Source organism: Actinomyces graevenitzii C83, from assembly GCF_000239695.1.
Taxonomy (GTDB): Bacteria; Actinomycetota; Actinomycetes; order Actinomycetales; family Actinomycetaceae; genus Actinomyces; species Actinomyces graevenitzii.
In genome coordinates this window covers 153,608-209,540 of record NZ_JH470339.1, presented here as the reverse complement: position 1 = coordinate 209,540, position 55,933 = coordinate 153,608, and the positions used below count along the sequence as shown (strand labels likewise).

Annotated in this window: 55 protein-coding genes and 3 pseudogenes (1 of these 58 only partly in view); 20 read left to right on the top strand and 38 right to left on the bottom strand. The window is 57.0% G+C overall.

Annotated elements, in window-relative coordinates:
• The 13 genes and pseudogenes from atpD to HMPREF0045_RS08500 all read right to left on the bottom strand — a co-directional run.
• Positions 1-1,020 carry the 5' portion of a F0F1 ATP synthase subunit beta gene (gene atpD, locus HMPREF0045_RS08560; RefSeq protein WP_005987497.1) on the bottom strand. Its footprint begins 411 nt before the window's first position, so 1,020 of the gene's 1,431 nt are visible here — the first part of the coding sequence; its start codon is at positions 1,018-1,020; its stop codon lies off the left edge, out of view.
• A 30-nt stretch (positions 1,021-1,050) separates the two neighbouring features.
• Positions 1,051-1,995 carry a F0F1 ATP synthase subunit gamma gene (locus HMPREF0045_RS08555; RefSeq protein WP_005987496.1) on the bottom strand — a complete coding sequence of 315 codons (945 nt, stop codon included), beginning with the start codon at positions 1,993-1,995 and terminating at the stop codon, positions 1,051-1,053.
• A 1-nt stretch (position 1,996) separates the two neighbouring features.
• Positions 1,997-3,631, bottom strand: coding sequence for a F0F1 ATP synthase subunit alpha (gene atpA, locus HMPREF0045_RS08550; protein WP_005987495.1), 1,635 nt, complete (start codon positions 3,629-3,631; stop codon positions 1,997-1,999).
• A gap of 46 nt (positions 3,632-3,677) precedes the next feature.
• On the bottom strand, positions 3,678-4,469 hold the full coding sequence (atpH, locus tag HMPREF0045_RS08545; protein WP_005987494.1) for an ATP synthase F1 subunit delta: 792 nt from the start codon (positions 4,467-4,469) through the stop codon (positions 3,678-3,680).
• Positions 4,469-5,038 carry a F0F1 ATP synthase subunit B gene (gene atpF, locus HMPREF0045_RS08540; protein ID WP_005987493.1) on the bottom strand — a complete coding sequence of 190 codons (570 nt, stop codon included), beginning with the start codon at positions 5,036-5,038 and terminating at the stop codon, positions 4,469-4,471. The genes atpH and atpF overlap by 1 nt, the downstream gene beginning before the upstream one ends.
• Positions 5,039-5,043: 5 nt before the next feature.
• Complete coding sequence (atpE, locus tag HMPREF0045_RS08535; RefSeq protein WP_005987492.1) at positions 5,044-5,247, bottom strand: ATP synthase F0 subunit C; 204 nt, start codon at positions 5,245-5,247, stop codon at positions 5,044-5,046.
• A 98-nt stretch (positions 5,248-5,345) separates the two neighbouring features.
• A complete protein-coding gene (atpB, locus tag HMPREF0045_RS08530) occupies positions 5,346-6,107 on the bottom strand; it encodes a F0F1 ATP synthase subunit A (protein WP_330932962.1) in 762 nt (253 codons plus the stop codon).
• Between the two features lie 234 nt (positions 6,108-6,341).
• A complete protein-coding gene (locus HMPREF0045_RS08525) occupies positions 6,342-6,779 on the bottom strand; it encodes a hypothetical protein (protein ID WP_005987490.1) in 438 nt (145 codons plus the stop codon).
• Positions 6,780-8,095: 1,316 nt separating this feature from the next.
• Positions 8,096-9,154: pseudogene (locus tag HMPREF0045_RS11105) on the bottom strand (MraY family glycosyltransferase); the annotation flags it as partial.
• Between the two features lie 9 nt (positions 9,155-9,163).
• Positions 9,164-9,769 (bottom strand): L-threonylcarbamoyladenylate synthase, encoded by a 606-nt coding sequence (locus HMPREF0045_RS08515; RefSeq protein WP_330932963.1) that lies wholly within the window; start codon positions 9,767-9,769, stop codon positions 9,164-9,166.
• Between the two features lie 60 nt (positions 9,770-9,829).
• On the bottom strand, positions 9,830-11,179 hold the full coding sequence (locus tag HMPREF0045_RS08510) for a sialidase family protein (protein WP_005987485.1): 1,350 nt from the start codon (positions 11,177-11,179) through the stop codon (positions 9,830-9,832).
• A gap of 56 nt (positions 11,180-11,235) precedes the next feature.
• Positions 11,236-11,892, bottom strand: coding sequence for a response regulator (locus HMPREF0045_RS08505; protein WP_005987483.1), 657 nt, complete (start codon positions 11,890-11,892; stop codon positions 11,236-11,238).
• A 177-nt stretch (positions 11,893-12,069) separates the two neighbouring features.
• The gene (locus HMPREF0045_RS08500) at positions 12,070-13,350 is read right to left on the bottom strand and encodes an ATP-binding protein (protein ID WP_005987481.1); all 1,281 of its coding nucleotides are present in this window, start codon (positions 13,348-13,350) and stop codon (positions 12,070-12,072) included.
• 661 nt (positions 13,351-14,011) lie between these two features.
• Here HMPREF0045_RS08500 and HMPREF0045_RS08495 point away from each other — a divergent pair.
• The 3 genes from HMPREF0045_RS08495 to HMPREF0045_RS09820 all read left to right on the top strand — a co-directional run bounded on the left by HMPREF0045_RS08495 (position 14,012) and on the right by HMPREF0045_RS09820 (position 18,089).
• Entirely contained in the window at positions 14,012-16,108 is a 2,097-nt protein-coding gene (locus tag HMPREF0045_RS08495; protein WP_005987479.1) for a PspC domain-containing protein, read from the top strand.
• Between the two features lie 12 nt (positions 16,109-16,120).
• Complete coding sequence (locus HMPREF0045_RS08490; protein ID WP_005987477.1) at positions 16,121-16,666, top strand: hypothetical protein; 546 nt, start codon at positions 16,121-16,123, stop codon at positions 16,664-16,666.
• Positions 16,667-17,087: 421 nt separating this feature from the next.
• Positions 17,088-18,089, top strand: a complete 1,002-nt coding sequence (locus HMPREF0045_RS09820) for a hypothetical protein (RefSeq protein WP_155813182.1) — start codon at positions 17,088-17,090, stop codon at positions 18,087-18,089.
• Positions 18,090-18,428: 339 nt separating this feature from the next.
• Here the strand turns inward: HMPREF0045_RS09820 and HMPREF0045_RS08480 are convergent, their stop codons facing one another.
• The 8 genes from HMPREF0045_RS08480 to HMPREF0045_RS08445 all read right to left on the bottom strand — a co-directional run bounded on the left by HMPREF0045_RS08480 (position 18,429) and on the right by HMPREF0045_RS08445 (position 26,009).
• Positions 18,429-19,067 (bottom strand): DUF421 domain-containing protein, encoded by a 639-nt coding sequence (locus HMPREF0045_RS08480; protein ID WP_005987474.1) that lies wholly within the window; start codon positions 19,065-19,067, stop codon positions 18,429-18,431.
• Position 19,068: 1 nt separating this feature from the next.
• A complete protein-coding gene (locus HMPREF0045_RS08475; protein ID WP_005987472.1) occupies positions 19,069-19,518 on the bottom strand; it encodes a DUF3290 domain-containing protein in 450 nt (149 codons plus the stop codon).
• Between the two features lie 201 nt (positions 19,519-19,719).
• Positions 19,720-20,526 (bottom strand): Fic family protein, encoded by an 807-nt coding sequence (locus HMPREF0045_RS08470; protein WP_196793423.1) that lies wholly within the window; start codon positions 20,524-20,526, stop codon positions 19,720-19,722.
• Positions 20,527-20,839: 313 nt separating this feature from the next.
• On the bottom strand, positions 20,840-22,531 hold the full coding sequence (locus tag HMPREF0045_RS08465; protein WP_269146533.1) for an NAD-dependent malic enzyme: 1,692 nt from the start codon (positions 22,529-22,531) through the stop codon (positions 20,840-20,842).
• Between the two features lie 115 nt (positions 22,532-22,646).
• Complete coding sequence (arfB, locus tag HMPREF0045_RS08460) at positions 22,647-23,087, bottom strand: alternative ribosome rescue aminoacyl-tRNA hydrolase ArfB (RefSeq protein ID WP_005987467.1); 441 nt, start codon at positions 23,085-23,087, stop codon at positions 22,647-22,649.
• A 1-nt stretch (position 23,088) separates the two neighbouring features.
• Positions 23,089-23,736 carry an RloB family protein gene (locus tag HMPREF0045_RS08455; RefSeq protein WP_005987465.1) on the bottom strand — a complete coding sequence of 216 codons (648 nt, stop codon included), beginning with the start codon at positions 23,734-23,736 and terminating at the stop codon, positions 23,089-23,091.
• A gap of 9 nt (positions 23,737-23,745) precedes the next feature.
• A complete protein-coding gene (locus HMPREF0045_RS08450) occupies positions 23,746-25,083 on the bottom strand; it encodes an AAA family ATPase (protein ID WP_231196722.1) in 1,338 nt (445 codons plus the stop codon).
• A gap of 329 nt (positions 25,084-25,412) precedes the next feature.
• Positions 25,413-26,009: a uracil-DNA glycosylase family protein gene (locus HMPREF0045_RS08445; protein ID WP_005987461.1), complete on the bottom strand. Its 597-nt coding sequence runs from the start codon at positions 26,007-26,009 to the stop codon at positions 25,413-25,415.
• Positions 26,010-26,247: 238 nt separating this feature from the next.
• Here HMPREF0045_RS08445 and HMPREF0045_RS08440 point away from each other — a divergent pair, with 238 nt between their 5' ends.
• From HMPREF0045_RS08440 to HMPREF0045_RS11095, 5 genes and pseudogenes are all read left to right on the top strand, one after another.
• Positions 26,248-26,487 (top strand): hypothetical protein, encoded by a 240-nt coding sequence (locus HMPREF0045_RS08440; protein ID WP_005987458.1) that lies wholly within the window; start codon positions 26,248-26,250, stop codon positions 26,485-26,487.
• 185 nt (positions 26,488-26,672) lie between these two features.
• Positions 26,673-27,152, top strand: a pseudogene (locus HMPREF0045_RS11265) (ABC transporter ATP-binding protein); the annotation flags it as partial.
• A gap of 393 nt (positions 27,153-27,545) precedes the next feature.
• Positions 27,546-28,316, top strand: coding sequence for an ABC transporter permease (locus HMPREF0045_RS11260; protein WP_040316315.1), 771 nt, complete (start codon positions 27,546-27,548; stop codon positions 28,314-28,316).
• A gap of 21 nt (positions 28,317-28,337) precedes the next feature.
• The gene (locus HMPREF0045_RS08425; protein ID WP_005987454.1) at positions 28,338-29,192 is read left to right on the top strand and encodes a TetR/AcrR family transcriptional regulator; all 855 of its coding nucleotides are present in this window, start codon (positions 28,338-28,340) and stop codon (positions 29,190-29,192) included.
• A gap of 92 nt (positions 29,193-29,284) precedes the next feature.
• Positions 29,285-30,469, top strand: coding sequence for an ADP-ribosylglycohydrolase family protein (locus HMPREF0045_RS11095; RefSeq protein ID WP_005987452.1), 1,185 nt, complete (start codon positions 29,285-29,287; stop codon positions 30,467-30,469).
• Positions 30,470-30,492: 23 nt separating this feature from the next.
• Here HMPREF0045_RS11095 and HMPREF0045_RS08415 read toward each other — a convergent pair whose 3' ends face one another.
• A complete protein-coding gene (locus tag HMPREF0045_RS08415; RefSeq protein ID WP_021604516.1) occupies positions 30,493-30,834 on the bottom strand; it encodes a winged helix-turn-helix transcriptional regulator in 342 nt (113 codons plus the stop codon).
• 155 nt (positions 30,835-30,989) lie between these two features.
• On the opposite strand from HMPREF0045_RS08415, the gene HMPREF0045_RS08410 reads away from it, so the two are divergent.
• The 3 genes from HMPREF0045_RS08410 to HMPREF0045_RS08400 are packed head-to-tail and all read left to right on the top strand — an operon-like array spanning position 30,990 to position 33,297.
• Positions 30,990-31,625 (top strand): NAD(P)-dependent oxidoreductase, encoded by a 636-nt coding sequence (locus HMPREF0045_RS08410; RefSeq protein ID WP_005987447.1) that lies wholly within the window; start codon positions 30,990-30,992, stop codon positions 31,623-31,625.
• Between the two features lie 39 nt (positions 31,626-31,664).
• Positions 31,665-32,501: an SIR2 family NAD-dependent protein deacylase gene (locus tag HMPREF0045_RS08405; protein ID WP_005987445.1), complete on the top strand. Its 837-nt coding sequence runs from the start codon at positions 31,665-31,667 to the stop codon at positions 32,499-32,501.
• Between the two features lie 10 nt (positions 32,502-32,511).
• On the top strand, positions 32,512-33,297 hold the full coding sequence (locus HMPREF0045_RS08400; RefSeq protein WP_005987443.1) for a protein-ADP-ribose hydrolase: 786 nt from the start codon (positions 32,512-32,514) through the stop codon (positions 33,295-33,297).
• Positions 33,298-33,305: 8 nt separating this feature from the next.
• On the opposite strand, the gene HMPREF0045_RS08395 is transcribed toward HMPREF0045_RS08400, so the two are convergent.
• The 5 genes from HMPREF0045_RS08395 to HMPREF0045_RS08375 form a co-directional block, all read right to left on the bottom strand.
• Complete coding sequence (locus HMPREF0045_RS08395) at positions 33,306-33,710, bottom strand: hypothetical protein (RefSeq protein WP_005987441.1); 405 nt, start codon at positions 33,708-33,710, stop codon at positions 33,306-33,308.
• Between the two features lie 121 nt (positions 33,711-33,831).
• Positions 33,832-34,236 (bottom strand): hypothetical protein, encoded by a 405-nt coding sequence (locus HMPREF0045_RS08390; RefSeq protein WP_155813181.1) that lies wholly within the window; start codon positions 34,234-34,236, stop codon positions 33,832-33,834.
• A 17-nt stretch (positions 34,237-34,253) separates the two neighbouring features.
• Positions 34,254-34,637, bottom strand: a complete 384-nt coding sequence (locus HMPREF0045_RS08385) for a hypothetical protein (protein WP_005987437.1) — start codon at positions 34,635-34,637, stop codon at positions 34,254-34,256.
• A 95-nt stretch (positions 34,638-34,732) separates the two neighbouring features.
• Positions 34,733-35,302 carry a hypothetical protein gene (locus HMPREF0045_RS08380; protein ID WP_005987435.1) on the bottom strand — a complete coding sequence of 190 codons (570 nt, stop codon included), beginning with the start codon at positions 35,300-35,302 and terminating at the stop codon, positions 34,733-34,735.
• A complete protein-coding gene (locus HMPREF0045_RS08375; protein ID WP_005987433.1) occupies positions 35,302-35,751 on the bottom strand; it encodes a glycohydrolase toxin TNT-related protein in 450 nt (149 codons plus the stop codon). Before HMPREF0045_RS08375 ends, HMPREF0045_RS08380 begins: the two co-directional genes overlap by 1 nt.
• A gap of 105 nt (positions 35,752-35,856) precedes the next feature.
• Between HMPREF0045_RS08375 and HMPREF0045_RS08370 the strand changes: the two genes are divergently transcribed.
• From HMPREF0045_RS08370 to HMPREF0045_RS08360, 3 genes are all read left to right on the top strand, one after another.
• Positions 35,857-36,189, top strand: coding sequence for an antitoxin VbhA family protein (locus tag HMPREF0045_RS08370; RefSeq protein WP_005987431.1), 333 nt, complete (start codon positions 35,857-35,859; stop codon positions 36,187-36,189).
• Positions 36,189-36,959, top strand: coding sequence for a Fic/DOC family protein (locus tag HMPREF0045_RS08365; protein ID WP_005987430.1), 771 nt, complete (start codon positions 36,189-36,191; stop codon positions 36,957-36,959). Before HMPREF0045_RS08370 ends, HMPREF0045_RS08365 begins: the two co-directional genes overlap by 1 nt.
• A gap of 180 nt (positions 36,960-37,139) precedes the next feature.
• Positions 37,140-39,737: an excinuclease ABC subunit UvrA gene (locus HMPREF0045_RS08360; protein WP_005987428.1), complete on the top strand. Its 2,598-nt coding sequence runs from the start codon at positions 37,140-37,142 to the stop codon at positions 39,735-39,737.
• 34 nt (positions 39,738-39,771) lie between these two features.
• Here HMPREF0045_RS08360 and HMPREF0045_RS08355 read toward each other — a convergent pair whose 3' ends face one another.
• The 5 genes from HMPREF0045_RS08355 to HMPREF0045_RS10790 form a co-directional block, all read right to left on the bottom strand.
• Positions 39,772-40,356 (bottom strand): type IV toxin-antitoxin system AbiEi family antitoxin domain-containing protein, encoded by a 585-nt coding sequence (locus HMPREF0045_RS08355; protein WP_005987426.1) that lies wholly within the window; start codon positions 40,354-40,356, stop codon positions 39,772-39,774.
• A gap of 101 nt (positions 40,357-40,457) precedes the next feature.
• Positions 40,458-41,357 (bottom strand): nucleotidyl transferase AbiEii/AbiGii toxin family protein, encoded by a 900-nt coding sequence (locus HMPREF0045_RS08350; RefSeq protein WP_005987424.1) that lies wholly within the window; start codon positions 41,355-41,357, stop codon positions 40,458-40,460.
• A complete protein-coding gene (locus tag HMPREF0045_RS08345) occupies positions 41,354-42,010 on the bottom strand; it encodes a type IV toxin-antitoxin system AbiEi family antitoxin domain-containing protein (RefSeq protein ID WP_005987422.1) in 657 nt (218 codons plus the stop codon). The genes HMPREF0045_RS08350 and HMPREF0045_RS08345 overlap by 4 nt, the downstream gene beginning before the upstream one ends.
• Positions 42,011-42,032: 22 nt before the next feature.
• The gene (locus tag HMPREF0045_RS08340) at positions 42,033-42,635 is read right to left on the bottom strand and encodes a type IV toxin-antitoxin system AbiEi family antitoxin domain-containing protein (protein WP_005987420.1); all 603 of its coding nucleotides are present in this window, start codon (positions 42,633-42,635) and stop codon (positions 42,033-42,035) included.
• Between the two features lie 135 nt (positions 42,636-42,770).
• Positions 42,771-43,043, bottom strand: coding sequence for a hypothetical protein (locus tag HMPREF0045_RS10790; RefSeq protein WP_081466843.1), 273 nt, complete (start codon positions 43,041-43,043; stop codon positions 42,771-42,773).
• Here HMPREF0045_RS10790 and HMPREF0045_RS10260 point away from each other — a divergent pair.
• The 3 genes and pseudogenes from HMPREF0045_RS10260 to HMPREF0045_RS08325 form a co-directional block, all read left to right on the top strand.
• Positions 42,945-43,476 (top strand): annotated as a pseudogene (locus HMPREF0045_RS10260) (transposase); the annotation flags it as partial. The gene HMPREF0045_RS10790 and the pseudogene HMPREF0045_RS10260 overlap by 99 nt on opposite strands.
• A 98-nt stretch (positions 43,477-43,574) precedes the next feature.
• Positions 43,575-43,769 (top strand): type II toxin-antitoxin system VapB family antitoxin, encoded by a 195-nt coding sequence (locus tag HMPREF0045_RS08330; RefSeq protein ID WP_005986094.1) that lies wholly within the window; start codon positions 43,575-43,577, stop codon positions 43,767-43,769.
• Complete coding sequence (locus HMPREF0045_RS08325; RefSeq protein ID WP_005987416.1) at positions 43,766-44,137, top strand: type II toxin-antitoxin system VapC family toxin; 372 nt, start codon at positions 43,766-43,768, stop codon at positions 44,135-44,137. The genes HMPREF0045_RS08330 and HMPREF0045_RS08325 overlap by 4 nt, the downstream gene beginning before the upstream one ends.
• A gap of 448 nt (positions 44,138-44,585) precedes the next feature.
• Here the strand turns inward: HMPREF0045_RS08325 and HMPREF0045_RS08320 are convergent, their stop codons facing one another.
• The 3 genes from HMPREF0045_RS08320 to HMPREF0045_RS10585 all read right to left on the bottom strand — a co-directional run bounded on the left by HMPREF0045_RS08320 (position 44,586) and on the right by HMPREF0045_RS10585 (position 46,477).
• Positions 44,586-45,179 carry a hypothetical protein gene (locus tag HMPREF0045_RS08320; protein WP_005987414.1) on the bottom strand — a complete coding sequence of 198 codons (594 nt, stop codon included), beginning with the start codon at positions 45,177-45,179 and terminating at the stop codon, positions 44,586-44,588.
• Between the two features lie 148 nt (positions 45,180-45,327).
• Positions 45,328-45,540: a type II toxin-antitoxin system Phd/YefM family antitoxin gene (locus HMPREF0045_RS08315; RefSeq protein ID WP_005987413.1), complete on the bottom strand. Its 213-nt coding sequence runs from the start codon at positions 45,538-45,540 to the stop codon at positions 45,328-45,330.
• Between the two features lie 769 nt (positions 45,541-46,309).
• Positions 46,310-46,477, bottom strand: a complete 168-nt coding sequence (locus HMPREF0045_RS10585) for a hypothetical protein (RefSeq protein ID WP_157966984.1) — start codon at positions 46,475-46,477, stop codon at positions 46,310-46,312.
• Positions 46,478-47,314: 837 nt separating this feature from the next.
• Between HMPREF0045_RS10585 and HMPREF0045_RS08310 the strand changes: the two genes are divergently transcribed.
• Positions 47,315-48,601, top strand: coding sequence for an MFS transporter (locus HMPREF0045_RS08310; protein ID WP_005987410.1), 1,287 nt, complete (start codon positions 47,315-47,317; stop codon positions 48,599-48,601).
• A gap of 261 nt (positions 48,602-48,862) precedes the next feature.
• Positions 48,863-50,332 (top strand): ribosomal protection-like ABC-F family protein, encoded by a 1,470-nt coding sequence (gene abc-f / locus HMPREF0045_RS08305; protein WP_005987409.1) that lies wholly within the window; start codon positions 48,863-48,865, stop codon positions 50,330-50,332.
• 908 nt (positions 50,333-51,240) lie between these two features.
• Here the strand turns inward: abc-f and HMPREF0045_RS08300 are convergent.
• On the bottom strand, positions 51,241-51,534 hold the full coding sequence (locus HMPREF0045_RS08300) for a Rossmann-fold NAD(P)-binding domain-containing protein (protein WP_005987408.1): 294 nt from the start codon (positions 51,532-51,534) through the stop codon (positions 51,241-51,243).
• 80 nt (positions 51,535-51,614) lie between these two features.
• Between HMPREF0045_RS08300 and HMPREF0045_RS08295 the strand changes: the two genes are divergently transcribed.
• Positions 51,615-52,967, top strand: coding sequence for an IS30 family transposase (locus HMPREF0045_RS08295; protein WP_306437770.1), 1,353 nt, complete (start codon positions 51,615-51,617; stop codon positions 52,965-52,967).
• A 220-nt stretch (positions 52,968-53,187) separates the two neighbouring features.
• On the opposite strand, the gene tet(W) is transcribed toward HMPREF0045_RS08295, so the two are convergent.
• Positions 53,188-55,110, bottom strand: coding sequence for a tetracycline resistance ribosomal protection protein Tet(W) (gene tet(W) / locus HMPREF0045_RS08290; protein WP_005987406.1), 1,923 nt, complete (start codon positions 55,108-55,110; stop codon positions 53,188-53,190).
• A gap of 361 nt (positions 55,111-55,471) precedes the next feature.
• The coding region (locus HMPREF0045_RS08285) for an ISL3 family transposase (protein ID WP_005987404.1) at positions 55,472-55,933 on the bottom strand (462 nt) is incomplete at its 5' end.

The following is a 55,933-nucleotide window of genomic DNA, read 5'->3' as shown; positions in this document are numbered from 1 at the left end:
AATTTCACGCGAAAGCTCGGTGGTGGCGTCCAGGTGAGCGAAGGTGGTGGCCGGAGCCGGGTCGGTGTAGTCGTCGGCGGGCACGTAAATAGCCTGCAGCGAGGTGATGGAGTGACCACCTGCGGAGGTAATACGCTCCTGCAACTGACCCATTTCGTCAGCCAGGTTGGGCTGGTAACCCACGGCGGAAGGCATACGGCCCAGCAGGGTGGAAACCTCAGAACCGGCCTGGGTGAAACGGAAGATGTTGTCGATGAACAGCAGCACGTCCTGGTGCTGTACATCGCGGAAGTATTCCGCCATGGTCAGAGCGGTCAAAGCCACGCGTAGACGTGTGCCCGGGGGCTCGTCCATCTGGCCGAATACCAGGGCGGTCTTGTCGAACACCCCAGCTTCACCCATTTCGACGATCAGGTCGTTACCCTCACGGGTACGCTCACCCACACCGGCGAACACGGACACACCACCGTGGTCCTGGGCCACACGCTGAATCATTTCCTGAATCAGCACGGTCTTACCCACACCGGCACCACCGAATAGACCAATCTTTCCACCCTGTACGTAGGGGGTTAGTAGGTCGATTACCTTAATGCCGGTCTCGAACATCTGAGTCTTGGACTCTAGCTCGTCGAAGGCCGGGGGCTGACGGTGGATAGGCCAACGCTGGGAAACCTCGAAGTGCTCACCGGGCTTGAGGTTTAGCACGTCACCGGTCACGTTGAACACGTGGCCCTTGGTGATGTCACCTACCGGCACGGAGATGGGGGCACCGGTGTCGATTACCTGGGCGCCACGCACCAGACCGTCGGTGGGCTTAAGCGAAATTGCACGCACAATGTTGTCACCCAGGTACTGGGCTACTTCCAAAGTGAGGGTGGAGGTAACCCCATCTAGGGTTAGATCCGTGTGCAATGCGTTGTACATCGCCGGTAGTCCATCCGGCGGGAACTCAATGTCTACTACGGGGCCGATGATGCGGGTAATACGCCCGGTAGCCCCGGTGTTTGGGTAATTAGCCATTTATCGTTCTTCCGTGTTCTATCTGGGCGTTTACTTTCCCGCCAGGGCGTCAGCACCGGAAACAATTTCGGTGATTTCCTGGGTGATTTCACCCTGTCGAGCGGCGTTTGCCAGACGGGTGTAAGTAGTGATGAGTTCTTCGGCATTGTCGGTGGCCGTGTGCATGGCGCGCTGACGGCTAGCCAGCTCACTGGCGGCGCTTTGCAGCAGCGCGTCATTGATACGGCTGGCTACATAGCGCGGCAGTAGGGCGTTGAGTACTTCCGCACTGGAAGGCTCAAACTCATACAGCGGCATGGCGGTAGTTTCTTCAGCGTGGAAACGCTCCTGGGTGGCGGCCACGTCTTCACGGACCAGTTCACCGGGACCTTCCACATCCACCACGCGCAGCGGCAGCATACGACGCACTTCAGGCACCTGGCTGACCATGGTTTTGAAGCGTGTAAAGACGATGTGCACTTCACTTACGGCGCCGTCTTCAGGCTTAGCCAGGAAGGTACTGAGCAAAGTTGCCGAAATATCGTCAATCATTTGCGGGCTGGGACGGTCAGACTCGCCCACCCAAGACTTTTCTACCGGGCGGTCGCGGAAGGAGAAGTAGCCTTGGGCGCGGCGGCCACAGGTGTAAATAACCGGCTCTTTGCCCTCTTCAACCAGGTGCTCGATGAGGCGTTCACTTTCACGCAGGATGGTGGCCGAGTAAGCCCCGGCCATACCACGGTCAGAAGTGACTACCAGTACCGCAACCCGGTTGGTGTCGGTGCGCTCACGAGTGATGGGGTGATCTAAGCCCGAGTAAGAGGCTAGTGCCGCCACTGCGCGAGATAGCGCCGCATTGTAAGGACCCGAGCTCTGGGCGGCTTCGCGGGCCGCGCCAATGCGCGAGGCAGCGATTAGCTCCATAGCCCTAAACACCTTTTTCAGGGTTTTGGTGGAGTTAATCCTCTGCTTATAAACGCGTTGTGCTCCAGCCACCTCAGCCTCGCTTGACTTCGATCTGCTCTACGGTGTGCTCGGCAGCAGGGGCATCTTCAAGCTCAGCCACCTCAGCGTCTAGCAGTGCGCCGTTACCCATGAAGGTGGTGCGGAAAGCCTCAACAGCCTTACGCAGCTTGTCTTCAGTCTCATCGGTCAGCTGACCGGTGGTGGCGATGGTCTCTAGTACGTCGGTTTCCGAGTGCAGGTAGTTGAGCATCTCCTTCTCGAAACGAGATACGTCCTTAAGGGCGACGTCGTCGAGATAACCGTTGGTACCTGCCCACACACTGGCTACCTGGTCTTGGACCTTGTAGGGGGTGTACTGGGGCTGCTTTAGCAGTTCCATCAGGCGAGCACCACGGGTGAGCTGGGCGCGCGTGGCGGCGTCCAGGTCGGAGGCGAACATAGCGAAGGCCTGCATGGAGCGGTACTGGGCCAAGGTGATCTTGAGGGTACCGGAGACCTTCTTCATAGCCTTGATCTGCGCGGCACCACCCACACGGGATACCGAGACACCTACGTCAACAGCCGGGCGCTGGTCGGAGTTGAACAGGTCGGACTGTAGGAAGATCTGGCCGTCGGTAATGGAAATGACGTTGGTGGGAATGTATGCCGAAACGTCGTTGGCCTTGGTCTCAATGATGGGCAGACCCGTCATGGAACCGCCACCGAGGTCATCTGATAGCTTGGCGCAACGCTCTAGCAGACGAGAGTGCAGGTAGAAGACGTCACCGGGGTAGGCTTCACGGCCCGGGGGACGACGCAGCAGCAGTGACACTGCACGGTAAGCTTCAGCCTGCTTGGATAGGTCATCGAAAACAATCAGCACGTGCTTGGAGTTGTACATCCAGTGCTGACCGATGGCACTACCGGTGTAGGGAGCTAGGTACTTGAAGCCGGCCGGGTCTGAGGCGGGCGAGGCCACGATGGTGGTGTATTCCAGCGCGCCGGCCTCTTCCAGGGTGCGTCGCACCGAGGCAATGGTGGAGCCCTTCTGACCGATGGCTACATAGATGCAGCGCACCTGCTTGTTGGGGTCACCGCTGAGCCAGTTGTCACGCTGGTTCAAAATGGTGTCCAGGGCAATAGCGGTCTTACCGGTCTGGCGGTCACCAATGATCAGCTGGCGCTGGCCGCGACCAATCGGGATCATGGAGTCAATGGCCTTAAGGCCGGTCTGCAGCGGCTCGTGCACGCTCTTACGCTGCATAACGCCGGGAGCCTGTAGCTCCAAAGCGCGGCGTCCTTCTAGATCGGTGATCTCACCTAGACCGTCGATGGGCTTACCCAGCGGGTCTACTACGCGGCCCAGGTAGCCGTCACCGACCGGCACGGACAGCACCTCGCCGGTACGGCGTACGGGCTGTCCTTCTTCAATGCCGGTGTAGTCACCTAGAACGACGACGCCGATCTGGCGCTCTTCCAGGTTCATGGCCATACCTAGAGTGCCATCTTCGAAAGACAGCAGCTCGTTGGCCATGGTGCCGGCCAGCCCCTCCACGTGGGCGATACCGTCGGCAGCAAACACGACCTGACCGACTTCTTCACCGGCCACGTCGGTGGCGCGGTAGGAGCTAACAAACTCATTTAGAGCACTGCGAATCTCTGCGGGAGAGATACTCAGCTCAGCCATATTGCGGTTCCTTACCTCATTTACTGCCGTTACCGGCACGGAATGTTTAAGCGATTTGGGTGCGCAGTGCCTTGAGGGCGCTGCGGGTGGTGTTGTCGTATAGGCGATCGTCGACCAGGATGCGCAGGCCGCCAATCACCTCAGGGTCTACCTCTAGGTGCAGTTCGACGCCGTGCCCGGTGAGCTTGGCTAGGGCCCCGATCAGACGCTTCTGCTGGGCTTGGGTTAGCTCGACGGCGCTGGTCACGTCGGCAATCACCAGGCCCCGACGGCGTGCGGCGAGCTCGCACACACGGCGCAGGTTGTAGGTGATACCGGCACGCACCTCGTGGCGGGCGCACCACACTAGGAGGGTCAGCGCAGCTTCTGAAAGCTGGCTTTCGAACAACCTGGTGGCTAGCTGCGCGCGCTGGTCTGCGGTGCTAAGACGCGAAGGATCTAGGGCTTGGCGTAGCTGGCGGTCATGCTTTAGCACGTTGATTACCGCGAAGAGCTCATCTTCAACTGGCACGGAGGCACTGACCGAACCGGCGATAACCGATTCGATACCTAGATCGTGCATGCGCGTCAGTAGTTTGATGGGGTCTAGCCAGTGGCCGGTCACCAGTTCGCAAAGCTGCTCCACCACTGCCGCGTCCGCTGTGCCGGTAAAGATTTCACGTGCCAGTTTCTGCTTATCCGCGTTGGTGCGGGCAGGGTCGGTAAGTGAGTTAAGCAGCGGACGGTTTTCAGCAATGATGTGAGCCACGCCCAGCATCTGGTGGCCTAGCACCACGGAGCGCTTTCCACCGGCAGCTAGCTGACTAGCCCAGGCTTTGGCTGTGAGCTCGGTGCTCATCAACGCACACTCGTTTCGGTTTCAAGCTGGGCGATAGATTCGTCGATTAGACGGGCTGCCGCCTTGGGATCCGACAGCTCGGCACGCAGCAGCTTTTCGGCAATTTCGGTTGCCAACAGGCCGACTTCACTGCGTAGAGCTTCACGGGCCGCACTGGTTTCAGCTTCAAGCTGGCGCTTAGAGGAAGCCAGAGCTTTGTCAGCTTCTCCCTCAGCGTCGGTGCGGGCCTGGCTGAGGATGCGTTCAGCTTCACCGTGGGCCTTGTCGCGTAGCGCGGCGGCGTCGCGACGAGCGCCTTCAACCAGTTCCGCAGCTTCTTTCTGAGTGCGGCTGCGGTCAGATTTGGCCTGTTCGGCAAAGTCCAGACCAGCCTGAATCTTGGCAGTACGCTCATCTAGGATCGCAGTGAACTTAGGTAGTGCGTACTTAATTAGCACGACGGCGATCACAACGAAGCACAGCGAACCCCAGATCAGGTCAGCCGGCTCTGGCAGCAGGATGGAGTGCTCGCTGTGTTCGCTAGACTGCGCGGCAGCGAGCACAGCGGTGTATACGCTGGCTGATGCCATGATGATCAGAAGGCGAAGCCAGCAGCGAAGCCGAGCAGACCCAGAGCCTCAATCAGGGCCGCACCGATGAACATGTTGGTACGCAGTGCACCAGCAACCTCGGGCTGACGAGCAGTACCTTCCTGGGTCTTGCCAACGACGATACCGATGCCGAGACCGGGGCCTAGGGTAGCCAGACCGTAACCGATGGTAGCGATGGAACCAGTCATGGAATTGTTCTCCTTGTGGTTGAAACCGGCTTAGGTTTAAGCCGATGGTCTTTGTTAGTTAAGGATAGCTTTATTTACCTAAGTAAGTACCTAGGTGATCAGTGGGCGGAGATCGAAGTGTCGATGTAGACCGCCGTCAGCAGAGCGAAGATGTAGGCCTGCAAGACAGCCACGAAGGCTTCAAACAGGATGAATACCAGGCCCAGCCCCAGGGTGATCACACCCAGCCCCTTAATCCAGCCGCTGGCCTCAAAGAACAGGGCGTTGGTGGCCAGGAAGCACAGGGCTAGCAGGATGTGCCCAGAAACCATGTTGGCCAAAAGACGTAGTGTCAAAGTCACTGGCCGCATGATGAAGGTGGAGAAGATTTCAATGGGGGTCACTAGCACGTAGAGCACCCCGGGCACACCCTTAGGCATGGTTTGATCTTTGAAGAACTTGAACGGGTTGCCGTGTGAGGCCTTGATACCTGCCGCCACGAAAATGACGTAGGAGAAGATGGCGAACACTAGCGGCATACCAATTACCGAGGTACCTGCCACCTGCAGGCCCGGGATAATTCCAGCCAGGTTCATAAACAAGATACCTAGGAAAACTACGGTCAGCACCGGCGTGTAGCGCACAGCGCGACGCTCACCTAGCGCGTCTTCAGCCACGTTCTTGCGCACGAATTCCAGCAGCATTTCCAGCATGTTTTGGAAACGTCCAGGCACTAGCTTGGCGCGTGCGGCCCCGATCCCAAATGCCAGCACTAGCACTAGCGTCATGATGATGCGTACCAGCATGATGCGGTTGAGCTCGAACGGGGTGTTCAAGAATGCCAATGCTGGGGGAAAGAAGTCATCGATGCTTGGTGGCACAAATCCACCTTTCGCGGCTACAGCCGTGACCAGCTGAGCGGGTGCGGTTACATCCAGCACCGAAGCCCCCCTTTAGGTTGATGGTTTAGGTTTCATAGAACTACTGCGTCTAAGACATTCACCTTACAGCAATTCCTAAGTACCTATTATGCTCCTAATGCTCCACCAAAAGCAGCCCTTAGTACCTACCTGCAGTAGCTTGAGTCACATTAGTAACTCTTTTAGCAGAATTCCTTAGGACTTAGGCCCCTCTTTAGAGTCCTTTGTCTCTACATATACCTTATTGCCTGTGGCTAAGCTCACTACCTCTGTTAAGGTCAAGATCGCTAAAGTTACGCCTAAAGACAGCACAAAGTAACGCGGGTTAACTGCTTTATCACCCAAATTTTTTAGCGCTATCAGGCAGCCGATCATCACCAGCACTTTGAGCGCAAAGTCGATCATTACCCCTGAGCCGGCCAGCTGTGGGTAGCGGTCCCAGGGGATGTACAAGATCGCGCCAGTCACCAGGCTTAGTAATAGGCCCGCTCCCCCACCCCAGGCCAGTCCAGCTGCCTTAGCGCCTTCTAATGCGAAGGAGATCCCCAGGCTTAAAGCGGCCAGGATCAGGCCAACTGCTAGGCAGCGACGGGCAGCACGACGAAAATTTTGGGTGGCGCTTAGGTGGCTCATTTGGCTCGCTTATTGGTTAGTTACCGACAGTTTTAAATTGCCGGTACTCCGGTGGGGTTGGTGTCGTCGTCATCTTCGTCCTCCCATAGGGATTGGTCGGGGACGACGTCGTAGCGCACGTTGGGGTTGCGCGGGGCCTGCCACACCGGGTTGTTGTTAGCTGGGGCGGCTCCATGGTTGCCCTGCGGGTTCGACGGCGCAGCGGCCTGGGTTGGTGCAGCTGCGGGCGCATGGGCGGCTGGCGTCACTTGTTGGGCCGGGACTGCCTGCTGGGCGGCTGCCTGGACAGCCGGGGCAGCCGGGGTGAGCGGCTGCTCTACCGGAGCGGCTGCGTGGCGGCCAGCTCGACGTCGTCGCGTCTGCACAGCTGGCTCTGCGCCCTGCGTTTGCCCGGCTTGAGCTGCCGGGACAACCGGCGTGGACAGCGGAGACTGTGGCACAGGCTGACCTAAAGCTGGCTGAGCCTGCTCAGGCGCGGGCGCTGGGACGGTTTGCTGGACCGCTTGGGCCACTGGAGCCTGGACCGCTTGGGCCACTGGGGTCTGGACCACTGGAGTCTGAGTCATTTGAGTCTGGGCTGCTAGCGGGGCAGCAGGTGGCAGCGGCGCAGCCGGATTGACAGCAATAGCCTCGTCGGGCGAGTTGGCCGCAAAATAAGGTGCAGACTGCGTTGAGGGAGCGCTAAAGGTCGAAGGCGCACTCAAGCTTGAAGGCGCATCCAAAGCAGCATTTGAAGCAGCACCCGAAGCAGCAGTTGAGGCCGCGCTAGCGGTAGAAGGCGCGCTAGAAGGCGCCGGCTCAGCCGACTGCAGCCAAGGCGGCGTGGTAGAGCGCGGCTTAAGCCTAGAACGACGGGTCCTGGCCGGCGTCGTCGAGGCCGGCGTCGTCGTAGCGGAGGCAGCAGAAGCCGCGCTGAGTGAAGCCGCAGCTACAGCAGCAGAAGCCGCGCTGAGGGAACCAGGCGCAGCAGCACTAGCAGCAGCCACACCAGGCGCAGCGGTACTGGGCACGGAGACACTAGCGGCAGCCGAGGAAGGAACGCTAGCGGCACCGGGCACAGCAGCACTAGCCGCAGCCGAGGAACTAGCTACCTCAGGTGAAGCAGCAGTAGCAGAGCTAGCCGCGCTGGGTGAGGAGCTATCAACCACGGGCGTAGAGGCAGTACGCACCCGCACCACCGGAGTGGCAGCGGTCTTGTCGGGAAGTTTGGTCGGATGCACCGAAGCGGGCAAATCCTGCTTAGGCACAGCCTTAGATACAGGCTTAGGCGCAGGTTTTTCAGCAGGCTCTTCACGCTTAGTTTTACGCATAAAACCGGTGAACACGAAGGCCGCAATCAGGGATAGACCCAGGGCCAAAATAGCCTGTCGGGTATCGATGAAAGCCCAAGCCGCCAGCGGGAAAACCACCGCCGCCGTCCACATATACATCACCAGCACCACGCGCCGGTGCGTCAAACCAGCCGAAAGCAGACGGTGGTGGATGTGCATACGGTCGGGATGGAAGGGGCTCTTACCAGCGCTAACGCGGCGCACCACGGCCAGCATCATGTCTGTTAGCGGTAGCAGCATCATGGCCAAAGGCAGCAGCACCGGCAAGAAGGCCGGCAGCGCGCGCCCATAGCTAATCGAAATCGGGTCAATCTGGCCGGTAACCACAATTGCCGTGGCCGCGCTCATCAGACCCAGCAGCATGGAACCACAGTCGCCCATGAAGATTGTGGCCGGGTTGAAGTTATGCGGCAAAAAGCCCAGGCAAATACCGATCAGGGCGGCGCCTAGCGTGGCCGCCAGGGAGGCGTAAGAGTCAGGCGAAGTGTTACGGGTAAGCACATAGGTGTAGCCAAAAAACGCCATGGCGCCAATAGCTACAGTTCCCGCAGCCAAACCGTCCAAACCATCAACAAAGTTAACGGCGTTAATGGCGGTAAGTACCACGAAAATCGTCATGACCATAGAAAAACCGGAAGAACCGATAGTCAGCCCCGCAATTGGGAAAGACACCAGTTGCACGCCCTGCCAGGCCAAAATCGAGGCAGCCAGGGCTTGGCCGGCAAGCTTTGCCCACCATTCCAGGTCAAAGAGGTCATCAACCACGCCCAGCGCACACAGCAGGCCACCGGAGGTCACCACGCCCCAGGCGCTACCGCCTTCAAACACGCCCTCCAGGTAGGGAATATGGGAGGCCACCGCAATGGCAGCCACCATGCCCACATACATGGCCACCCCGCCCAGGCGCGGCACGGGCACCTTGTGCACGTCACGCGAACGCACCGGGGTGAGCGTGTGAGTCACCAAAGCGATGTGACGCACCACCGGCACACTCACATAGGTAATGGCCGCAGCCACCAACAAAATCAGTAGGTAAACCTTCACAGGCGACCCCTATCCGTCTACCTTGCCGATAACAGCTTCGATCTGTTCCACGCTGAGCACCCCTACACGCAGCACCTTAGGCTGGGGGGCTGCGAAAGAAACGATAGTGGAGGGTACCGGGCCGGGGGTGGCGCCGTCGTCGAGCAAGTAAATCTCACCCGAGGCGATCTGAGGACCAAAGTAAGCGCGCGCCTGGGCGGCGTCGGTGGCGGGCGGCTGGCCGGTGAGGTTGGCGCTGGTAACTGCCAGCGGGCCGGTTTGGCTCAGCAGCTGCAAAGTGAGCGGATAGTTGGGTTGGCGTACGGCTACGGTGCCGCCGGTTTCGCCCAGGTCCCAGCTTAGATCTGGGTGGGCGGGAAGAATCAGGGTAAGCGCCCCGGGCCAGTAAGCTTCCATGAGGGCACGGGCTGGGGCTGGGATATTGGCGACGACGCCGTCCAGCTGAGAGATGTCGCTGACTAGTACCGGCGGGGGCATTTGCCGTCCCCGACCTTTGGCTGCCAACACCTGCGCCACGGCGTGAGCGTCACTTGCTAACGCGCCGATTCCATAGACGGTGTCGGTAGGGATAATCGCCACTTTGGCAGCCTGAAGATGGCTGACTGCGGCTTGCACGGGGATAGTCACTCTCCCATACTGCCACCCGTCAGGCCACCTATTCCAGCCCGTTGGGACTTAAACCACTCGTTGACGTATCTCTCCCGCGCTTAAACTTACCTGTTTAAGCCCGCCCTCGCTTTCATAAACAACCACCACGATGCGATCAGTCCAGGCCACATCGCTGTAGCCAAAACTACCTGGCTCAAGCTCAGCTAGGAACTGGTAGCGCACCAGCCCATACTCTTCTGCTTCTGTAAAACCAGAGGCTCCGCCTGGGGGTAGCAGCACGGCTTCCAGCCAGCCATTACGGCGTTGGCTCGCATCAAAGGCGTTAGTAAGCAGTGCGAACCGGTCATCGGCATGCCTACCGCCGTAAACAGTGTTGTAAAGCTCAGATTGCATTAAAAATACGTGCGGTTGGTCAGAAACAATCACTAACCCAAATTCACTGGCGCGCACGCTAACCATGCCCGCATTGCAGCCCGGATCTCTGACAGGATCGGGCGAAGCCTTAGTCCAGCTAACTCCCCCGTTTAAGCTGACTGCAGACAGGCGCTGGCCGCTATAGCCGGCGTCACGAGCGGAAAGCAGCAGGACGTCTGCGTTCACTTGGGCTATGCAAAATTCATCGACGCCGCTGGTGGCGGTGCCGCCGGCCAGGCTACCGGTTTGTCCTGCCTGTGTTTGCTGACAAGGTTGGCCCAGGAACCAGCTTTGGCCGCCGTCGTCGCTAAGCAGACAGCAGGCCTGCATCTGCTGCGCACCCTCACTGCTGCCCTCTACCCGCAGCACTAGGGGCTGTACCAGGCGGCCGCCATTTAGGCAGACGCCATGACCCGAGACGCTAAAGCCGCAGGGAGCCACCTTGAAATTGGTGCGCCAACTACGTTTGCCGTTTGTCGCGGCGGCGGCCATATCGATTTGGCGCCAGCGCCAGGTGTAGCCGCTATCTTCGCTAACCCCGTAGAGCAGGGCTAGCTCCTCATCACCTTGCTTGGCTAGGGCGGCAGCAGGAGTTTCATGCCAGCCCGGGGCGGGAGCTTGCAAGGCCGGCTTGGCCCCAAACAGGCCAGTTAGTCGTGAGGCTGTAATAAATAGGTGTAGCTTGCTGCCATCCCAGATCAGGGAGGGGTCAGAGTAGCCGCAGCCGACACCGTCCAGGCTGTAACCGCGCGCGACCCCCTCCGCCAGGATCTGGGCGTCATCCCAGGTGGAGCCGTGGTTGTAGCTGTGGCGCACCACTACCGAGTTGGGATTGGGCAGGTCATCAGGCAGCGCGCCGCCGCTGGAGCGCCACTGTTCACCTTTGGGACGTGGGCGTAGATCATGAACTAGCACCAGGTGGCCTGAACCCAGATGTACCAGCGCTGGCACTCGGGCGCTAAAGTCGGCTTGGTCGCTAGGGTAAAGAATTTGTCTTTCCATGTTTCATACCAGTTACTTTTAAGCGGGCGTTTTGTCAGGCAGATGGCAGGGTGGAGTTAGACCAGGTTACGGGCGTTAGCCCAGCGGGTTAGCTCATAGCGGTTAGATAGTTGCAGCTTGCGCAGCACTTTAGAGACGTGGGTTTCCACAGTTTTAATGGAGATGAACAGTTCACCGGCTACCTCTTTATAGGTGTAGCCGCGCGCAATTAGACGCATAACTTCGCGTTCACGGTTGGAAAGTAAGTCTAGTTCACTGTCTTCTACCTGCGCTGGGGTGGAGCCGAACGCATCCAGCACAAAACCGGCTAGACGCGGGGAGAAAGCAGCATCACCACTAGCTACCCGCTCAATGGCTGCCACCAGGTCAGACGGGGCAATGGCTTTAGTGACATACCCGCGAGCGCCGGCCCGGATAACGCTTACGACGTCGTCGGCGGCGTCAGAGACACTTAGGGCCAAAAAGCGGGTGGAGCTAACGTCTGCGCAGTCTCGAACCACTTGGGCGCCACCGGAGCCACTGCCGCCGGGCAGGTGCACGTCTAGCAGCACCACATCGGGTTTTAGAGCGTGGACGGCGGCGATTGCCCCGGGCACGTCCTCGGCCTCGCCCACTACGGTGATTCGCTGTGGTACGCGCTCTAGTTGGGCGCGCACCCCGGCGCGGATAAGGGCGTGGTCGTCAACGAGCAGGACGCGTAGAGGTTCAGCCATGTAGTTAATTGTATTGGCTCCCCTACACCCAAAATCATCCCTACACCCAAAATCATCCCTTCCCTATAAAAAATACATGGGGTTTTATAGGCAACGGACGAAATGTCAGTTTTTGTGCAGCCAGCTCCTGCCACCCAGTGCAGCCAGCTCCTACAGAGCTACTGCAAGGCCAGCCACCTACTGCAAGGCCAGGCGCAGACACACCTCTGTGCCAGGTTCGCGCGCGCGGATGGTGGCGCTGCCGCCGTGGCGTTGCATCCGGCCGATGATGGAATCGCGCACCCCGTGGCGGTCTGGGTTTATGGTTTCTAGGTCAAAGCCGGCGCCGTGATCGCGCACGTAGGCTTCCACTTCTTGGCCGCTGACCTCCACATATAGGCTGATTGGGGGTTTGCCGTGGCGTACCGCGTTGGCTAGGGCTTCACGCAGGGCCGAGGTGAGCACGCGGGTTTTGGCGGTGGCCGGGGTGTCTCCCACAATCACGCTATCTACAGGCACGCCGTAAAGCTGCTCAATTTCACGTGAAACGCTTTCTACCTCGCTGCGAAGGTTTTCGTTGGTGGGATGGTTGTCCCCGTAAAGCCAGGCGCGCAGTTCACGTTCTTGGCTTAGCGCCAGGGCGGCCACACGCTGGGGATCGTCAGCTTGGGCGCGCAGCAAGGTGAGGGTTTGCAGTACCGAATCGTGTAGGTGGGCGGCAATGTCGGCGCGTTCGGAGGCGCGCGCCTGGGCGGCTTGGGTTTGGGATAGTTGTCTGATTACTCCCAGCCACAGCGGGGCGAGCACTAGGGCCACCACGCTTAGCATCACTAGGGCCGCGAACGCACCGATCAGCATGCCTGACATGTCGGTGTGGTCGCTAAGCCAAATCAACACCCCTAAAACTGCTAGGGCCAGGCCGGCCGCTAAGCGCGCGATTGCCGCCATTGAACGCGGGGTATGCATTACTTCTTCGGCTTGGCTCCAGGCCAGGGCAGCGCCGCAACCGATTATCAGCAGCGGCAGGTAGGCGTTGCTTTCCAGCCAGCCTCGACTCCAGGCCACCAGGATTGCGGCCAGGGCTAGCAGCACTACGCCGCTAAATATGGTGGTGGCCTGATCTCTGCCGTCTTTGCTCTGTAGCTGGTTTAGCTGCGCGGCCAGGCGGGTGGGGGCGGCTAGCTGTGAACTGGCTGGGTTGCCGGCTGGAATTAGGGCTATGGCCAGGGCATATGCCATCGCGCCGACCCCGTTTAGGAAGAGCAGACCCACAAAAATAGCGCGCACTAGCCACACGTTTACGCCCAGGTGCGTGGCTATGCCCGCGCACACCCCACCCATTAGGGCTGCTGGTGGCATGTGCCCGTCAGCTAGTGGGGTGGGGTTGTGGTTCAGGCGCACCAGTTGGGGGCGCGACGACGCCGCCCGGGTACCGCCTTGAGTTCCGGCTCGGCTACCGGCGCCCTGGCCACCTGTCACACGGCTGGCTCCCGGCTGCCTACCGCCCGCCTGGGGGCCGGCCTGAGTAGCACTCCCCCACGCGCGGCTTTCCTGCCCGTAGACACTGTCCCACGGCCAATTTTGCCGACCATAGTGACTGCGCGCGCCGTCTACTTGCGAACCGGCGCTCCCTCGCCCACTACCTCGGGGGTTACGCCAACTAGGCGGCGGAGTGAAGTCGGGGCGCCAGGGTTGGCCCGCAGTTAACTCAGACTGGCCCGCCGCAAACTCAGACTGGCCCGCCGCGAGGGCTGACTGGGCGCCAGCAGGGTCCGACTGTGCGGCAGCGGGGGCCGGCTCGGCGGCCTGAGCCCCAATAGGGGCAGATGCGGCCGGAGCTGAGGCGACCGGCGCTGAGGCGAGCGGCGCTGAGGCGAGCGGCGACGTCGGATCTGGGGATAGGTGACGCTGAGCCCGCCAGCGGCGTCGAACCCGCAGACTGTGGCGTCGAACCTGGCAGGGGCTGCGACCTCGGCCCTGGGGAAAGCTGCGGCAAGTCAGAGAACTGATTAGGGGTGGCACTCACGTTTATATAGTTGCACGCACAGGGGTGCCATTAGGGGTGGGTAGGGATTAATCAGGGTTATATCAGGGTAGTCCCCAATATCGCCAAAGCATCGGTTAGCTGCAAACTTGAAGCATGAACAGCAAAGACTTTAACAACGACGCCGAGCGCGAGGGTGCTGCGGACTCTACTTCCGCGCAGGGCTCCGCGCAGACCAGCTCTGGGTTCCAGGGCTCAGCGCAGAGCGGCCAGAGCGCTTACGGGCAAAACGGCCAGAGCGCTTACGGCCAGGCCGGCACCGCGCAGGGCCGCCCCGGCCAGACCTTCCAGGGCACCGGCTACCAGGCCCCCGGCCACCAGGGCCCCGGCTACCACAGCAACCCCGGCACCTACGGCCAAAGCGGCATGGACCGCTTCTTTAACTCGATCCGCGCCATGAACCTCTACCGCGCCCAGCCGCGCGTGCTTGGTGGCGTATGCTCGGGGATTTCCCAGCGCTACGGCATCGACATGACCCTGGTGCGCATCTTGTTTATAGTTGCCGCCCTGCTTGGTTTTGGCGGTTTCCTCTACGCCCTGGCCTGGGCTTTCCTGCCCGAGGTTGAAGATGGGCGCATCCACGTGGAGCAGGCTCTGCACGGCGACTTCACCGGCGGCCTGGCTGGCGCGATTGTGTTAGCGCTCTTTAGTGGCGCCCCGGCAAGCGTTTCGCTAGGTTTCTTACCCATCTTACCCAGTTTTTTTGGTAATAGCACCCTTATTGGTATCGCCGCTGTGGTAGCAGTGCTGCTCATCGCTAACTCACGGCGTAACTCGCAAAACTACTCTGGCTACCCCTACGGCCCTGGCGGTTACGACGGCGGCGCTGGCTATGGTCCCGACGGCGGCAACGGGGGCGGCACTGACGGCGGCTACGGAAACAACGGCGTCGGCTCAGAAAACTACGACCCAAACGGGGCTTACGCCTCAACCCGAGGCTACGACGGCGGCGTCGGCCACGGCCCCAACGGCACTTACAACGGCAATTATGGCCCCAACAGCGCTTACAACGGAGGCGAGGGCCAGCAGGTTTTTTCCGCCCCGCCCGTAGGCAGCAACGGTAAGCCCATTCCGCGTTGGCAGGGCAACTACAACGCGGGCGGCCCGCGCCCTAACTACCAGCCCTACCAGCGTAAAAACTGGGTACCCGGACCGGGCAGCATGTTAAGCCTGATCACCCTGGGTTTGCTGGTGATGTGCGCAATTCCTATGGTGCTTGAGCAGAGCCTGCGCTCCCTGGTGATCTCGGCGGCCTTAGCGGCAGGCGTGATGGGCCTGGCCCTGGCAGTGTGCGCAGTACGCGGACGTCACGGCGGCTGGATCAGCGTAATGGCAGTATTTTCCCTGATTTTCGGTTTCATGCCGATCGCTGCAATCACTTCGGCGGCACCGCAAAGCGCGCTGGATATTGATTGGCAAAATGTTCGGGTAGATAAGTCCAACTACAACTACATGGTTCCTTCGATCCCGAACTTCGTAGGTGAAACAACCCTTGACCTTACCCAGGCTCCAGCCGGCGAAAACCGCACCATCACGGTGAACTCTTTTGTTGGCCAGCTGACTATTAAAACCGCCTACGGACAGAGCGTGCGGATTGAGATGGACCACTCTAAGGGTGTAGAGGCGGCCACGCTGAGTGCCTACTCCCCCTGGCAGGTCAGTGAGAACGGCGTCGTGCACACCCTGCAGCCCACCAACACCTACAACTCTATCGACGGTGACGACTCCGACGATTTCGACGACGACGCCAGCACCCCCACCCCGCGCAACTGGGTGACCGCCTCCCCCAGTACGGCAGCGACCAGCCCCTCTGGTACGGCCGTGGCCAGCCCCAGTACAGCAGTGGCTACCCCCTCTGGCACCGCAAGTGCAACCCCTGGCAGCGCAGTGGCCAGCCCCGGCGCCACGGCGTCGAGCAATGGTGACAACGGCAGCGGCGCAGGCAGCAGCGCGAACAATGGCACCAATTCGGGCAGCTCGCGGCCGTTCGCCATGTACTACTACGAAAAGAGCACGGTTAACGGTTGGCCTTCAGGCTCTGGCAGCAAGCTGATCTTCTCTTCGCCGGCTAGCGTGCAGAGCGCAAATGCAAAGGGCGCGAACGCACACAGTTCAAAGGGCACCATCACGGTCAAGGTGGGCCAGGCTGTAGGCCAGGTGCGCACTATCGAATCGGCCCCCACCAGCAACTAAGGAAACAAGCAAATGAGCATCAACAGCAGCTACCTGAATCCCGATAGCTCCGGTGACCCCTACGGGTCCAGCAGTTCCAATAGTTCCGCTGACTCCTACAACTTCAGCGGAGGCTACAGTTCCTACGATGAGCCTGCCAGCCCGCTGTCCACCACCGGCGCCGCCAGCGCGACGGGAGCTAGTGAGACGGGGACCGGCACCACGGGAGCCAGCGCCACGGAAACCAGCGCGAGCGGCACTTCGGCCAGCTCAGCCGCTTACAACTCCACCGGCGCTTACTCCAACGATGCCTACGAGTCCACCGGCTCCTCCGAGTCCACTAAGGACGATGCGGTCTGGCGGGGCCAGAGCAGCAAAGAGCCTGCCGAGCTAAAGCGTCCGCGTGTGTCCACCCTGATTGCTTCCCTGATCATGTTGGCCGCAGCCGCAATTTTGGGGGCGCTGGCTATGGGAGTGCACTTCTCCTGGACGGCGGTAGGGGCTAGTACCCTGGGCACGATTGGCCTGGTCTTGATCGTGTCGGCATTCTTCGCCAACCGCAACAAGTCCCACTCCTGACAACCAAACACAGGCAAATACAGGCAAAATCGTCCGTTCCCTATAAAAAATACGTGTATTTTTATAGGGAACGGACGATATTTCAGTTTTTGTGCACCCAGGGCCGGTTCAGTTTTTGCGGACCCAGGTGCCGGTTCAGTTTTGTAGAAGACCCAGGCACCCAGCAACACAAATGCCGCCCCCACCCAGCCGAGCGCCGTCGTCGGCCCCAAAACCTGCACATTTACCACTTAACCGCCACCCTCACCACCCACGCGGGGCTTAATCCCCATACCCGCGCCGCCGCCAGCGTAAATACCCTGTAGGCAGTTAATGTCACTTGGCCCGGGCGCATTGCGACGACGCCGGGCCCCGCCACAGGGAGGGTAGCCCCATGACCACAGTGGGCGCAGACGTAGAAGCCCTACGTCAACTGGCGCAAATGTTTACGGATAACTCGTCGAAACTGACCGGCGACGTAATTCCAACGATCAACTCGCGGCTAAATTCCAGCGGCTGGGTGGGCGAAGACGCCGACAGCTTCAAGGCCGACTGGCACGGTCACCTCATGGGCCAGCTCAACAACGCAGCGACCCAGCTTTCCGACGCCGCCGCCACGCTAAACCGCAACGCGGATGAGCAGGAGCAGGCCTCCTCGATCGCGGGAGCCAGCTCGGCGCTTCAAAGTGGGCTTTCCAACCCGCAGCCGGCGAACAATGATCCTGCGGCTGAAAAGGCCAAGCATTGGTGGGAAAAGGCCGGGGACAGCATTGCTGACTGGTGGAACAAGCCGCTCAAAGACAAGCTGCATGACATCAGCGATGTTACCGGAAAGGCAGCTACAGTCTGCACTATTGCCGCCGGGCTGCTAGCCCTGACTGGTGTTGGCGCACCGGTGGCTGCTGCTCTGTTTACGGCTGGGCAAGTGTTAACAATTGCTTCGGCGTCAACTGATATTGCCTCAAACGGCATGAAACTATACGACGGCGATATTGGTTGGGGCGAGTTTATAGTTGAAACTGGCTTTGACGCCGTGTCAATTGCAGGCGCAGGTGGCACTTTAGCAAAGCTATCTGAAACTTCCACCATTGCAACACAAGCAGTTAGCGGAGAAATCAAACAAGCTGCCACCACCCCAATCAATAACACAGCTAAATTAGTTTGCGAAGGGACTACAAAAGAAACATTGCATGCATACGAACTGCGGCAAGGTGTATTATCACATACACTAAAGGATACGTTAAAGGAAATCGGTAAAGAAACCTTCAAAGACACAGAAAGAGAACTATATGAAGCTAATATTAAATATGCCGCACAGTGGTGCGATAATGGTTCTCAGGCCGTATACAATCCTTACGAAACCGTGCTTAAACCAATCGTTAAAGGTGCTGCAGGCTCTTGGGGAGAGTTCGTACCGACAAAGGTAGGGAAATATAAGGAATAGATAGCTAGGCAACCCTACTGCTTAACGCAGCAGTTAGCCAGCTAAAATGATCTAGTCTGGTAGTCAGCTTAACTTTTGGCACCCCAGTTCAGCACTGGCTAGCAATAGCTAGAGTCAACCAGGTAAGCCACAGCCCTGGCTAGTTAAACGCATTTACGTAGCCAGCCAGCACTGCCTAGCACCGTACTACAAACACACATCGCGGTGCCTGCATGGTATCTGCACGACGCCGGCACGGAGCCTACATGTTGTGCACTGCGTCTGCAGATACTGACATTTCATCCCTTCCCTATAAAACCCCATGGAATTTTTATAGGGAAGGGATGATTTTGCCTGTGTTTACTTGTAGGGCACAACCTCAAGCTTGCCGTCTACAAGTTCGCCAAGGTAAATGTGCTTTGCCGAGCTGTAGCCCTGCTCCTTGAGCTGCTGCTTCACCCATGCCTTGTCTTTGTTGGCAAGCGCTAGACCAAGGCTGATGATCTGGCCATCGCTAATGATCGGCAGCAGCGGAATCTTGCTTTGTGCACCACGCTGACGGATGATCAGATTACCGTTTGCCTCCATAATGCCAACCTTCACATCGCGAATGCTGGAGATGTTCTCCTCACGCAGGCAACGGCTTACCTGCTCGGCACGCAAACCAACCCTGGCGCAATTGGCGACTTTCAGTTCGCCGTCGTAAATGATGACTTCCGGCTGGCTTGAGATAGCCCGCCTAAAGGTCTTGTTACTGCTTATCAGTAGCTTTGCCGAGATCACCACAAGCGACCAGATAAGCGCAAGGATCAGGAATTGCAGCACGGAGACTGAAGAGTTGTAAATGACGCCGCCGATAATTCCACCCAGCACAAAGTTCTGACCCTGGTTAAGCGGAGTATTTACCGAAAACTCATATTTCCCCATAATGTTAATCTGAATAATCATTACGAGGATACCAAGCACAAACTTAATTGCGGTTAGCGTATAGAAATCCATGTCAGTGCTTCCCATCCACATAAACGTTGTGGTCAATAATGTGCGTACGCTCAAGCGTGTAGGAGTTGTTGTCTTCGTTCAGGTGAACGCGGTAATTCTCGTCTTTAAAACGCACAATAATGCCGTCTTTTAGACTGGTTGAATTTACCAGTACTTCGTCTGTGGAGATTTTTTGATCCTGGGCAACGCCCTTAACGAAAAGCACTAACTGCTTTGACTGGGCCGCTTGGTCACTCAGGTCTAGATATTGCTCGGTCTGAATCCCCACCAGCACCAGCGAAAGAATCAGGGTACCTACACCCAGATCCCGCCAGCGGGTGCGCATCCTGTCGCGCATGTAAAGCACGCTGAAAACCAGGCACACTAGTAGTAGCGCCAGGATCGAAATCACTCGCATGGTCCAGTCAGTCGACTGCTGCGAGATGATGTAATCAAGGGTATAAAAGTCCATTTGTCACTTCGGTTTCGGCTTTAGTAGGTCCCCGCAGGTGGCAGGGGGTGGACGACGTCACAGGCAAAATCATCCCTTCCCTATAATTTTTCCATGGGTTTTATAGGCAACGGACGAAATCTCAGTATTTGTGAGGCATTTCCTTTGGCGACCCCCGCCAGGCCCTTATTCCTGCTACTTCCTACACCGACGTCGTCCCTTTCAGCCAGCGCTCCCAGCAGTGCCAGCACTACCAGCCCTACCAGCACTCCCGGCAATGCCAGAAATTCCGGCAGGAATCTGGAAGTACTCCAGGTAGGCCACAAAACGATCCTGCGCACTCAGGCAAGTGTCAGTGAGGAAACCATTTTCGTCGCCCCAGCGTTCCAGGCCACGATAGTAGAAACCTTTGAGGTCGTCAGTAATTATGAACGGCACGATCCCGGCCGCCAGGCACTGATGCAGCATGAGCAGCCGCCCCACGCGTCCGTTGCCGTCTTGAAATGGGTGGATGCGCTCAAAGCGCACATGCCAGTCCAGAATCTGTTCCAGCGTGGCAAGGCGGTTGGCGGCGTCGAACAAGGGGGCCATGTGTTTGGCGACGTCGCCGGGGGCACTGGTCTCATGCATGGCCACTTCGTTGGGCACCCGCTTATAGTCCCCGACGGCGAACCAGTCCAGGTCAGAGTGGGTTGTACCCTGCTTGAGAATGCGGTGCAGATCCTTTACGTAGGCTTCATTAATAGGTGAACCGACGGCGTCGATAACGCGATCGATGGCGCGAAAGTGGTTGCGTGCCTCAACGATGTCATCTACGCGCAGGCCGTCCCCGCCAACTGTTGAGGTTTCAAAAATGAGGCGCGTCTGTTCCTGGGTTAGCTGGGACCCCTCGATATGGTTGGAGTTGTAGGTCATCTCCACCTGCAGGCGGTGGTAGATTCCGCCGCGCACACCCGCCGCACGCTCCTGACGAAGCCTGGCCACCAGCGCTTGTTTGTCGCCGTCAGTGGGGATTACAGAGGGTGTCATTGGGTAATTATCACATGGAGTTAGACCGACAAATACAGGCAAAATCATCCCTTCCCTATAATTTTTCCATGGGGTTTTATAGGGAAGGGATGAAATCTCAGTATTTGTGAGGCATTTCCTTTGGATACCCCCGCAAGGCCTTTATTCCTGCTACTTCCTACACCGACGTCGGCCCCGCAGGGGCTCTTCTTGCTGTGACTTCCTAGGACGACGCCGCCTTGGTTTCTACTGCTACAACCTTCGTCTAAGCTTCAGCTAGCAGCAGGCCGCGCCTACTACCCCTCGGCAACCGGCGCGGCCTTGCTCTCACAATTCAGCTCTCTAGGTCCCGGTAGACCGGCTGCCACATGGCGCGGCGAACGGCCTCGACGACGTCACCCGGATCCATGTCGCACTGGCCATCTGCGATAGCCTGACGGACGACGGCAACCGCGACAGTCGCCGACGACGCACGCAAGTGATCCACCGGCGGCAGGAGGGACGCACCCAGTTCGTGCGACGTTACCTGACTGGCCACGGCCTCGGCAGCGGCCAGAATCATCGCATCGGTCACGTGAGGGGCGCCGGACACGATCGTTCCAAGCCCCAGGCCCGGGTACAGCAACGAGTTGTTGCCCTGCCCAATGTGGAAAGTCGTCCCCTCGTAGTCGAAGGGAAGGATCGGAATGCCCGTGGCCACCAGTGCCTGCCCCTTGGACCAGGCGATGATGTCCTGCGGCATAGCCTCAATCTTCTCTGTCGGATTCGACAGAGGCAGGACGATGGGCCGCTCGCACCCCTCGCTCAAAGACTCGATGACATCCTGAGTGAAGGCACCGTGATCCGTAGATGTTCCGATCAGGATCGTCGGGCGAACGCGGCGCACGGTCTCCAGCAGGCCGATCGCGCCATCCTTGCGCTCCCAGTCGGCGACCTCGGAGGCGCTGCGCGCGTAGGCAGCCTGGTAATCGGGCAGCCCCTCCATGTCGTCGGTCACCAGTCCGGCGCGGTCAATCAGCCAGATGCGATCCTTCGCCTGCTCAGGGGTCAGTCCCGCGCGCACCATGCCCGCGTGAATCTGGTCGGCCATGCCGGTTCCTGCGGTGCCCGCGCCGTAGACGAGGAGGCGCTGGTCCGCGAAGGTCGTGCCGTTGGTCTTCATGCCCGCGATGACAGCGGAGATGACGATTGCTCCGGTGCCCTGCATGTCGTCGTTGAAGATGCGGTACTTATCCCGGTTGTTAACCAGGATGCGGCGTGCGTTCGAGGCGCCGAAGTCTTCGAAGTGCAGGAGTGCGCGAGGGTACAGCTCGGATGTGACGCTCAAGTACTCATTGACGAGGGCGTCGTAGCGTTCTCCACGCACGCGACCATGGCGGTTGCCGAGGTAATCGGGGTCGTTGAGCAGTTCCTCGTTGTCGGTGCCGACGTCGAGGTTGACCGCGATGACGCGCGAGGGGTCAATACCGGCTGCGGCTGTGTAGACGGCGAGCTTGCCGACGGAGATATCGGTGCCGTTGACGCCCCAGTCGCCGATGCCGAGGATCTGTTCGGCGTCGGAGACCACCAGGAGGTCGACGTCATCGGGGCCGAGGCCAAGGCCTTCAAACGTAGGCCGCACATCCTCGACTCGATCCACGGACAGGTAGACGGCGCGCGAGCGGCGGTAGTCTGCGGACCACTTCTTGATGGCCTCGCCGATGGTCGGATCGTAGATAATGGGTAGAAGTTCGGCGATGTGGTCGATGATCACCTTGTAGTACAGCGTCTCATTGCGGTCGTGCAACTGTTCGAGGTAGATGTACTTGTCGAGGTCATCGTCGAGTCGACACACTTGCTTGTAGGCGCGTGCGGCCTGTTGTTCGAGTGTTTCGACAGCTGCGGGAAGACGACCCATCAGCCCGAAGCGCTTGCGCTCTTCGACAGTGAAGGCGGTCCCACGGTTAGTCTGGGGGTCGGCGATGATTTGGGGTTTTGCTGGCATCAGCGACTCCTTTCTGGTTGTTGTGCCCTTTGGCGCGCGTATTGGTTGGGTGCGAGCCAGCCCAGCACGCTGTAGGGGTGTTCTTGATTGTAATGCTGGGATCAGGCGATGAATCCAGGCCCGTTAGGGGGTGCCCTGCCTTGTTCGCCTAGTCTGCTTACTCCATGCCAGGACGACGGCGCCCCACTTTGAGCTCGGAACGTTTCTTTTTGTCTGCCAGGCGGCGCATTTTAGCTGCGCGACTGGGCTTTGTAGGACGGCGCAGTCGGGGCGGGGCTAGTGAGGCGCGCAAAACTGCGGCTAGTCTTTCGCGCGCGGCCACGCGGTTGCGGCGCTGGGAGCGATGTTCGGCGGCAGCAACGGTTAGGACGCTGCCGTTGAGGCGTTCTCCCAGGTGAGTCAGGGCTCGCTGGCGCTGGACATTGTCTAGGGCGGTGGTTGTGGCCAGGTCAAGACTGAGCTGCACGCGCGAATCTGCGGTGTTGACTCCCTGCCCGCCGGGGCCTGAAGCGTGAGAGAAACGCTCCACTAGCTCGCCAGCGGGAACAACCAACCCATGCGGGCAGCCCGGTCCGGGCATAATACGCAAATCATCCATATCAGCGTTTTTTCTCTTTAGGATCCAGCTCGTCGAGCCAATCGATTAGTTCTGGTAAATCTGTCCATTGGGACGAATTCCACGCATCCGCGTCGATGTCCAGACTTGAGCGTCTTTGACGTGCACAGCTTACCGCTCTATCAGTTGCCTCGATGAGCTCTGAGGAGATATTGCAACCCTTTTTGTATTGACCCCATCGCCAATTTTTTTCTAGTTCTTTCTCGGTTTTCTGGGCAGTTGACGACGACGGATTTGCGCAAAGGTGGAGAAGTAACCAATACTCAATGCAGGGATGGGAAACTGCAGCATGATGTTTATCTGAGTTCTCAAGCCATTTCTCTAGCTTAGACTTATGGAGCTCGTTTTGGTCTCTGTCACAGACAATCCAGGCACCTTTAGTATCACCTCCATTTTTATTTTCTTCATACCGTATTTTCTCCAATAATTTACTCAGTGACGATCTATCTCCTGTATTTGCAATATCAAAGACAATACGGTCACCGTATCTACTTGTGCGTAAGGATTGCAGATACTTTCGTTCAGTCTCGCCCTCTGCCGCAAACAGCACCAGCGGTTTAAGAGACTTTCCCTCAAACCGCTGACGGTCTCCACGAGTTCTCTTTCTAGACGGAGGCTTCCTTTTCGCCATGATGAGCCCTTAGAGACGTGGGACGCCGCCAAGGCGGCCAGACATATAAGCCTTTTGCAGATCCATTCCGTCTCGAACGCCTTCAGCAGAGAAATCTGTCAGGCGAACAAGCTCAGAGTTGTGGCCATGCTTTTCAACAAGCCAAATCTCATCCCTGCGTAGCATGTCACAGTGAAGCAGGTGAACTTCATGAGTAGTGAATATCAGTTGTCGACACTGATCGTTTCCTGTTGAATTCAAGAAACGCCGTAATAGCTCTTCCGTAAGTTTTGGATGCAAAGAATCTTCCAACTCATCAATTAGGTACACTCCACGGTTATTTTGCTGCCCTGCCCGGTAAAGGATAGGAAGCAGATTTAGGTAGCGGATAGTACCATCTGACTCCTGATCAAGAGGTAACTTAAACTGTTCGTCGCCGTCTTTATGCTTGGTTACAAGCCGTTCGTAGGAGACTTCCCCGTTTTCCTTAAGACGCATACGGAAAACCGCCCCCTCGCTAATGTTATTGGCCAAGAAGGCTTCTTTGTCATCAACAAGCTGAGACTCAAAGTGCGACAGCATCTCATCAGGCATCGGCACTTTCTCACGCTCAACGGGATCGAACAAAACATCGCAAATACCTGTGTCCGCCGTCGATAATCCAGAGACCATCTGCTGACGAAAGGTGTCATATTTCGCAATCCCTTGCGACATCATTACAAATGACGTGCCTCGACGGATCACGTTAAGAGAATCAAACCATTCAATGACTCCAGCGATAAGCCCAATGTTTTTCTGCTCGCTATTAGCTAGTGTTTCCAGCAGCAGTCGGTTTGTCTGGACAGTTAATGCCAGAGCTTTTACAAACTCATTGTCTTCAAGATCCCCATACAGTTCCACGCCCTGTTCATCGCGAGTAAAGACTGCCTCCTCGTCAACAGAGCGCAAGCGATAAAGCGATTCTGCTACAACCTTCTCGGCGGTGTAGGACACTTCGTAATAGACAATCGCATCCCTTTTAGAGGTTGAATCAGGAACATTAAGAACAATCTCGACGCCGAGCACGGTAGGCTCCCCCACACCATAAAGCTTGTGGGGCTCATAGGGAATACGCCGACCTCGCGCCCGAGGCTCAAACACTAACGTCTTGAGCTGCTGCGCTGCATCAAGCAGAGCAGATTTACCAGCAGCATTAGCTCCATAGATGGCAGTGGTAGGCAAAATCCGCGCTTTACCGTCACGGAAAAGAGTCTCGCTGTGACGGCTTTCCTTGCCGGCGATCATCGTGAAATCAACTGGCTCATGGAACGATTTCCAGTTTTCCAGGTGAAGGACCCGCAGCATTGCCATCTCCAACGTTTCTAACAAGATGCAAAAATTATACATCTTGTATGAAACGAATTCAACTTATTCGTTTCACCTAATGACCACTTTTCCCAGCATTTAAGCCAGTCAGCCCATCATCTGCAGGCAGTTTGCGCTTGGGTTGTTTCACCCAGCACGACGTCGTCAGCCAGTCTCGCTTTAACGTCACTTGCCGCGACCGGCCCCGCTTCACCAACCAGACCAACCTAACCCACCCGCCCACTTCACCTGCAGTAGACCGGATTCTAGAGGTTGTCACAGCCCCACACCGCCTCACCAAGCTCCCACCTCTTTAAACGCCCCCTCGCTAGACCTCCCCTCACTAAGCCCCTCTAAAGCAACTCCCCCACGCGCGCCTTGAGCTGGGGCAATACTTCTTCGTCGAACCAGGGGTTTTTCTTCATCCAAATCTGGTTGCGCGGCGAGGGATGCACCAGCGGGAAGTACGTGGGCAGATAGTCGCGATAGTTGCGCACCACCTGGGTCAGCGAGGTGGAAGACTTCAGGTGCAGGTAACGCTTGGTGGCATAGCTTCCCACCAGGATGGTTAGCTCCAGGTCAGGCATGAGCTCCAGCAGGCGCGGGTGCCATTTTTCAGCGAATTCTTTGCGCGGCGGCAGGTCCCCGCTTTTGCCGGTGCCAGGGAAGTAGAAATCCATGGGGACAATGGCCAGTTTGCCCGAGTTGTAGAAGGTTTCGCGGTCAATGCCCATCCATTCGCGCAGGCGGTCGCCACTGCGGTCATTCCAGACGATGCCGCTTTCTTCCGCGACGCGCCCGGGCGCCTGCCCCACGATCATGATTTTGCATTGGGGCCCGGCGTAGAACAGCGGCTCCACCCCGCGCTTGGTGTAGTTGGCGTTGGCCGGGTCTGCCGCAATGGCTTTGGCGATTGCTTGGAACTGAGGGTAGGTAATCTCTGGGGTCATATTTCCAGCCTAGACCCGTTTTAATTCGCGCACACCGGTACACGTCAAGACGTCCCGATACACTGTGGTTATTAAGGACGACGGCGCCCGCCCCGGTGCCAGCGTCGTCTCTGGGTGCCGCATTGGCGACGTCACCCGGGCGCAGCCTTGCTCAGGCTTAGCGTTGCCGGCGTCGCCCCCCACCTGCACATCCCAGCGATACACCCGCGAAAACTAGTGAAACCAGCAAGGAGCAGCCATGCAAGCTGACAAGATCGAAGCCGTCATGTCTGAATTTTTGGGCGAGGGCTACCGCATTGTTGGCGACGACGGTGCCCTGTCCCCCGCGATTGAGTGGGTGGATTGGGTTTGCGGCCCTGACGACGACGGCGATGGCGATGAGGGCGAAAAGGTTGAGGTCACTTTCCAAGATGGCTCTACCCGCACCTTCGATAAAGGCGTGCCCATGCGCCAAATCTGGCACGAATACGCGGACTAGTCTCTAACACAAAACCACACAAACCGGCCCTGGTTTGGCCTTCCACAGGGAGGCCAAACCAGGGCTTTTGCCTGCGCAAAGCCCCTAAGTTTTGTTCTGTAAAACCCTCTTGCGCCCCTAAGTTAACACTGTTAACCTACTTCCCGGCGCCAAAAGTTAACAGCGTTAACCAACTGGAGGAAACAGTGAACACCACACCGCCAGCCTTACTGGCTCGCGACATTCACAAAACTTACGGATCCAATCAGGTCTTGCGTGGGGTCAGCCTGCGCGTAGAGCCAGGCCAAATCTTGGGGCTGCTGGGCCGCAACGGCGCTGGGAAATCAACCTTCATCACCATCGCATGCTCACTGCGCCGCGCAGATTCGGGAAGCGTGACCATCTGCGGCGTCGACCCCACCCAAAACAATGTTGGCGAGTTAATCGGTTACGCCCCGCAGGAGCTGGGCATTTACCCGGATCTAACCGTCGCCCAAAACCTTGGCTATTTCGGCCGCCTGCACGGGCTGGGCCGCCGCGCCGCCAAGGCACGCAGCGAAGAAGTTATGGAAATGCTGGGCCTGACAGGAAAAGCCAATCAAAGCGCCAAGCATCTGTCGGGCGGCCAGCAGCGTCGCCTGCACGCAGGCATGGCTATCATGCATCGCCCGAAACTGATTTTCATGGATGAGCCAACTGTTGGCGCTGACGTGGAAGCGCGCAGCCAGATTCTGGACACTGTCAGGCAGTTAGCTGCGCAGGGTGCCGCCGTCGTCTATACCTCCCACTACCTGGCCGAATTTGAGGAGTTGGGGGCCGACGTCGCCGTTTTGAACCAGGGCCGCCTGGTAGCCCAGGGCTCGCTGGAGCAGATCGTGGCCACCTACGGGCAGGTTCCTGTGCAGGTGCACGTGCCTCAAGCTGACCTGCACAGCGCCTACCTGCAGATCCTCAAAGAAAGCGACGCCGAGGATCTCGCCCCAGCCCCAGCCCCGCAGGCAAGCGCCCCGCCCAGGCTCCGGAAAGCGCCCCAGCCACACCCCCGGCCCCACAGGAAAACACCCCCAAGGAGAGTGAAAATGAAGCCGCTTAAGCAACTCAAACAACTAAGCGCCGTTGCGGGCCTGAACCTGCGCCTGCAGCTGCGCGACCCGGCGCCCACGCTGGTTTTGACGGTGATTCCGCTGGTGCTGATCCCGTTCATGATGCCAGCTTTTAAGGCGATGCTGCTAAGTGATGGCTACCGGGGCGTTTCTGGGGCCGAGCAGGCCGTACCTTCAATCGCGGTGCTGTTTTCGTTCCTGGCCGTGCAAAATATTATTGACTCGTTTTTTAATGAGCGCAGTTGGGGTACTTGGCAGCGCCTGGAGGCCTCCCCACTGTCGCGCCCCACGGTGCTAACCGGCAAAGCGCTGGTGGCCTACATAATTCAAAGTGCACAGATACTGGTGGTTTTGTCCCTGGGAGCAATTATTTTCGGCTTTGACCCGAAGGGTTCGCTGCTGGCGTTGCTGGCAACTTTGCTCAGTTTTTCGGCGGTTTTAGCGGCGCTGGGCGTGGCCATTGCGCTGTGGACGCACAGCCGGGACACGGCCTTGTCACTGTCTAATATTGTGGGGATGCTGGCGGCCGGTATTGGCGGGGCGTTTTGCACGGTTTCGTCTTTTCCTGATTGGGCTCAGGATGCCGCGCGCGTTTCGCCTGCTTATTGGGCGATCGACGCGATCCACAAGGTGAGTTTGGATGGGCAGGGTTTTGCCGATATTTGGCCCAGCTTGGCGGTTTTGTGGGGATTTTTCGCGGCAATTGCAGCCCTGGCCTTGGTACAGTTTCGTTATAGGCAGGAGTAACCACAGCTGAGCGGAGAGTCTATGGCGTCGTCGAAATCTCGTGCGCTTACACGCGACATTATTTTGTCAGCCGCGCTGGAGTTGGTTGACGACGCCGGACTTTCTGCCCTGTCGCTGCGGAGCCTGGGCAAGCGCTTAGGGGTTTCGCAGGCCGCGTTTTATCGCCATTTTCCTGATAAGGCGGCCCTGCTGGAGGGTATTTGCGAGCAGCTTTGGCGGCTAACTTATGAGCGTTTTTTGGCTCTGGTTCAAGGGGCCGACGGCGTTCACGACGACGCCGCACCGGGCGCCCCTGCTACAGCGGCTGCCCCTGCCGCACCGGGCGTCCCTGCCGCACCGGGCGCCCCTGCCGCATCGGGCACCTCTGACCAGGCCTTGCAGGCGCAGGAATATATTCGCCAGTATGCGAACTGCCTGCGCGCCACTTTGCAGGATCACCCCAACACGGTCATTTTGCTGATGACCCACCCGATTTCCACGCCTGAGCAGCTTTCCCTGCTAGCCGGGGTGCTTGCTTCGCTGGCCCGCAGCGGTTTTACGCCCACTACGGAAACGTTGGCGCTGATCACGTCGGTTTCGGTGTACACCACTGGTTTCGTTGCCGCCGAGGTAGTGCCGCCTGCTGGAACAAGCGACGACGCCGTCGCCAAGCCAGGCAGCGCCGCCCCAGCCGCAGCCCCCACTCCAGCCGCCCCCTCTGAAGGGGCCGACGACGCCGTCGTCGCTGGCACAGAAGACCTCATGGCCGTCAGCGCCATGCTTGACCCGGCTGACGCAGCCGCCTTGCAACCGCTGATCGGCGAAGTTTTAGCCGGAAAATGGGATTTCAGCGCCCAGTTTGAGCGCGGCTTGGAAGCTATTTTGCGCGGCTGGTAGTCGGGCCGCCGCCAGGACAAAATCGCCAACCAGCCAACGCTCGCCAACCAGGCAACGCCCGACAACCAGAACATTTGAAAAGGAACACACAAATGGGAAACATCGACAAGTATCGTGGCTGCCTGCTGGGCGGGGCTGCCGGTGACGCGCTGGGTTATGCGATTGAGTTTGACCGCGAGGAGGCGATTGCTGCGCGTTACGGTTCGCACGGTATCCGCGACTACCAGCTAGATGAGCGCGGCTTGGCGCCGTTTTCTGACGACACGCAGATGACTTTGTACACCGCCAACAGCCTGCTATGCTCGCTGGCTGCGCTCTCAACTCAGGCCTCTGGCGGCTCCCAGGCTTCCAGCAGCGCCCCCGTCTCCAGCGACACCCACGCCGCTGGCGGTGCCCCTGCCCCGGCACCCGCCACCCTGCCTTCCCCCGCCGCGCTTGCCGCTTACGCGCCGGCCCAAATGGCCCAGTTCTATGTGGAGTGGATGTATACGCAGGTCAGCCCCTACCCGCTAGCTAATCACAAAGCCTGGATTTCCAGCCTGCCTGAGCTTTTTGCCTCGCGCGCACCGGGCGTAACCTGCATGAATGCTTGCGAGGCCATGGCTAGCGGCGCCAAAGCTGTAAATAACTCCAAGGGCTGCGGCGGGATTATGCGCATGGCGCCGGTGGGGCTGATCAACACTTGCCCGAGCTTTTCCGGCGTCGAGCTGCAACGCCTAGGCGCGCAATTAGCTGAGCTAACCCACTGCCATGAGCTGGGCTGGATGCCGGCCGGGGTGTTTGTCCATATTGTCAGCCTCCTGTCCCGCGACGAGACTAGTTCAGTGCGAGAGGCTGCCACGCAGGCGTTGAACACTTTGCCTGAAGCTTTCCCCAACGCGCATTATCTTGGCCAGTTGCAGGAGCTGCTGCGTTACACACTGCGCCTGGCAAACAGTGACATGCCTGACTTGGAGGCGATTCATGCCCTGGGCGAGGGCTGGGTGGCTGAGGAGGCCCTGGCCATTGGTTTGTTGTGCTCGCTGCGCCACGAGGATGATTTTGCAGGGGCTATCACCTCGGCGGTCAACCATGGTGGAGACAGTGATTCCACGGGGGCTATTACCGGCAATATTGTCGGCGCTCACCTGGGGCTGGCTGGGATTCCGCCGCGTTATTTGGAGCATTTGGAGCTGCGCGACACGATCAGCAAGATCGCTGATGACCTGTTCACCGGCCCGCAAGCCTCCCCGGATCTCTACTTTCCGCCCGTCAGCCCCGACGGCGACGCCGTCTAGCCCCAGCGCGTAAGCACGTTGATCTAACTATCGCGCAGGCTCTTCTTATAGTTTTCACCCCACTGGCTCATTGCCTGCAGCACCGGTTGGAGGCTTTGGCCTAGCTCCGTGAGGGAGTACTCAACTCGCGGCGGCACCTGCGCAAATACTTCGCGATGCACAATCCCCGCCTCTTCCATGGCACGCAGATTTGTGGTGAGCACCTTTTGGGAGATTTTGCCGATTGAACGCTGCAGCTCTTTGAAACGCAAGGTCCCCTTATCTCCCAGATCGCGCAGGATCAGCACCTGCCACTTGTTACCGATCAGGGTCAATGTTGTCTCTACCGGGCAGGCCGGCAGCTGATCTAGCTTCAACCCCACCATTCCTCCTTATATATCAGCAGGTCACGCCAATAGTTACTTTTAGGTACCTATAGCACAAAATAGTGCCTACTTCCTAAAGTTATGCATTGATTCTACGCTGTTACTCGTAAGGAACACAGAGCGATTTACGCGCGAATCTACCTAAAGGAAAACTCATGGCTAAGTCAATTGCAGTCGTCGCAGCAAACGGGCACTCCGGTCAGCTCATCGTCAAGGAAGCTCTAGAACGTGGCCACGACGTGACCGTTTTTGTCCGCTCTGAAAACAGGACTCCCGCCAAGAAGGCCGTCATCAAGGACATCATGGAGCTCAGCGCTCAGGACCTGGAGGGATTTGACGCAGTTGTTGACGCTTTCGGCGCTTGGACCCCGGAAACCCTCCCCCAGCACTCAACTACTCTGGCTCACCTGAGCGACATCCTCTCTGGCAGCGACACTCGCCTGCTAGTTGTAGGTGGGGCCGGCAGCCTCTACCTGAACCCCGAGCACAGCCTGACCGTTGCGCAGGCCCCTGACTTCCCCGAGGCCTTCAAGCCGCTCGCTCTTGCGATGGGCGCTGCTCTGACTGAGCTACGTAAGCACGACGACGTCCGCTGGACCTACATTTCCCCCGCTTGCGATTTCCAGGCTGATGGCGAGCGCACCGGCGAGTACATCCTGGGCGGCGAAGAGCTGACCGTGAACGAGCGCGGAGAATCCATCATTTCTTACGCTGACTTTGCTGTGGCTATGCTCGACGAAATCGAGTCCGGCAACCACGTAGGCCAGCGCATCAGCGTTGTCCGCAAGTAAGCATTATCTGCAAGTAAGCATTGTCCGTAAGCAAGGGACATGACTAAAACCTCACGCCTTCTGGAAGCGCTAACCAACGCAGACGCCGTCGTAGTTGGAGCCGGAGCGGGCCTTTCCACCTCAGCGGGCTTTACCTACTCCGGTGAGCGCTTCCAGAAGTATTTTGCGGATTTCATTGAGGCCTACGGGTTTTCTGACATGTACTCGGCCGGCTTTTATCCTTTCAAAACTTTGGAAGAACAGTGGGCTTACTGGAGCCGGCACATCTGGTACAACCGCTACGTCCCAGCCCCCAAGGACACTTACGACAAGCTGGCTCAGCTGTTAGCGGGCAAATATTTCTTTGTGCTCACCACAAATGTGGATCACCAGTTTCAACTGGCCGGTTTCCCTAAAGACCGTTTGTTTTACACGCAGGGTGATTACGGCCTGTGGCAGTGCTCCCAGCCTTGCCACGCCGATACTTACGACAACTATGAGACCGTGAAGCTCATGGTTGAAACCCAGCGTGACATGCGTGTTTCCAGCGAGCTTGTGCCGCACTGCCCCAGGTGTGGTGAGCCTATGAGTATGAATCTGCGCGCCGATCACACTTTCGTTGAGGACGCCGGCTGGCATCAGGCGGCCCAGCGCTACCAGGATTTCATGGCCGCTCACCGCGCTGACAAGGTGCTTTACCTGGAGCTGGGGGTTGGCGCCAATACTCCTGGCATCATTAAATACCCTTTCTGGCAGCGCACTTATGCCAATCCGCTGGCAACTTATGCCTGCATTAATTTTGGGCAGGCGCAAGCCCCGATTGAGATCAGTGAACGCTCTATTCTTATAGATGGAGATATTCACCAGGCCCTAACGCAGGCGTTAAAGGAGTCATAGGAGGCAGGCAATGCTGGAAAGTAAAAAGGAGGCGCTGCTATCTGAACTGGTGGCGCAGCTGTGTGCGGAGCGTAATTTTGCTTTCCCGCAGGTACAGGGCTTTGATGAGCTGTGGCCGCATTTCCGCGCCTTGGTTAACACCCGAGAGCCTGCGCCTATCTCTCCTTTTTGGCTGGAAAAGCAGGATGAGTTGCTGTCTGGTTTGCTGGCGGAAGGCGGTATTTCTAGTCTCGACGACGCCGCCGTCAGTCCGCTTAATCCTCGGATTCGTCTGTGGCAGGGTGACATTACCCGCCTAGCTGTTGACGGCATTGTTAATGCTGCCAACAGCCAGATGCTGGGATGCTGGCAGCCGGGACATTTTTGTATTGATAACGCTATCCATACTTTTGCTGGCGTGCAGTTGCGTCTTGAATGTGCGCAGCTGATGCAGGCCCAGGGACATGAGGAACCCACAGGGCACGCCAAAATCACTGGCGCCTACAACCTGCCGGCTAAGCGCGTGCTTCACACGGTTGGGCCGATCTATAACCCGGCACTGCCAGACATTGGGAAATATAAGCTGATGAGCAGCTATTTACAGTGTCTAGATATGGCGCAGGAAAACGGTTTGAAGTCGCTGGCTTTTTGCTGCATCAGCACCGGCGTGTTTGGCTATCCCAAGGAGCCTGCAGCAAAAGTTGCGGTTGACACTGTCCAGCGCTGGTTGGAGGCAACCCAGGCGCAAATGGATGTTGTCTTCAACGTCTTTGGTGACGAAGATTTGCAAATTTACCGCAGGCTTTTGGGGTTCTAGACAGCCTATCAGTTCTGGTTAGCTGTGGGTATGTACATCATTAGTTCAAGGCTATCCATGATTTGACTCATTGATTTGTTGAACTTTTCGTAGTTAGTGTTTTGGAATTCTTCGTTTACGCAGGCAACCATAACATTTACGTAGTCGGCCTGGTTGTAGAAGGTTACCACCACGGGCACGTCAATAATTGTTAGCACGCCCCGGATAGAAATAGCTTTAGACTCAGGGATCTGTAATATTTCTTCCGGTTGACTAATCTGGATTGGTAACCCGTCCACTAGGATCTCGGTTTTTTTGAAATAGTCGTAAACCCCGTGCACCGCTTTTAGCTGCTGCTGCCACGAAACCGGGCGGGTGAGCCGGTAGTTGGCGTGGATCCAGCCATTTTCTTCTTTTTCACGAATCAAAATCATTACAGTTCCCTATCCGCTCTTGGTTCAGCCCGCAGGCTTGTGACCAGCTACTATGCAGCGACCTGTGCTACAACACGCACATCCTGCGCTGCAGCACAGCAAGCTAAGGCCGCAGCGCCGACTACCTACCGGCCTTGAGTTGTTCCTCGGGCATATTCATGGCGATTTCCATATTGTCAATGAATTTGCCAATGAATTTGTTATAGTGCTCGTAGTCCAGGTTTTTTAGTTCTTCATTGTTGCACTCAACATAGACGTTAATGAAGTGGACTTGGGTATAGAAAACAATTTCTACATTAGTCCTAGCCACCATCAGCAATCCACGAATTGAAATATTCCAGTTTTCAGGGATCTTGAGAATGTCTTCAGGGGTTTTAATTTCAATCGGCTTACGGTCAACCAGGATTTCAACATTAGCGAAGTAATGCCAGGCTTCGTAAACCCCTTGTAGCATCATTTCCCATGAGGCCCGGAAAGTCAGGTTGAAAGTAGACAGCAGCCAGCCGTCGTCCTCATGATGGCCCATGAACAGCATGGTTCCTCCTAGCCAACCGCGTCGATGGCGGCTTTGGCGTCAGCTAAGCCAACCCCGGTGCGGTCTCGGTAAATTTTGATGGCGTTGATTTTTTTGCCCATCCGCACTAGGTGGAGTTCTTCGGGGGTTAGTTCCAGCCAAGCAGCGGCCTCATAATCTGCAGCCCCAGCCCCGACGACGCCGTCGCCGGCCCCGTAGGCACCCTGAGCGTACTCACTAGCGTCACCATAGGCGCCCGACTGGCCATACTCACTGACGCCCGGCTGACCATTTCCCGACTGGCCGTAACTGACCCCTAGACGCAACTCCAGGCTCCTGACCTGCGCTTTTAACCGGTGGTTTTCCGTGCGCAAGCGCTCAATCTCTGCGGCCTGATCAAACCATTTACCCATAACGTTCCCTTACATACTTATCAAGCCCGGCAGGCTTGCGCCCGCCGCAATATTTAAAAATTTTCTAGCGCTTTTTACCTGGCCTCACAGCCAACCTATTTGGAGCTTTCTGATTTCTCAGCGTTCTGTGAGCGCTCAGAGCCTGGTGCCGGCTCCACCCAGTTGGCCAATATGCCGCCGGCTGGGTCTTTAAAGGCCGCCAGTAGATCTTTGAATCTCATGCCGGCCACATGCGAGAACTGGTTGAGCTCGTAGTGGTCAGGGAAGATGGTACGCAGCTGCATTGGTACGGGCTTGCCGTCTCTGGTCAGGCGCCCGGTAATCAATGAGAGCTGTTCAAAACCCCAATGCGGATCCACGCTTTGGGGACTTCTGGGCACCCGGATCGCCTCCCAGCCCTTGTAAAAGCGAGCGTTGCGGCCAATGCGTAGCACCGCCCAGTTAAGCATGAGTTCACTGTAATCGCTGATCATGGTGGGAACGCGAGTTTCGGCATACTCGCTTTCGCCGTAAAAAGCTTGGGCGTGTTCACCGCTGGTGTTCCACACGTGCTGCCAGCTGCGCCCACAATCCCAGGTCAGCGACAATGCATCGCTTTCACGAAGCCGAATCTGCGCCCCTGCCGTCTCCGCAAAGTGAAACAGCTCAGCAACTTGCCACCACATTATTCTGACCTCCCAGTCAAAATCCCCAGCTCAAGGCATTCAATAGCGGTCAACACAATGTCTTCGGCCAGAAACTGCACCTGACGCGCACCGCCGGGCAGATCAAAGTAGGGCACGTTAATACCGGTGCGGATCGAGCATCCCTGCGGCAGCTGCTTGATTTCGTAGCTGTAGTAGGGGTCATTTAGGGCGAATATATCCAGTGAGCGATACTCAAAGTAGGTGGGCCGCTCGCCGACGGGCCGGTGCCACAGGTATTTGCCGTCCGGGTAGCCCACACGATCCACATACGGCCCATAAAGCTGCAGGTAGTCCGCCAGATTCGTAAACACCTGCACGGTAGAGCGGTCCATGCGGGCTAGCACCTGGTCACTGTCAGGTAGGAAGCGGATAATCATGTCCCCGCGAAAACTAGGGTCGTGTATTTTCGGCACGTCCTGAGCGCCCATCTTCCCCTCCTTACGTTTATAACTAGCGTAAGTCTATGCCTGCTTTTGCTCACGACGGCGCAGTTCGCCCCGTAGAATGAGCTTTCAGAAGAAACGAGGCCGCCCATGACAAGCCGCAGCACTGACCGCCCTGGCCGCAGCGACGCCGTCGGCGCAAGTAGCGATATCACCGCACGTAGCGATGTCACTGCACGTAGCGATGCTGCCGCAAGCCGCAGCGACGCCGTCGGCGCAGATAAAGCAGAAACGCAACCCCAAAACTGCACCTGCGAAAACCGCTCCCCTGCAGAAAAGCTCGTATTTGCCAAGGCAGCTCTAGCCTTGGCAGGCCACGAAGTCACTGACCTGGCGCTGCGCAACATTTTGGAGCAGCAGGCCTGCGGCAACCTAACTGGAGAGCAGGCACGCGCAGCAATCAGAAAGCACGTGCAAGGCTGATGGCACGCCAAGTTTTTCGCACCTGGGAGGATTACTTCATCCCCGGCACCTCAGTATTGCGCAATAAATTCATCACTCCTGGCAATCCATATGGGGAACCTGACGCTGTCAAGTTACGCTTACTGGAGGAGGGCTACGCTAGCTCCAGAATTTTGGAACTGGCGCAAACGCCGATCAAAGGCAACTTCGATTACGCCCACATGAAGGCAATTCACCGCCATATTTTCCAAGATGTCTATGAGTGGGCAGGTCAGGAGCGGCTTGCTCCCCTGGACACGTTCATGGTCAAGTCTGGCCCAGACATTGTCCATTACCCGTTGGGAGATCCGACTGCTCCGCAAATGTCTTACCAGTACTATCCAGCAGGCCCAGTCTTAGGGCAGGCAGCCAATGAGCAATACCGCAGGCTCAGCAAAATGGATTTGTTGCGCGGCTTGGATCATGAAACTTTCGTGACAGAGCTGGCTGAGATTTGGGGCGAGTTGAACGTTATCCACAGTTTCCGCGAGGGCAATACACGCACGCAGTTCGTGTTTTTCTCCCAGCTGTCTGAGCAAGCCGGCTGGAAGCTTGATCCTGCGCTTTTTGCGCCGAGCACCCCTGCCTGCAATAAACCAGGCACACCCACCAGTAACAGACCAGGCACCCCCGCCTGCAAGGAATTCGTAGCAGCGCGTTTCTACAGTCAGGCAACTGGCAGCAACCAGCGTCTAGCTGCAGCTTTGCGCCCCGCCATCGTGCCTTTAACTGCCCCTCTAGAGCAGGCTTAAAAGGGTAAAAAGGACAAACATCTAGAGTTCCCACCCCACGCCCCCTACCCAGCTCACTTAGAAGCCAGCAAAAGCACGACGCCGACTGCGCCCTAAAAGCTGCGGCCTGTGTGGGATAATTTCTCTCGCAGGCCGCAGCTGGTTACAACCCTGGTGGCGTCGCGCCTGCTTGGAGGAAAAATGCGCGCTTTCGAAGAGTCCCAGGCGGCGCCGTCGCCAATTACCTCGCAGCGTGCCGCCCCGCAGAGTGCCGCCCGCACCCAAAAACCCCAGACCATTGAGGTGCGCGGGGCGCGCGTGCACAATCTGAAGAACCTAGACGTTGATGTTCCGCTAAATAAAATCGTTGGTATTGCTGGCGTATCTGGCTCAGGTAAATCCTCCCTGGCCCTGGGGGTTCTCTATGCGGAAGGCTCACGCCGCTACCTGGAGTCACTGTCCACATACACGCGCCGGCGCATGAGCCAAGCCCAACGCTCTGACGTGAGCGAAGTGCGTTACGTACCGGCGTCGTTGGCGCTACGACAAAGGCCGGGCGTGCCCGGAATCCGCAGTACTTTCGGAACCATGACTGAGCTAGCCAACAGTCTGCGACTGATGTTTTCGCGCCTAGCCCACCACCGCTGCCCTAACGGGCACTACGTTGAGCCCTCATTCGACGTCGCCCGCATGGCTGAAATTACCTGCCCCACCTGCGGCGTAAAATTTTATGGCCCTGGCGCTGAGGACCTGGCGTTTAACTCACGCGGAGCCTGCCAAACTTGCTCGGGCACAGGCCTGACCCGCAGCGTGAATGTTGCGGCGCTGGTGCCGGACCAGAACCTGAGCATTGACCAGGGCGCCGTCGTAGTGTGGGGCACACTGATGTGGGCCCTGATGAAAGACGTGTGCCGCGAGATGGGCGTGCGCACCGATGTGCCATTCAAAGAGCTAACTGAGGCGGAGCAGGAGATTGTTTACCACGGCCCGGCGCTAAAAAAGCACATTATTTACGTAAATCCTAAAACTAACCAGTCGGCCGAAATGGATTTCACCTATTACAACGCCATTTATACGGTCGAAAATGCGCTTTCTAAAGTTAAAGACGAAAAGGGCATGAAGCGCCTGGAGCGTTTCTTACAAGAGGACACTTGCCCTAAGTGTCACGGCACCCGTATGTCTGAAGCCACCCGGGCGCCCCGGTTGCGTGGTATTGGCCTGGACGCGGCCTCGCAAATGACCCTGTCTGAACTGATGGGGTGGGTTGAGGGGGTGCCCGACTCACTGCCGCAGAGGCTGCGTCCCATGGCCCAAAATATTTGTGAGGCTTTCTTTGACACCGCTCAACGCTTGCTTGACCTGGGGCTGGGCTACTTGGCGTTGGATCGTGCGGCGTCCACGCTTTCTACCGGTGAGCGCCAACGCGTGCAGCTAGCGCGGGCGGTGCGTAACCGTACCACGGGCGTACTGTATGTGCTTGATGAGCCTTCAATTGGCTTGCACCCGCATAATCTCAAGGGTTTGACGGGGGTGATGGATGATCTGTTGGCGGATGGCAACTCGGTGATTTTGGTTGACCACGACACTCAGGTGCTCACCCACAGTGATTACCTCATTGAGATGGGGCCCGGCGCTGGTTCCGACGGCGGCACGGTGGTTTGCCAGGGCACGGTTGCGCAGGTCATGGATGATTCTGCGTCGATTATTGGGCCGTATCTGAGGCAGCAGAACCAGCCTAAGCAGGCGCGGGCGGATCTTTTTGAGCGCGGCAGTATCCGCCTAGTCACGGACGCGATCCACACGGTGCAGCCACTTGAGGTGGATATTCCCCAGGGACGACTCACAGTGGTGACTGGGGTTTCGGGCTCGGGTAAAACCACCATGGTGCTTGAGAGCCTGATCCCGGCTTTGCAGGCGCGAATTGCCGGTCAGGCGCTGCCGGGGCATGTGCGCTGGCTGGAGGCACCGGGTATTGGCCGGGTTATGCTCATTGACGCCACCCCGATTGGTATTAATGTGCGCTCGACTGTGGCCACCTATGCGGGGGTGCATGATGAGTTGCGTAAGCATTTCGCCAGGTCCGAGGCGGCTAAGCAGTATGGAGCCAAACTTGCCGCTGAGGCCGGCTCGAAACCTGGCCGCCACCGTGGGCTTACGGCTGGCGCGTTTTCTTATAACACTGGTTCTTTGCGTTGCGACACTTGTGACGGCACTGGGCAGATCTCCCTTGACGTGCAATTTCTTCCCGACGTCGAGATTTGCTGCCCCGATTGTCGCGGATCTCGTTATGGGCGTGCGGCTCACGAAATTAGGTGCTTTTTTGACGACGGCGCCGCTTACAGCCTGCCTGACCTGATGGCTATGAGTGTGGATGAGGCTTTGGCTGTTTGCGCGGGCCTTAGCCGGGTGAGCAAGAAATTGCAGGTGCTGCACGATTTGGGTTTGGGCTATTTGACACTTGGCGAGCAGACACCGGGGCTTTCTGGTGGCGAGGCACAGCGGTTAAAGCTTGCCAGTGAGATGGGCCGGGGCCAAGGCGATTCGGTGTTTGTGTTTGATGAACCCACTATTGGCCTGCACCCAAAGGATGTGCAGACCCTAATGGGAGTGCTTGCCAGTTTGATTACTAAAGGCGCCACCGTGGTGGTTATTGAACATGATCTGGACGTAATCCGCAGCGCAGACTATGTGGTGGATATGGGCCCTGGCGGAGGTTTGGCCGGTGGCCAGGTGGTAGCCACCGGCTCCCCCGCTCAAATCAAAGCCTGCCCCACCAGCCTCACCGGCAAATTCATCTAGCAGCACTCAAACTTGAGCATAAAAGTTATTTGTTTTACAGAAGTATTTCTAGATAAGTTCTAATTTTACGCTCTACCCCAAGTTTGCGCGCATAATTCATAAGCTTTACTAGATCTCGATTCTTGCTGCGTGTATAGCTCTGCATTGCTGGCACAAGTAACTGCATATCAAGCACACTCTTGCCACGCATTAAGTCACACAGTGTTCTCTCAAGGTCGTATACTCTAACCATATTGCCGTATATCGTCTTCACCTGCGTTAAACCCAAATCAAGAACTTCGTTTGCGCAAGTACGACAGATAATACCGGCATCTTTGACTGCTGCAGTATTGTAGTTTCGGGGGAAAGTCATTGTTAAAGAAGCTGGAGTGTGGTCAGTCATCTCATGCAGATTCAATGCAGTGTCATCTGAGAACACGCCACGTGAGAACCTGTACTGGGCGATATATAGCGGATCTTCCCATACGTCTGGCAAGGCATAGAGCCCACGCGCAAGTTGTACAACTTCTCCAGAACAAACTACCTCAGCGAGCTTACGCCTCGGTATACCTGCAGCTGTAACCTGAGCAGCAGTCACATATCCAGCGTTTTGCGAGGCAATCTCAAGCACTGTCCGCATAGGCCCCTCTCCCGTACAACCACACTGAATATTATTCCAAATTCAGCATAACTGTACGTCACACATAAAGCTGTACCATTCTCACAAAATTTAGATTAAATCTAAGAATCTTTACATTCCCACTTGAGATCTTCAGGAAACCATTGCAAACCACTCACACTAGCACTAATAGCCGGGTCAATTAAATTTCCTGCCAACTCAGCTGCCACATCCATCACCTTCAGCCCTGCAGGCAACCCTGTATTAGCAGATAACTTTTCAAACTGCCTTCCCTGAGATAAACCCCATTCTCTAGGCACAGAAAACTTATCTGGCATTTCCATGCCACGGACAGCAACTTCACGAGATAAGCAATTTTGAAACTTATCGCCATCAACTGTACACGTAACCGCATAGACAGCAATATCAACTAAATCTTTAACTCTAGTAGAAACCCTACCATCGTGAATCTCAATCAAAGCACAAAACTTATCTGCTAACGCATTTTCTACTGGATAAAGTAAATAGTTGCAGGTAAACAGTCCTTCGATTTGAATTCTGTCAACAGGTTCAATAACTTCCACTTCTTCGAGAGGTACTTTATCAACAACAAGATCAATAGAAATCTGCTGCATCCGCTTAACACCAATATGAGGAGTAAACTTCACAGAAAGCCCACTACGATATTCATCTTCAGCTTTTATATGTTTTGAACCCGCAAATTCGAAAACAACAAAGTCACCTAAATCAGATTCAGCTAGTCTAACAAGCTCAGTCAACGCATTTTCAAGACTATCTTGTAATGCAAGTAAATCTATATCACGTGTAGCCCTAGCATCAATAGTGCGAGCAAGCATTGCCTGCCCGCCCTTTAATACAAACTTCTTGTTATTGCCAGCAAATACACGACAGAGCAATCTATGGAAATAGAAGGAAGACACCGCCCTACCTGTATCAAGAGATGATGCAGATGCAGCAGACTTGACTGCCATTTCAACCGCTGCGGCACTCTTGTAGGTCATAACCTATCCTTCTCACTGAGTAACCCTGCATCTGCAAGCAGACCTTCATATATTTCCTTGGCCTGGCTAGCAGAATAGTAATCACGCAGATAATTTGCCAGATTTTTAAAATCAAAATCGCGATTCACATAGGCAGCTTCTCTCAGCACATCAGCAACCAGCGAGAGATCTTCATCATCTAACACAAGGTCAAACACAATACGCTCAGGACGCGTAACAGGCAGCCCCTGCACAAAAGTCACCTCATCCCGAACAACTTTCCTCTTCACAAAACTAGCAACAGTTTTTCGCGAATTTATGCGCTTTGGAGCGTAAATACGGTAAGGTGACAGATGCAGATCACCCAGCTCAAGCAGTGATGAAGCAGTGGCGCCCCCAATCACTATGCCATCCCAATTCGAGCTACGCATCCGCTCATAACTAAAGTTTTCTGGCGCAGTCAGTTTCCAAATAGCTGCGAGCTCATCTGTATATGAGGAGCCAGCCCCGACCATGCGATAAGCACCTCTAATGACACGCTCAAGTCGACCAGACTCAACTGCATCATGCAGAGCGTCGCGTGGTATGCCCATGCGTTCAGCCTGGGCAGTTGTAAAGACACCCTCAGATTCTGAGAGTTGGGCTATAGCTTCCAGATGATTCGCTCGAACCATGTTGCAATTGTAGGCTACAAACCTACAAATGCAACACCTCCAGGTATACCTGTAACTCGCGCCTTACTCCGAGCGCTTCACACATGCGCGCCAACTCATGAAGATCTTTGTCACGACTATTGAAGTATCCACCAATAGCGTCACGCACAAGTTGCGCATCAACGCCACCCAGCTTCCTTTGCCTAATCAGATCAGCGATTGAACGTTCAGAGTTATAGCACCTGACCCTATTACCTGACGGCGTCATAATATTTGTTGCGCCAAGCTCGTAAATATCAGGGCGAACCCAGTGAATCTGAATGCCTGGAAACTCCTCAATCAGCCTGACCGGGTTATACCCCCTAGGTACGGTCACGGACTGCACTATCGGAAGCCTATCTGATAATCCATTTAGATACAACGCGCTGTTATGCGAAAAAATACACCTACGCCAACGTGCCCCAATCACAAGAAAGTCATCTTCGAAAACATCAGGCGTGCAGTAGATACCGCGTGAAATCCTATCAATAAGGCCTGCTTCACTCGCATAAGAGATAAGTCCCGCAGAAAATCCAGCACCCTTCAGCTGCGAAGAGTACGCCACCCCACCCTCGGCGTCGATGTAACTTACAAGCTCGTCAAGCATCAAAGTAGACACCTCCTCTACAACAGACGTTCATACAGCGTTATACAGCTATTGATGTATAAACGTCTATCAAGGGACAGCATCCCTCCCGCAAAGCGCACACACGCGGCCCCAAACACACAAGTATGGGTAGTTCTATGAGTACGCATTAAGGCCGCGTAGATCATCGAGCAGGCCAGGCCCGGAAACGGGCTCTTCGCATTTGAGGGTGTAAGTGTTGTGGGCGGGGTTGGGTGTGTCGTGGCCGGGTAGGGGTCGAGGTCTTTCGATGATGGAGATTCCTACACCGTCCATCTGAAAGACCTCGACATGCCCAATACTATCTTTGATCGCCCTGACCTGAGCGCGTTCACGGGCCTGGATGGCCTGGGGTTGGAGGTGACGGGTCAGCGCATTTGGCCAGACCATGCAGTGTTGGCTTGCCGCATTACTGGTGAGGACCAGTGGTGTCGACGCTGCGGGTGCCAGGGCATTTCTCGTGACACGGTAGTCAGGCGCTTGGCGCATGAGCCCTGCGGGTGGCGCCCCACGATCTTGCATGTGAGCGTGCGCCGCTACCAGTGCCCAGAGTGTGCTCACGTGTGGCGCCACACCCCGCATGGGGACAGGTACGTCACCGTCATCTTGGATTTGACGCCCGTCCACGATCACAGTGGCCCCTCCCGACTCCTAGACATGGTCCCAGGCCGATCCAAGCAGGTCTTCAAAACCTGGCTGGCCTCCCAGCCTCACACCTGGCGCGAGGGCGGTCATGGCCCCCTTCCACGACGTGCACCTCGCCGGGGATGCTCTCAATGAGTGCCGCAGACGCACCAGGCAAGAGCTCCACCATCGACGCGGGCGTGCCTAGCTCCCTCACAGAAATCATCACACTGGGAAGAACACTCAGTCGAATCAAATGATGCTGTTAGTGATGCTATCCTGAATGTGGAGGTAGCCATGAGAACCACTGTGACACTCGATGATGACCTGCTCGCGCGCGCCGAGGAACTGACTGGGATCAGTGAACGATCCGCGTTGATCAGGGACGCGGTTGAGCTTCTCGTTCGTATTGAGACGGGACGGCAGCTCGCCGAGCTCGGCGGCAGCGATTCGGCGGCGGAAGCTGCGCCGCGTAGCCGCAGGCGCGCATGAGAGTCCTCGTCGACACGAACATCTGGATTGATCACCTACGAAAAACTGAGCCGGTCCTGGTCGACCTGCTCGAGCGCGACCAGGTGTGCGTGCACCAGAGCATCATCACCGAGCTCGCGTTGGGGAATCTCAAGGACCGGTCGGTCTTCCTGAAGGCGATCGAGCGCCTCATGGTCCTTCGCAATGTCGACGATCAGGGGGTCCGGCACCTCGTCGAGGAGCGGCGGCTGTGGGGCAGGGGGCTCAGTGCTGTCGATGCGGCGCTCCTGGCGAGCGTCGTCGTGACCCCCGGCGTGTCTCTGTGGACGCGCGATAAGCGCCTGCGTCAGGCCGCACGTGACGTGGGTGTGTTGGCGGAGCTTGACTGAGGTACGCGCATTCTGACGAGGCTGGGGCGCGCGGGAGCGTGGCCCGGCGTGGCTGTTGGGGCAGAGTTTGCTGTGAGGGAGCAACGGAGGACAGGGAAGTCCTCTGTCTGCTCGGTGGGAAGCACTGGTGTGTGCCTCCGTGGTGTGTCACAGCAATGTGTAGAAATAGTAAGAGCCAGATTCTAGGGGTGGTTGCAACACCCTTCACGCTGCTAACAACACACCAAAACGCTCCCGAGGCGTATCCCAGTCTAACGTCTTACGCGGCCGATCATTAAGCTCATCTGCAACCGAACAAACTTCTAATTAAACCTTACAAACGTAGACAATAAGTTTACGGCCTATTATGCACATGCAGCATTAATTATTTAAACAATCAAAATACGGTGAAACAAAAGCGTGGGGACACCAGGTTGTTGGTGTCCCCACAAGCAAGCTTTAAGCTGGCCTACTTAGTGATAGTAAACGAGTACATATCATTACCGACAAGCATAATGCCAACCGTATTATCTTCACCTAAAGATATTGGATAAACCCTACGGTCTCCTACAGTGTTAATGTCATCTTTCTTTTTGTCACTGATAACCAGGTCTATTTCACCGCTATCATAGTCATATTGGCTAATACTCCAATATTTGTAGTCGTGTGAAATACACTTATCTGAGTCTTTCCCGCTGACCTGCCAAGTTTGGTCAGCGTTAAACACTAAGACCACATTAGTACAATCACCGGTGGTACCAACCAACTTAACTCCGGTAATAGCAGCCGCAGTATCTTTACGGTCCTTATCTTTGGACGCTTTTCTAGCAGCTTCCTTATCATTGGCTGCTTTAGCGTCAGCAAGAACGGCCTTAATCGCTGCCGAATCAGGAGCCACAGTCAACCGTTGCCTATACTCCTGAGCTTTATCAGATTCCAAACTTGTCATAGACGAAAGCGAAGCATAAGCCTCAGCCCTATCATCCGACACACTATTACCACAGCCAGACAACGCTAACGTAGCGCACATAACCATGGCCATAAACATCGACAATTTCTTCATCGAATTACCCCTTCCGAATTGCTTTTAAGGGTACCCCCCCCCCACATAAAATCCGCAAGAGCAAATTTGAAGAAATCCGCAGCTTCAGCCCCTAGTAAGGGACCACAGCGTAACTACCACTTTCCATAGAGACACAAAACTACAGAGCTCACTTCGCTAGTTCTTCAAACACGTCCGCGTAGGCATCCATGAAGTCGACAGCGACGTCGACAGCACTCGCCGCCTGCTGGGCCGGCTGAATAACCACCCAGGGCCTGTTGTTCTTGAGGATCGTGACAGGCTTCCCCGTCCGGTTCACCTCTGCCGTCACTCGCGAAAAGTTATTCTTCGCCTCGGCGAGCCCCATAGTAAGAGCCGACATATTACCCCTTTCGATTCTAGCCACAATTATGGCCAGAATATGGCATCAGATCAATCGATTGGCCACAACGAGCGCGGAAGATCTGACACTGCCACGCTCGCCCAATTAAAGAAACACCGGCCTCATCCCAGGAATCAGGGACGAGGCCGGGGCTTGCTGCTCTGACCGGCTATTTGGGTCAGCTTAGTCAGCTACTCTGATCAGTTTTAGCCAGCTTAGTTAGCTAGGAAGCCGCTAGAAAGCGTCACTCCCACTCGGTGGTTATAGTTTTGCCGTCTCGTCACTCCAGTTGCACCCAGTTTTCGGCGGCATCTCGAAGTGAGTGCCGCTGAATGACGCGACGTCGCGTTTCATCGGCTTCGGGGACAAAAGCTGGGACAACTTCAAAAACCATTTTCAAACTCAGAGTATTGAGTTTTTATTTTTGTCCCAAGGGGCACGGAGAGCCGCCTTTGGAGGCTCGATATCGCCGAAAAACGCCCGTTTTGAAACTCAACCGCCTTTGAGCCTGCAAACCACCAGCTTCAACAGTAAGTGAGTCGACGCGGGTGGCTTACGAGCCGTTCACAAAACCGCAGGCCACAGGTCTTTGTCAACGATAAGCAAAGTGAATAGTCTCAGGTGGCTTGCCCATGAGTTGGCGTAAGCCTGTTTAGCAAAAGGCTAATCGGACACGACAGGCCGCCCGCATGGCGACGGCGTTTCCCGTGCGGGCACAAACAGCCCTGCGTGCCCTGTCGCGCGATATCCCAATGCGACGTTCAGAACCCTACCCGCCAAGCAGCCACCTCGCGAAATTCAGCACGAGCACGCCCTCCCGGGTATGGGGCTCATGCCTCGTGCGAGTGATGAGAATCTTCGGGAATGCATCCCCGATGGATAGAATCGGCGCAATCTCCCTCTCGAGCGTCGAATCGGCGCCGATATCGTCGCTCACATACACTTTCCTTCCCGGTTTCGAAACTTGGAAGGCAGTATGCGCAAGGATGCGTCGAGGTGCGATCCCAGTCGTACCATGCCAGCAGAGATGTCGAGGCACATTCGTTCATGCTGCAATGCGGGCATCGGAGATGAAAAACAGCCCGTCGGGTAGTCATGGGCGTGCGGGAGCCCGCATCAGTAACCTGCCTCCTCGGTTGTCCCTTCTTTGCATGGTCGTCTACATAAAGGAGGAACCAGCCATGCAGATCAGCATGCTTGCCCTTCTTGGGTCACGGACCGGGGAGGCGAGGGCCTCCGTCGGGACCGCCCCGAGCAACCGGCATATCCAAGGAATGACAAGGCTCGATCGCTGTGCTGGTCAGGATGCCGAAGCGGGCCGTCCGCCAATCGGAATGCGGGTCAGGATGCTGCAACGTGATTCCAGCTGCAGGATACGGCTCCTTTGCGGTTGCCGCAAAACCTGCTGGCAACATTCTTACTATCCGAATGATGTACGCATCCCTTGGGATCGTTTCGCCTGACCAGGGCCATCTTCAGCGCCTCATCGGCCAGCTCGGCAGGCGCCTCTTCCACGCGTAATAGCCCTGGCGGGTCACCTATGCAACCAAAGATACAAAAGGAATCGAATGGCCAGAGAGGATTGCCCTTACCGATGCTCGATTCTTGACAGGCAAACTCAAGCCTCGTTAATATTACATGGTTTGCCAGACCGAATTAACAAAGGAGGGGTGTCGTGGTTGGTCTTTTCCGCACGTGGATGAGCGCCTAGAAAGCGGCGCTGTTGTGGCGTCGCGCTGTTTTTCTGCACGCCATTTCACGATTGGACATAACCATGATATTTGAAACCTCTCGGGGCAGGTCTGTTCTGCTGTGCCATTCATGGCAATTCAAGCTTTGTTTCGTATGGGGCGGGGAGCTCGTTTCGACATTGACGAGTTCGATTCTCCAAATGGGTCTTATTTGGCATCTCGCCCTCACGACAGGGTCGTCTTCTCTCCTCTCCTTAGCATCGCTGGCAGGCTTTCTGCCGATTGCTTTGTTCGGAATCCTTGCGGGCGCCGTTGTCGACAGACTGCCTTTGAAACGTGTCCTCATCGGCGCCGACCTCTTCATTGCCGCGGTGGGTGCCGCCTTGGCGATTGCCTCGTTGGCCGGCAGCTTACCTGCATGGCTAATTCTCATCGCCCTGTTTCTCCGTGCAGTTGGTACTTCGTTCTACACGCCAGCCTCCCAATCTCTCACGCCCCATCTCGCCCCGCCAGAGCATCTCGTTCGCCTATCGGGGGTGACTCAGGCGATTCAGTCCGGCGGATACATTCTTGGCGCCGCGCTTGCAGCAGTGATTTATCCCGTGGCGGGCATTACCGCTATGATTGTCCTCGACGTGCTGGGAGCGCTTTTCGCTTCTTTAGCCGTCCTCGCCGCACAGATAGACGCAGGGGGCCTCGATGAAGCCGACCGCAGCTTGTCCTTTTCCAATAAGGTTCGAGAGCTCTTCTCTGAGATTTCGGACGGCTACAAGCTGATTAGGGAGTACAGGGGGCTGTTCGCCCTTCTTTGGTGCGGGTTCGTCTTCGCTTTCGCGTTCTCTCCGCTCGCGGCATTGTTCCCAATAATGACCTTGGGGCATTTTGGCGGTAGCACGGGGGATGCCGCTTTGGTGGAAATCCTTTTTTCTGCAGGCATGCTGGCTGGGTCCGGCATTTTGGCGGCCACGGGAGGGTTCCGCAATAGGTCGTTCACCATGGTCGCCGCGATTGCCGGCTTCGGCATTGCCGCAATCGTATCCGGATCGCTCGGCCCGTCATTGTTCGCTGCTTTCCTGCCGGTGAGCTTTCTTATGGGCGCATGCTCCCCGTTGTACGCGGGAACCCAGACTGCCCTTATGCAGGAGCAGATACCTCCTGAGTACCTAGGCCGCGTTTTCGGCCTCTACGGAACCATCATGGCGTGGGCCATGCCCATGGGCCTCGCAGCCCCCTCCGTTTTTGCGGATCTGCTTGGAGCTCCGTTATGGTTCGTCGGCTCTGGAGCGACCATGGTACTGCTTGCGATGGCTATGCTGCTTGCTCCGAGCGTCCGAAACGCGGGGAAAAGAGATACCGGGCAGATTCAATAGCCCAAGTATTCGAAAAAAAGAGGCAGCAGCCATCGGTTCAAGCGTCAGCCTTCAAGCCCTTGCGACGACGAGGTATTGCACCGACATTCCGCATCGCGCTCCTTATTCGTCGCCAACTATCATTTTCGGATTTGCCGGCTTGCGCAAGGTCAAAACGCTCGCGCCGGCAATTGGGCAAAGGCGAAAAATCGACGTGAGCAATCTTTTTTGGCATGGCTGCGCTTCCAGTAAAACGCTAATACACAAAAGGCGGTTCAACCTATGGAACTCATAGTCAAAGCTAAAGACATCTTTTTGGAATATGCCGGCCGCGATATCCTAGATATCGAAGAGTTGGAAATCTACTCCTACGATCGCATCGGCTTGGTGGGAGACAATGGCGCAGGCAAAACCAGCCTGCTTAAAATTCTGAGCGGCAATCTTACCATTGCGGACGCCGACGTCAGGCGCTTCGGCAGCATTGCCCTCATCGGCCAACTCGATGAACTCGACCTTGATGCGGCTCAGGACAGTGGTGAGATGCTCTCCCGTCTCAACGTCGCCGGAGTGGCGCAGGAGACGATGAGCGGCGGGGAGGAAACACGCGCCAAGATTGCCTCTGCACTCTCCCAGCATGCAAGCGCGATCTTCGCCGACGAGCCTACGAGCCACCTCGACCAAGACGGCATCCGCCTTCTCGTCGGACAACTCAAGGCATTTGATGGGGCTCTGCTCATCGTGAGCCATGACCGTCATTTTCTCGACCAGGTGGTAGACAAGATCTGGGAGCTCAAAGACGGCGGTATTTCCGAATTCTGGGGTGACTACTCCGACTATCTGCGACAGAAAGAAGAAGAGCGCAAAGCTCAGGCGACTCGATACGAAGAGGCGATGCGCGAGCGCGATCGCCTCGAAGCCGCCATCGAAAAACAACGGAAAAAAGCACGGCAGGTCGACGCCAAGCGGAAGGCTGCGAAAAAAAGCAACGAGTATGCAGGTCGATTGGGGCATCAGAAAGCAACCGGCACCAAACAGAAGAGGATGTACCAGGCGGCTAAGGACATGGAGAAGCGCCTCGAAGCGCTCGAAGGGATTGAGGCCCCAGATAGCATTCGCGCCGTGCGGTTCCGCCAGAGCAAGGCCCTGGAACTGCATAGTAAATTTCCCATCTCGGCAGACGATTTCAGCTTGAGCTTCGGCAACTGCATGCTCTATGACCACGCGAAATTCGAGATACCGCTCGGTGCCAAAGTGGCCATCACCGGTGGCAACGGTACAGGAAAGACCAGCCTGCTGAAGGCAATCGCTCGACGCGCCGACGGTATCAACATCTCTCCCAAGGCAGAGATCGGTTACTTCGAGCAAACAGGCTACAAGTTCGACGCCCGTCAGTCTGCGATCTCGTTCATGCAGGATGGTTGCGAGTACAGCATGACCGAAATTCGAGGCATCCTCGCCTCTATGGGAATCGGACCGCGCGACCTGACAAAGGACGTTGGCGTTCTCTCGGGAGGCGAAGTCATCAAGCTGCTACTCGCGAAGATGCTGCTGGGCAGATACAACATCTTGCTCATGGACGAGCCTGGAAATTACCTGGACATCAAGAGCGCCGAAGCCCTCGAGCAGATGATGAGCGCCTATGCCGGAACGATAGTGTTCGTCTCCCACGATAAGAGGCTGGTCGAGAACGTCGCAGACATTGTCTACGAAATAAAGGACACCAAGCTAGTCAAAATCTTTCAGCGCGAATAGCCCTAAATGAGCAAGAAATAATCCCCGAACGGAGACAAGGGAGTAAAACGGCAAAGAAAGAGCCTCCGTCCCAACGCAGGGAACGGAGGCTCTTTAATCGCTTTTACTCATCTCCGTCGCTGGTGGCTTTGTCATGACTCTCGTACGAAACGAAACTCAGCGGCACAGTGCGGCACTCAAAATCGCAGGTCAGAACCCTATCGGCCTACTCCCACTCGATGGCTTCAGTTTTACTGTCCCGACATTCCAGTTGTCCTCAGTTTTCGATGCCGTCTCAAACCGAGTGCCGCCAAGTAACACTATGTCGTGTTTCATCGGCTTCGGGGACAAAAGCCGGGGCAATCTCAAAAACTCATTCCAAACTCGGGGCTTTGAGTTTTCGTTTTTGTCCCAAAGGGCACGGCGGACAGCCTTTAGAGGTTCGATATCGACGAAAACGCCCGCTTTGAAACTCAAGTGCCTTTTCGTGTGCGAGCCGCCAGCTGCAATAGGAAGTGAATCAACGCAGGCGCCTTTCAAGCAGTTTGCAAAACTGCAGGTTGCAGGCCTTCATTGCTAGTAGGGGAAATGAGTAGTCTCAGGTGGCTTGCCCATGAGTTAGCGAGCAGGTTGGGGCTTCGTTGTTGGCGCAATCACTTCGTGCACACTCGAAAGGTCTGTTTAACTTCAGACAGGGCGCCAGTGCCTACGCGCAGTGGCGCAGATGATGGGCAGCAAGAGACAAGCATCTGCTGCCGCCCATCAGAAAGCATCGTACAGGCCATACCACACGTCGGTGTAGATGAAGTCGGCGCCCTTGATGCACTCGGTTGTCGTCGGAGACCTTGCAGTTCTCCTCGCCGATGGCCATGAGGTCGCCCATCTCCTGCGAAGGCGGGCGAGCCGTAGCTCGCCCGACCTGGTACGTCTTACAGACCGTGCTTACCGAGAGCGGCCATGCGCTCATTGATGGTGGCGCGGTATGCCGCAGCCTTCTGCTCGTCGGGCTCGCTCTGGGGGCACAGAGTGGCCAGGATGGCGCGAATGGAGTGCTTGCGGTTCTCGGCCTCGACCCAGCACAGGGAGCGCTCGGGATCGTCCATGACCTCGTCGACGACTTCCTCGCCACGGTTGGCGGGCAGGCAGTGCATGAACATGCTGTTCGGACCGGCAACGTTCATCATATCCCAGGTCACCTGGTACTTCGGATAGAACACATCCATGTAGCTGGAGCTGGAGACTTCACCTTGATTATCAACTTTATCCGAACACCTCCCACATTCATCCGCACATGTGCGGATGAATGTGGGAACCCGATACCCTGAGGGCCGGATCGGCCGGCCCCGGGAGATCGGAGGACGGCATGTCCGGAAAGAAGAAGAGCGGCTCCGCAAGGGCGGTCCCGAGGGCCTACGGAAGGCTCACGAGGCACGAGCGGGACACGGTCCAGAGGATGCTGGAGCGCAGGGCGTCGTGCAGGGAGATCGCGAGGGAGCTGGGCAGGTCGCCCTCGACGGTGAGCGCCGAGGTGGCGTCGCACAGGTTCGTGACGGCGCCGAAGGCCAGGCGCGGCGAGCGCGTGGACGCCTCCGCCGACCTGTCGGCGGCCTGCCCGCGCCTGGCGGCGTGGCCGCGCTGCTGCAACGGGTGCGGCCGGTACCGCGCGATCGGCTGCAAGCGCCGCCCCCACGTCTTCTACGAGGCCCGGGCCGCGCAGCTGTGCGCCGACTCGGTCCTCGTCTCGTCCAGGCGCGGGATAGACGCCGACGAGCCCGCCGCGGCGGCCAGGCTGGAGGCGATAAGGGACTGCCTGCGCCGGGGGCTGTCGCCCGAGCAGATGGCGGCGCGCAACGGCGGCCCGGTGGACCTGTCGCCGTCGACCATCTACCGCTGGGTCTCGGCGGGCTACGACGGCATGACCAACATGGAGCTCAGGCGCAAGGTCGGCTACAGGCCGAGGAAGCGCGCCGCGGGCCGGGCGGCGACCCGCCACTCCGCCCGCAGGTCGCATGCCGCGTTCCTCGCCCTCGGGGAGGACGCGTGCGCCGCGGCCTGGGAGATGGACACCGTCGAGGGGGCCCGGGAGGACTCCGCCTGCCTGCTCACGCTGCTGCACCGCCCCAGCAGGCTCCAGCTCGCGCTGCCGCTGGAGGAGAAGACCGCCGGGTGCGTCGCGGACGCCCTGGAGGGCGTCCGGGCCATCCTCGGCGCCGACGGGACGCGCCGCGTGTTCCGCGCCGTCCTCACCGACAACGGCGCCGAGTTCTCCGACGAGGCGGCGATCGCGGCGCTGCTCGGCGAGGGGCCGGGCGAGACGAGGCTGTTCTACTGCGACCCCAGGCGCAGCGACCAGAAGGGCGCCTGCGAGCGCAACCACGTCGAGATCAGGAAGCTGCTGCCCAAGGGCGCCGGAATCAGGTTCGACCGGCTCGCCCCGGCCGACCTGGCGCTGGCCATGTCGCACGTGAACTCCGAGCCCCGCGGCGCGCTCGGCTTCGCGACGCCCGCGCGCGCCTTCAGGGCGATGCTCGGGGAGGACGCGGCGGCGCTGCTGGACGCCTACGGCGTGGAGGACGTGCCGCTCGGCGATCTCGACCTGACGCCGGGGCTCATCGAGAGGGCGCGCGCAGAGAGGGGCGATGCCCCGCTGGCCTAGCCTAGGAGAAAAACGGAATAGACGGACCGACCGTCCGGCTGAGTCTGGGAAGAGGTGCCGGGCGGCGGGCGGAGCATGGCCACCGGACCCATCGAAACACATCTCCACCATTCCTTCAACTGGGAAAATGCCGCCCCCGGGGCCCGGATAGGACCTCGGGGGCGTTCGGTTAACTGCGGGAGCGTGCCGTCAGCTCAATGTGTTCGGTTGGGATCGGAAATCAACCAGTGATCTTACTGAACATATGGCGCACCTTGTCCAGGCGGCTGTTTGGACGGCGGGGCTGGATGACTGGCTTGCCGACAGCGGCCTGATACCCTTTCAGTTCTGTAAGGCATACGCTCTGCCCGTTGGTGTAAAAGGCCAGATCAGTACGGTATGCCTGTATACAGCGGGCGGGAATCTCGCCAGTAAAGACAACTTCATCCTTTTTTACCTGGACCGTTTCGATGGTGGCACAGTATTTCGGTGCATCATGATAAGCCCTGGAAAGATATTCCCGGGGCGCATAGAGGGTGAAGGAGAGATAAGGTTCCAGCAGTTGCGTCCCTGATTCCTTCAATGCCTGTTCCAATACAATCGGGGCCAATGAGCGGAAGTCCGCCGGCGTGCTGACCGGACTGTAATAAAGCCCGTATTCAAAGCAAATCTTACAGTCCGTTACGTTCCAGCCGAACAAGCCCTGCTCCAGCCCGTAACGGATACCATCCCTGACAGCGTTTTGAAAACTCTGGTTCAAGTATCCCAGCGAAACCCGGCTCTCGTATTGTACACCGGAGCCAAGCGGGAGTGGTGTAACAGACAGTCCGATGGATGCCCAAAACGGGTTGGGCGGCACCTCGATATGGATGGTGTGGCTGGCTGCTTTGAGCGGCCGCTCCATATAAATGACGGTGGGTTCCTTTACCACTGTTTCAAGCTTGTATTTTTCCGACAGCAAAGCGGAAACAACCTCCAACTGCACCCGGCCCAAAAAAGAAAGAATGATCTCATGGGTGATGGAATCCACCTCGCAGCGCAAAAGCGGGTCAGTATCCGCAAGTTGCGTAAGAGCGTCCAGCAGCCGTTCTCTTTGCGCTGCCGTTTTCGGCGCAATCGACGTCCGCAGCATGGGGAGGGGGTCCTCACGCCACCTTTTACGAGGGAGCCGGGTTGGGTCCCCTAATACATCGTTTAACCTCACGCTGTCGCTGGGAAGGATAACAATTTCACCCGGATAAGCGGTGTCTGTCCGAACAATTTCCCCTTTGGATGGAATACGCATCTCTGTGATTTTCAGCTTTTCTCTCCCGGCCAGAGCCACCGTATCCCGCAGGCGCAGCGTTCCGCTGTATAGCCGCAAATAGATGAGCCGCTGGCCACAATCTGTATACTCCACCTTGAAAACGCTGCCGCATAGGGCGTCGCTCCCCTGTTCCCCAATCGGTTGGAACAGCCCTGTCACCGCATCCATCAACGGTTGAATGCCAAGGCCCTTTTTGGCGCTGCCATGATAGACCGGGAACAGGGAGGCGTCTTGAACCCGCCGCTGTTCCTCCTGCGCAAGTTCTTCCCGGCTGATTGGTTCTCCTGCGATATACTCTTCCAATAATTCATCGTTATTTTCGATGACCGCATCCCATGCTTCTATGTCGGTATTTTCCTCCAGGACTATTTCCGGGGACAGCGACACCGTCTGCTTGATGATAATATCGGCGGAGAGCTTATCCCGAACAGACTGAACCACGCCCTGCAAATCAACGCCAGCCTGGTCGATCTTATTGATAAAGATAACGGTGGGAATGTCCATTTTCCGCAGGGCATGGAACAGAATACGGGTCTGGGCCTGCACACCATCTTTAGCGGAGATCACCAAGATGGCCCCATCTAAAACAGCCAAAGAGCGGTACACCTCCGCCAAAAAATCCATGTGGCCGGGCGTATCCACAATGTTGACTTTACATCTGTGCCACTGGAAGGAAGTGACTGCCGCTTGAATGGTAATCCCACGCTGCCGCTCCAAAAGCATGGTGTCCGTCCTCGTTGTCCCTTTTTCGACGCTCCCCGGTTCTGAAATGGCTCCGCTGGCATATAGCAGGCTCTCCGTCAAGGTCGTCTTTCCAGCGTCTACATGGGCAAGAATTCCAATATTGATTATTTTCATGTGATTGTCCTCCCTTTACTGCCCCGAAGGGCATAAAAATCCCCAGCAGTAAAATACTTTTACCACTGGGGATGATAATTTGCGGACATACACATATGCAGCATACACCTGTTTGTGAGTGCTGTTTTTGGGGATATGTCAAAATTGATAAGGCAAAAGTATTCTTAAATTGGGTACAAAAAACTAAGCCCCTACAAAAGGGACTATCATAATCCTTTGTTCCCACTATTTGATTATAGTTTTATTTAAGAATACCTTGCCGCATATTTTTTACTCCTTTTCTGGACTTGAATTATTATATCACATCAGTTTTAGGAAAACAAGTATCTAAAAGAAATTTTTCTTCCCCTTATATGGCTCTTCATAATTGAGGGTGTAGTTGGGGTCTGAATCCTCCGGTTTCGAGGAGGCAGCGGGCGATGTAGTTGGTGAGGTTGCGGAACCCAAGAGCGGATCCGCGTAGATGTTCAAGGCGCCCGTTGATAGCTTCGGTAGGGCCATTGGAGGTGTGGGGATGATCGAAGTAGGCCAGGATGTCCCTGGATCGGCGTTTGAGTGTCCTGCCCAGCGTAATGAGCTCTCTCAGACCCCTCGGTACACGCGTGCAGGTCAGTGTATTAATTTCGGCTTGCATCATGGCCTTGCCCGCAGCCGTGTCGGGCGCGCGGTAGGCATCAATGATGTTCTGGTAGGCACTCCAAGTGACCTCGAGTGCGACGTGGCAATCGCTGGCGAACAGGTCGAGTAGTTGGTGCTGCTGACGCGGCGTGAGCAGGCAAGATCTGGTGTGTAACATCCTGCGAGCCTTGTACAGGGGATCCGG

Excerpts from the sequence above, each read along its gene's own strand:
- HMPREF0045_RS08440 (WP_005987458.1), top strand. The coding sequence starts at position 26,248 with ATGCAAGCTGACAAGATCGAAGCCGTCATGTCTGAATTTTTGGGCGAG.
- HMPREF0045_RS08360 (WP_005987428.1), top strand. The coding sequence starts at position 37,140 with ATGCGCGCTTTCGAAGAGTCCCAGGCGGCGCCGTCGCCAATTACCTCG.
- HMPREF0045_RS08345 (WP_005987422.1), bottom strand. The coding sequence starts at position 42,010 with ATGGTTCGAGCGAATCATCTGGAAGCTATAGCCCAACTCTCAGAATCT.
- atpF (WP_005987493.1), bottom strand. The coding sequence starts at position 5,038 with ATGGCATCAGCCAGCGTATACACCGCTGTGCTCGCTGCCGCGCAGTCT.
- HMPREF0045_RS08295 (WP_306437770.1), top strand. The coding sequence starts at position 51,615 with ATGTGGGAACCCGATACCCTGAGGGCCGGATCGGCCGGCCCCGGGAGA.
- HMPREF0045_RS08455 (WP_005987465.1), bottom strand. The coding sequence starts at position 23,736 with ATGGCGAAAAGGAAGCCTCCGTCTAGAAAGAGAACTCGTGGAGACCGT.
- abc-f (WP_005987409.1), top strand. The coding sequence starts at position 48,863 with ATGGAACTCATAGTCAAAGCTAAAGACATCTTTTTGGAATATGCCGGC.
- HMPREF0045_RS08490 (WP_005987477.1), top strand. The coding sequence starts at position 16,121 with ATGAGCATCAACAGCAGCTACCTGAATCCCGATAGCTCCGGTGACCCC.
- HMPREF0045_RS08300 (WP_005987408.1), bottom strand. The coding sequence starts at position 51,534 with ATGGATGTGTTCTATCCGAAGTACCAGGTGACCTGGGATATGATGAAC.
- HMPREF0045_RS08310 (WP_005987410.1), top strand. The coding sequence starts at position 47,315 with ATGATATTTGAAACCTCTCGGGGCAGGTCTGTTCTGCTGTGCCATTCA.
- HMPREF0045_RS08385 (WP_005987437.1), bottom strand. The coding sequence starts at position 34,637 with ATGGGTAAATGGTTTGATCAGGCCGCAGAGATTGAGCGCTTGCGCACG.
- HMPREF0045_RS08470 (WP_196793423.1), bottom strand. The coding sequence starts at position 20,526 with ATGACACCCTCTGTAATCCCCACTGACGGCGACAAACAAGCGCTGGTG.
- HMPREF0045_RS08315 (WP_005987413.1), bottom strand. The coding sequence starts at position 45,540 with ATGTCGGCTCTTACTATGGGGCTCGCCGAGGCGAAGAATAACTTTTCG.
- HMPREF0045_RS08350 (WP_005987424.1), bottom strand. The coding sequence starts at position 41,357 with ATGACCTACAAGAGTGCCGCAGCGGTTGAAATGGCAGTCAAGTCTGCT.
- HMPREF0045_RS08380 (WP_005987435.1), bottom strand. The coding sequence starts at position 35,302 with ATGTGGTGGCAAGTTGCTGAGCTGTTTCACTTTGCGGAGACGGCAGGG.
- HMPREF0045_RS08325 (WP_005987416.1), top strand. The coding sequence starts at position 43,766 with ATGAGAGTCCTCGTCGACACGAACATCTGGATTGATCACCTACGAAAA.
- HMPREF0045_RS08415 (WP_021604516.1), bottom strand. The coding sequence starts at position 30,834 with ATGGTGGGGTTGAAGCTAGATCAGCTGCCGGCCTGCCCGGTAGAGACA.
- HMPREF0045_RS08370 (WP_005987431.1), top strand. The coding sequence starts at position 35,857 with ATGACAAGCCGCAGCACTGACCGCCCTGGCCGCAGCGACGCCGTCGGC.
- HMPREF0045_RS08330 (WP_005986094.1), top strand. The coding sequence starts at position 43,575 with ATGAGAACCACTGTGACACTCGATGATGACCTGCTCGCGCGCGCCGAG.
- HMPREF0045_RS08365 (WP_005987430.1), top strand. The coding sequence starts at position 36,189 with ATGGCACGCCAAGTTTTTCGCACCTGGGAGGATTACTTCATCCCCGGC.
- arfB (WP_005987467.1), bottom strand. The coding sequence starts at position 23,087 with ATGGATGATTTGCGTATTATGCCCGGACCGGGCTGCCCGCATGGGTTG.
- HMPREF0045_RS08405 (WP_005987445.1), top strand. The coding sequence starts at position 31,665 with ATGACTAAAACCTCACGCCTTCTGGAAGCGCTAACCAACGCAGACGCC.
- HMPREF0045_RS08390 (WP_155813181.1), bottom strand. The coding sequence starts at position 34,236 with ATGGGCCATCATGAGGACGACGGCTGGCTGCTGTCTACTTTCAACCTG.
- atpE (WP_005987492.1), bottom strand. The coding sequence starts at position 5,247 with ATGACTGGTTCCATCGCTACCATCGGTTACGGTCTGGCTACCCTAGGC.
- HMPREF0045_RS08400 (WP_005987443.1), top strand. The coding sequence starts at position 32,512 with ATGCTGGAAAGTAAAAAGGAGGCGCTGCTATCTGAACTGGTGGCGCAG.
- HMPREF0045_RS08355 (WP_005987426.1), bottom strand. The coding sequence starts at position 40,356 with ATGCGGACAGTGCTTGAGATTGCCTCGCAAAACGCTGGATATGTGACT.
- HMPREF0045_RS08505 (WP_005987483.1), bottom strand. The coding sequence starts at position 11,892 with ATGGCTGAACCTCTACGCGTCCTGCTCGTTGACGACCACGCCCTTATC.
- HMPREF0045_RS08475 (WP_005987472.1), bottom strand. The coding sequence starts at position 19,518 with ATGGACTTTTATACCCTTGATTACATCATCTCGCAGCAGTCGACTGAC.
- HMPREF0045_RS08445 (WP_005987461.1), bottom strand. The coding sequence starts at position 26,009 with ATGACCCCAGAGATTACCTACCCTCAGTTCCAAGCAATCGCCAAAGCC.
- HMPREF0045_RS08425 (WP_005987454.1), top strand. The coding sequence starts at position 28,338 with ATGGCGTCGTCGAAATCTCGTGCGCTTACACGCGACATTATTTTGTCA.
- HMPREF0045_RS11095 (WP_005987452.1), top strand. The coding sequence starts at position 29,285 with ATGGGAAACATCGACAAGTATCGTGGCTGCCTGCTGGGCGGGGCTGCC.
- HMPREF0045_RS08480 (WP_005987474.1), bottom strand. The coding sequence starts at position 19,067 with ATGGATTTCTATACGCTAACCGCAATTAAGTTTGTGCTTGGTATCCTC.
- atpA (WP_005987495.1), bottom strand. The coding sequence starts at position 3,631 with ATGGCTGAGCTGAGTATCTCTCCCGCAGAGATTCGCAGTGCTCTAAAT.
- HMPREF0045_RS09820 (WP_155813182.1), top strand. The coding sequence starts at position 17,088 with ATGTTTACGGATAACTCGTCGAAACTGACCGGCGACGTAATTCCAACG.
- atpH (WP_005987494.1), bottom strand. The coding sequence starts at position 4,469 with ATGAGCACCGAGCTCACAGCCAAAGCCTGGGCTAGTCAGCTAGCTGCC.
- HMPREF0045_RS11260 (WP_040316315.1), top strand. The coding sequence starts at position 27,546 with ATGAAGCCGCTTAAGCAACTCAAACAACTAAGCGCCGTTGCGGGCCTG.
- HMPREF0045_RS08375 (WP_005987433.1), bottom strand. The coding sequence starts at position 35,751 with ATGGGCGCTCAGGACGTGCCGAAAATACACGACCCTAGTTTTCGCGGG.
- HMPREF0045_RS08495 (WP_005987479.1), top strand. The coding sequence starts at position 14,012 with ATGAACAGCAAAGACTTTAACAACGACGCCGAGCGCGAGGGTGCTGCG.
- HMPREF0045_RS08510 (WP_005987485.1), bottom strand. The coding sequence starts at position 11,179 with ATGGAAAGACAAATTCTTTACCCTAGCGACCAAGCCGACTTTAGCGCC.
- HMPREF0045_RS08320 (WP_005987414.1), bottom strand. The coding sequence starts at position 45,179 with ATGAAGAAATTGTCGATGTTTATGGCCATGGTTATGTGCGCTACGTTA.
- HMPREF0045_RS08525 (WP_005987490.1), bottom strand. The coding sequence starts at position 6,779 with ATGAGCCACCTAAGCGCCACCCAAAATTTTCGTCGTGCTGCCCGTCGC.
- HMPREF0045_RS08395 (WP_005987441.1), bottom strand. The coding sequence starts at position 33,710 with ATGATTTTGATTCGTGAAAAAGAAGAAAATGGCTGGATCCACGCCAAC.
- HMPREF0045_RS08410 (WP_005987447.1), top strand. The coding sequence starts at position 30,990 with ATGGCTAAGTCAATTGCAGTCGTCGCAGCAAACGGGCACTCCGGTCAG.
- HMPREF0045_RS08340 (WP_005987420.1), bottom strand. The coding sequence starts at position 42,635 with ATGCTTGACGAGCTTGTAAGTTACATCGACGCCGAGGGTGGGGTGGCG.
- HMPREF0045_RS10790 (WP_081466843.1), bottom strand. The coding sequence starts at position 43,043 with ATGGTCTGGCCAAATGCGCTGACCCGTCACCTCCAACCCCAGGCCATC.